This is a genomic window from Streptomyces sp. NPDC005494 (assembly GCF_042872025.1).
Classification (GTDB): domain Bacteria; phylum Actinomycetota; class Actinomycetes; order Streptomycetales; family Streptomycetaceae; genus Streptomyces.
On the sequence record NZ_JBIAJR010000003.1, the window covers coordinates 678,988 to 736,658 of the forward strand.

Sequence of the window (57,671 nt, forward strand, 5' to 3'; positions counted from 1 at the left end):
GGGGGCCACCCGGGACGGCCACTGCGGCCGCGGGCCCCGCCGCCCGTGGGCCAGGCTGTCCCGGCAGTACGGCACGGCGCTGTTCCGGCTGCCGCCCGGCCGGGTCATCGGCTACACACTGCTGCTCGTCCACCGGCCCGTGGCGGCCCTCGCCTGGCCGCTCGGCGTGCTGAGCTGCCTCGCGGCGGCCCTCCACCCCGTGCTCCTGCCCGGGGCGCTGCCCGCCCTGCTGGTCGCCCTCGTGCCGGCGGCGGTGCGCTCCCTGACCCTGCTGCGCGAGCGCGGTACGCGCGGCGGCGCCGGGGAGCGGGACCGGGCGGCGGGTCCGGTCCAGGAGGCGGAACCCGCGCTCGCCACGGCCGCGGGCGCCCCTGCCGGAGGAAGCTGAACGAGCACCCCGTCCCTCAGGTCTCCTGTGCCGCCAGCGCGATGCCGAGTGGCGTGCGCTCGTAGAGCACCTGGTGTCCGTACCTCCGTGAGGTGAGCAGCCCCGCCGCGCGCAGCACCGACAGATGCGCCGACACGGAGGACGGGGCGAGCGAGAGCAGGTGCGCCAGGGTGCTCGTCCCGGCCGGTTCGGCGAGGGCGCACAGCACGTCGGCGCGGACCCGCCCCAGCAGGCGGGCGAGGGCGTCCGGCGTACGGTCGGCGGCTCGCGCCCACATCCCACCGATGCCGCGCGCGGGGTAGATCACTGCGGGCTGCCAGGGAGGTTCGTAGCCGCCCACCACGTCCGGCCACACGAAGACGCTGGGCATCAGGACCAGTCCCTGCCCGCCCAGCACCCTGCTGTGGTCGCCCCGGGTGCCGGTCACGGTGAGCGTCGAGTCCGCCCAGCGCAGCCGCGGGCTGATCTCGCCGAGCAGGCGCTCGAAGCCCACCTCGGCCATGCGCCGCGAGTGGTACGCGATGTCGGCCTCCAGCAGCGCGCGCAGCCGGGGCCAGTGCGGCTCCACCATCACCTGCCAGGCCCGCTCCAGCAGATCCGCCAGCTCCTGGACCGCCCGCGCCGGGTCGGCCAGCAGGCGGCGGCCGACGGGGGAGTGTGTTCCGCCCGGTACGTCGGCGAGGGCGCGCGCCATGTCCTGGCGGGCGGTCGGCGGATCGGTCGCGCGCACCGCCGCGATCTCCTCGGCGAAGGTGGCGAGCGGTCCGAGCGGCGGCGGGCAGACGAAGTCCGGGTTGTGCCCGCCGTCCGGCATCAGGGCCCACAGGGGGGTGAGGTCCAGCCCCGCCGCGTCCTGCTCGATCCGCCGGAGCCAGGGCAGGTGGTAGCCGTGGCGGCCCGGGCGGTGCAGCGTCCGCACCGCCTCCTGTGTCTCCCAGAGCGGGGAGAGCGCGAAGCGGCAGCGGAGGAGATCGCTCTCGTCGAAGTGCAGATGCAGCGGCATGGAGGCACCCAACTTTCGGCGTCAGCCGAAAGTCTACGCCGGTGCGGGTCCGCGCCCCCAAGCTGCGTGCATGCCGAGCGACGACACCATCCCGGCGGGTACACCCCGCGACCTCCCGCCCGCCGTCGAGGCGCCGTCCCCGGCCCCGCCCCCGGAGCGCGCCTCCTCGGCCGACCCGGGCCCCGCTCCGGGGGCGGACCCCGGCCCCGGCGGCTACCGCGCCGTGTTCGCCGTACGGGAGTTCCGGCCGGTCTTCGCCGCGCACCTGCTCTCGCTCCTCGGCGTCGTCGTCAGCGAGCTGGCGCTCACCGTGCTGGTCTACGACCTCACCGGCTCACCCCTGCTGTCCGCCCTCACCTTCGCGCTGGGGTTCCTCCCGTACGTGGTCGGCGGCACGCTCTTCGCGGGGGTGGCCGACCGGTACCCCGCCCGCCGGGTCCTGGTCACCTGCGACCTGATCTGCGCCGGCTGCGTCGCCGTGATGGTGCTCCCCGGCACACCGGTCTGGGGGCTCCTGGCGCTGCGCTGCGTGGTGGCCGCGGTGGCGCCCGTCTTCACCGGCACGCGTACGGCCGCGCTCACCGACATCCTCGGGGAGGGCGACCTCTACGTCCTCGGGCGCTCGCTGCTGCGGCTCGTCTCGCAGAGCGCCCTGCTCGTCGGCTTCGGCGCCGGCGGCGTCCTGCTCGCGGCCCTGTCCCCGCGCGGGGCGATCACCGTCACCGTGCTCACCTTCCTCTGCTCCGCGGCGCTGCTGCGGCTGGGCACCCGGGACCGGCCCGCCCGTACGACCGGGGAGGGGAGCGGTCCGCTGCTCGCGGAGTCGCTCGCCGGGGCCCGCGCCGTCCTCGGCGACCGCAGGGTGCGGGGGCTGCTGCTCCTCTTCTGGGTGCCGGCCTTCTTCGTGGTGGCCCCGGAGGCCCTCGCCGCGCCGTACGCGGACGCGATCGGGGCGGGCCCCGCCGCCCTCGGACTGCTCATGGGGGCGATGGCCGTCGGGCACATCGGCGCGGAACTCTACGTGGGGACCGCGCTCGGCCCCCGGGCCCGTTCCCGGATCGTGCTGCCGGTGGCGGTCCTGGGACTGCTGCCCCTGGTGCTGTACGCCTTCCGCCCGGGCCTCGCCCTGTCCGTGGGTGCGCTCGTGCTGGCCGGGGCCGGGGCGGCGTACGTCATCGGGCTCGACCAGTGGTTCGTCGAGGCGGTGCCCGAGCCGCTGCGAGGCCGGGCCATGACCCTGCTCACCGCCGGGCTGATGACGGTCCAGGGGCTCGGCATGGCGCTGGCGGGGCTCGCGGCGGAGTTCTTCCCGGTGCACCAGGTGGTCGCGGTCTCGGGGGCGGCCGGTGGTGCCTGCACCCTCCTGCTCGCCCTGGAGGTCCGTAGAACACACGTCCGGTACCGAAGTGCGAGACAGGGCTGACCGCCATGTGACCAGTGGGTAAGGTCGTCCCGTGCCGAAGCCGCTCAGCCTCCCCTTCGATCCCATCGCCCGCGCCGAGGAACTCTGGCACCGGCGCTGGGGGCCGGTGCCCTCCATGGGGGCGATCACCTCGATCATGCGTGCGCAGCAGATCCTGCTCGCCGAGGTGGACGCGGTGGTCAAACCGTACGGGCTGACCTTCGCCCGCTACGAGGCGCTGGTCCTCCTCACCTTCTCGCAGGCCGGTGAGCTGCCGATGTCCAAGATCGGCGAGCGCCTCATGGTGCACCCCACCTCCGTGACGAACACGGTGGACCGGCTGGTGCGGTCGGGACTGGTCGCCAAGCGCCCCAACCCCAACGACGGACGCGGGACCCTGGCCTCCATCACGGACAAGGGCCGCGAGGTCGTCGAGGCGGCCAGCCAGGACCTCATGGCGATGGACTTCGGGCTCGGGGTGTACGACGAGGAGGAGTGCGCCGAGATCTTCGCGATGCTCCGGCCCTTGCGGGTGGCCGCTCAGGACTTCGAGGACAAGGGGTAGCGGGCGCCGGCGGACGCGGCCCCGCGACGGCCGGGGCGCTGCAAGATCGCCCCGGCCGTCCGGTTACGCTCGATGCCATGAAATCCAGCGTGCTGACCCGCTATCGGGTGATGGCCTATGTCACCGCCGTCATGTTGATGATCCTGTGCGTGTGCATGGTCTTCAAGTACGGATTCGACACCGGTGCGGGCCTGACCCTCGTGGTCTCGCAGCTCCACGGTGTCCTGTTCATCATCTACCTGATCTTCGCCTTCGACCTCGGCTCCAAGGCGAAGTGGCCGGTCGGCAAGCTGCTGTGGGTGCTCGTCTCCGGCACGATCCCGACCGCCGCGTTCTTCGTCGAGCGCAAGGTGGTCCGTGAGGTCCAGCCGCTGATCACCGACGGCTCGCCCCAGGCCGTCAAGGTCTGATCCACGCCTTCCGGCACCTCTCGTCCGGATCGGGCCGGTCTCGCGAGTCCTGACCCGGCCTGATCCGAACGGGAGACCCTGACCGCCCCGCGCGATGCGCCGGGCGGTTTGCCATCGACATTTACTAGGACGTCCTAGTAAATTTGATCCATGGACGCTCATGCGATCGAGGAAGGCCGCCGCCGCTGGCAGGCCCGTTACGACAAGGCCCGCAAGCGTGACGCGGACTTCACCACGCTCTCCGGGGACCCGGTGGAGCCCGTGTACGGGCCCCGCCCCGGTGACACGTACGAGGGCTTCGAACGGATCGGCTGGCCCGGCGAGTACCCCTTCACCCGGGGACTCCACCCCACCGGCTACCGGGGCCGCACCTGGACCATCCGCCAGTTCGCCGGCTTCGGCAACGCCGAGCAGACCAACGAGCGGTACAAGACCATCCTGGCCAACGGCGGCGGCGGGCTCAGTGTCGCCTTCGACATGCCGACGCTGATGGGACGCGACTCCGACGACGCCCGCGCTCTCGGCGAGGTCGGCCACTGCGGGGTGGCCATCGACTCCGCGGCCGACATGGAGGTCCTCTTCCGGGACATCCCGCTCGGCGACGTCACCACCTCGATGACGATCAGCGGCCCCGCCGTCCCCGTCTTCTGCATGTACCTGGTCGCCGCCGAGCGTCAGGGCGTCGATCCCGCCGTGCTGAACGGCACGCTCCAGACCGACATCTTCAAGGAGTACATCGCGCAGAAGGAGTGGCTCTTCCAGCCCGAGCCCCATCTGCGCCTCATCGGCGACCTGATGGAGCACTGCGCCCGCGACATCCCGGCCTACAAGCCGCTCTCGGTCTCCGGCTACCACATCCGCGAGGCGGGGGCCACGGCCGCGCAGGAGCTCGCCTACACCCTCGCCGACGGCTTCGGCTACGTGGAGCTCGGTCTCTCCCGGGGCCTGGACGTCGACACGTTCGCACCCGGGCTCTCCTTCTTCTTCGACGCGCACCTCGACTTCTTCGAGGAGATCGCCAAGTTCCGCGCGGCACGGCGCATCTGGGCCCGCTGGATGAAGGAGACCTACGGCGCGAAGACCGACAAGGCGCAGTGGCTCCGCTTCCACACCCAGACCGCCGGCGTCTCGCTCACCGCCCAGCAGCCGTACAACAACGTCGTGCGCACCGCGGTGGAGGCGCTGTCCGCCGTACTCGGCGGGACCAACTCCCTGCACACCAACGCCCTCGACGAGACGCTCGCCCTCCCGTCCGAGCAGGCCGCCGAGATCGCGCTGCGCACCCAGCAGGTCCTCATGGAGGAGACCGGCGTCGCCAACGTCGCCGACCCGCTGGGCGGTTCGTGGTACGTCGAGCAGCTCACCGACCGCATCGAGGCCGACGCCGAGAAGATCTTCGAGCAGATCAAGGAGCGCGGCACCCGGGCCCACCCGGACGGCACGCACCCCATCGGGCCGATGACCTCGGGCATCCTGCGCGGCATCGAGGACGGCTGGTTCACGGGCGAGATCGCCGAGTCCGCCTTCCGATACCAGCAGGCGCTGGAGAAGGGCGAGAAGCGGGTCGTCGGCGTCAACGTCCACCACGGCTCCGTCACCGGGGACCTGGAGATCCTGCGGGTCAGCCACGAGGTCGAGCGTGAGCAGGTGCGCGAGCTCGCCGCGCGCAAGGAGGGCCGCGACGACGCCCGGGTGCGGGGCGCGCTCGACGCGATGCTGGCCGCGGCGCGGGACGGGTCGAACATGATCGCGCCGATGCTGGACGCCGTACGGGCCGAGGCGACCCTCGGCGAGATCTGCGGTGTCCTGCGGGACGAGTGGGGCGTCTACACGGAGCCGCCCGGCTTCTGACGCCGCCGGCGGTCAGTCCTCCCGCGAGGACTCCGCTCCCAGTCCCGAGAGCAGCAGCAGGGTGAAGCGCCGGGCCCAGTCGGCATCGACGGGCTCGGCGCTCACCAGTGCGCGGTGGACCACGGCTCCGGCTATCACGTCGAAGATCAGGTCGACGGTGCGGGCGGCCACTCCGGGGTCAGGCTCGACGGGGAGTTCCCCGCGCTCCTGGGCCCGCCGGCGGCCCAGCAGGACGAGATGCTTCTGCCGGGCCACGATCGAATTCCGTATCCGGTCCCGCAGCGCCTCGTCGCGGGTGGACTCCGCGACGACGGCCATCAGCGCCGTCTTGGTCTCCGGCCGCTCCAGCAGCGCGGCGAACTGCAGCACCACGGCCTCCACATCGGCCGCCAGGCTGCCCAGGTCCGGCAGTTCCAGCTCGTCGAAGAGCACGGCGACCGCGTCGACGACCAGCTCGTTCTTGCCGGCCCAGCGGCGGTAGAGCGTCGTCTTGGCGACCCCCGCCCGCGTGGCGACGTCCCCCATGGTCAGCTTCGACCAGCCCAGATCGACCAGCGACGCACGGGTCGCCTCCAGGATCGCGGCGTCGGCCTCGGCACTGCGGGGACGTCCGGACCGGGCTGGTTCGGTGGGACTGCGGCTCAGCATGCGGTGACCATACCGGCCGGTAAGTACCGCTGACCGGGCCTGGAGCCCGTGAGACAGATCACCGCGCGCTCTTGCACTGCGGGGGGTGTGGCCAGTTACGCTACGACCCGTAGCGTAAGAAGCGACGGTCCGCCGTCGTGACGCCACGAACGATCGACAGCCACTGGCGCCGGGTGGGGACCCGGCGCCGAACAACGGGGTGATTCAGGGCCTCGGAGCCGTTTCCGTCCATGCGCCGCACACACCGGTGCGGCTGTGGGCGGGAGCGGTTCACGGATCGCTTTCCGGAACGGTGGGCTCAGGGGGGAGGATGTACCTATGCAGCCTAGGAACATGTCCATGAGCGGCGTCGTCGACCTCGCCGCTGTGAAGGCGGCCGGCGAGGCCAAGGCGAAGGCGGAGCAGGCCCGCGCGGAGTCGGCCAGGCAGGGGGGTGGCGGCGGCGTGTCCCCGGCCTCCCTGGTGATCGACGTCGACGAGGCGGGCTTCGAGACCGACGTCCTCCAGCGCTCCACCGAAGTCCCGGTCGTCATCGACTTCTGGGCCGAGTGGTGCGAGCCGTGCAAGCAGCTCGGCCCGCTCCTGGAGCGCCTCGCCACCGAGTACAACGGCCGCTTCGTGCTGGCCAAGGTCGATGTCGACGCCAACCAGATGCTGATGCAGCAGTTCGGGATCCAGGGCATCCCGGCGGTCTTCGCGGTGGTGGCCGGACAGGCCCTTCCGCTCTTCCAGGGCGCGGCCCCCGAGAGTCAGATCCGTCAGACGCTGGACCAGCTGATCCAGGTCGGTGAGGAGCGGTTCGGGCTCACCGGCATCGTCGTCGACCCGGACGCGGGCGCCGAGGGTGCGGGGAGCGCCCCCGCCGAGATTCCCGCCGGCCCGTACGACGCGCAGCTGGAAACGGCCGCGCAGGCGCTGGACGCCAACGACTTCGCCGGCGCGGTCGCGGCGTACAAGGGCATCCTGGCCGACGACCCGCTCAACACCGAGGCCAAGCTCGGGCTCGCCCAGGCCGAACTGCTGGGCCGGGTCGCGGGCGTGGACCCGCAGCAGGTCCGCAAGGAGGCCGCCGAGAATCCGGCCCAGCCGGCGGCGCAGATGGCGGCGGCCGACCTGGACCTCGTGGGCGGTCACGTCGAGGACGCCTTCGGCCGGCTCGTGGAGACGGTGCGCCGTAACTTCGGCGACGACCGCGACGCCGTGCGGGTGCGCCTCCTGGAGCTCTTCGAGGTGATCGGCCCCGACGACCCCCGGGTGGTCGCGGCCCGGACCGCCCTGGCGCGCGTCTTGTTCTGATGTGACAACACGGCCGTGGAGCCCTCCGGGCACCGCGGCCGTTTTCGCGGGTGGACGACAAAAACGCCTCTGCTTTACCAAAACTTGATAAAAGTAAGCCCTGTTACTCGCAGTAAATCGCCTCCCGGGATCTGTCCGGGTTGGGGCTGTAATCGTCCCGTTTCCGCGTCCCTTTGGTGCCACCCTGTGTGGCCGGACGGTACCCCCTTGTCATGTCCGGGTTATCGGGCCGTTACTAGCGAGTAACGACCCCCCTTGTGTCCCGGCCGCGAATGCACCACGATCGGCCACGCTCGGTCCAATACCCGCCAGCTCGACGGCCAGTCGGCGCAGACGGGTCCGTTGGGTCCCCACCGGGTGGTCGGCGGCAGTGGCGCCGATCGCGGACAGGGGGGTTCCTGCCCCTGGGCAGGGCCTGTCCGAACCGGCTGCGCAGACGCGCGGCCAGTGGTTGTCGCTCGGGGGTGATCGCCGGTGATTCGGATGCGGTACGCGCCTCCGGTCCGGGCGCTCTCCTTCCCGAGGACGTAGCACTTCTCCCATCCCAGGGCGGGCACATGCCCGTACCGGAGATGTACGTCCGAGAAGGAGGAAATTTATGAGTTCGCAGGTTCGCGGTGGTACCAGATGGAAGCGTTTCGCTCTGGTCATGGTGCCGAGCGTCGTCGCGACCGCAGCGGTCGGCGTCGGCCTGGCGCAGGGCGCGCTCGCCGCGTCGTTCAGCGTCTCCGGCCAGAGCTTCAAGGTCTCCACCGACAAGCTCGTCGGTGAGGACTTCGTCCAGTACGGCAGCGTCGCTGTCGGCAAGGACCTCAAGGGCAACGACGCGGCGCACCCGGTGGCCGTGTCGGGCTTCAGCAAGGCCACGATCACGAACATGTGCCAGTCGGTCGTGACGCCGAACCTGCCCTTCGGTCTCGGCAGCGTCAGCCTGGAGCTGAACGCGGGCACCGACCCGAAGAAGCCCGTCGAGGCGACCAACCTCTACCTCGACGTCGCCCAGCTCGACGCGGACGCGTACTTCGAGCAGATCGACATCGGCGTCGCGGCCGGTTCGGTCGGCAAGCCTGGCATCCAGGCCGGTACGGAGAAGGCCGTCAACCCGAACGGCTTCGCGCAGCGCGCCAAGACGGCGACGCTGTCCAACGTGGAGCAGACGGCGTGGGCGACCACCGCCGGCACCTTCAAGCTCAGCAACCTGAGCCTGAAGCTGCACAAGGGCGTCAAGGAGTGCTTCTAAGCACTCGCCCGGGTGGCCGGAGTGCTCCCTGAGGGCTTCCGGCCGCCCACCCCTTCTCTTCTCACAGCAGTACCGGTTCCAGGGAGCTGTTTTCCATGAGCCCCGAGTCCACAGGGCAGAACGAGCACCACCTCACCGTCTACCGGCGGGGATTCCGCACCTGGCGGGGTAACCGGCCGTTCTGGGCGGGCCTGTTCACCATCCTGGGTGGTCTACCCATCGCGTACTTCCCGTACGCCAACATGCACCTCGGCAACATGACGATCGCGATGTCCACCACTGCGGGTGCGGGGTCGCTGATCATCGGGGTCCTGCTCGTCACGCTGGGCCTGACGATGTGGTTCCACCACATCGTGCGGGTGTTCGCCGGTGTCGCCGCGATCCTGCTCGCACTGATCTCCATACCCGTCGCCAACATCGGCGGCTTCATCATCGGCTTCCTGTTCTCCCTCCTCGGCGGAGCCCTGTCCATCTCCTGGGTCCCGGGCGAGGACAAGAGCGACCTCGCGTCCGAAGGGGCCCACGGCGAGGCGCCCCGGATGCCGGAGCAGGGCCAGGGGTTCCACGACACCGCGGAGGCTCCGCGGAAGCCGCTGCTGTTCGACGTGGCGGCCGAGGGCGACGGCGGGAGTCATCGTGCGGGGTGACGAGACGCGGATGAACGACTTCGGGCCGGAGGACCTTCCGGAGCGAAGAGGGCCCCGCCACGCGGCGCCCAGGAAGTCGCTGCTGACGAAGCTTCACATGCCCGCGGGCAAGAAGGCGTTCGCGCTCGCCGCGATGCCGACGGCGGTCTTCGTGGGCATGGGTCTCACTCCCCGGCTGGCCATGGCCGACGACAGCACGGACATCCCCTTCGCGCCCGGCCCCTGTGTGACCCGCTCGGACGAGCCGGCCGAATCGCAGGAACCGGAGGCGGAGCCGACGCCGAGCGCCACCCCGTCCGCGGACGCGGGCAAGGACGGCGCGGACGACGGCGAGGCGGGCGAGGACAAGTCCGACGAGGCCGGCACGGACGACGGTGCCACGGCGCCGAAGCCCTCCGCGAGCGCGTCCGCAGAGGACGCGGCCGAGGAGGCCTCCGAGGAGAAGACCGCCCCGACGGCCACTCCCACGCCCACGAAGTCGACGAACCCTCTCGACCCGCTGGGTCTCGGTGACGCGCTCAAGGACCTCTTCGACGGCAAGGACGAGGCGACGGCCGAGCCGTCCGCCTCCGCCACCGAGGAGACCCCGGCGCCGTCGGAGTCCACCGCAGCGACCGAGCCGGTGAAGGAGGCCGCCGACGACGCGAAGGACGCGGCCGACGAGGTGAAGGACGCCGCTGACGAGGCGGCCGACGAGACCTCCGACGCCATCCGTGACGCCGCGGAGAAGGCGGGCGAGGACGTCGAGGAGCTGGACGAGGACGTCAAGGGCCTCGACCCGGTGAAGGACGAGGAGATCCCGGACGGCGCCAAGGAGCGCTTCCCGTGCCCGACCGCCGACCCCGACGCGCTCGCCGCGGCCGACCTGGAGCAGGGCATCCCGCTGCTCCCGGACGAGCCGTGGATCCTGGAGACCTCCAAGCTCACGCTCACCGGGCTCGACTACAAGGGCATCGTCGAGGTGAAGACGTACAGCGGCAGCATCAAGAAGGTGCTGAAGTTCACCGCGGACACCATCGACATCAAGGACCTGCACCAGCTGACGGAGGGCCCGAACGGTACGACGGGCCACGTCAAGGCGGAGGAGGGCTCGACCTCCACCATCCGCAACGGCACGGTGACCATGTACACGGAGAGCCTGAAGGGCAACCTCTTCGGCATCATCCCCGTCACCTTCAGCCCGGAGACCCCTCCGCCGCTGAACGTGCCCTTCGCCTTCTTCACCGACGCCACGGTGACCCAGGCCGGGCAGTTCGGCGGCTCGCTCAAGGTCCCCGGCCTGCAGAACTACTTCACCGGCGCCGACCGCTGACCCCATGACCCGTTCGGGAGCCGCACAACGGCCGTGGCCCGCACCCCGTGTTCACGGGATGCGGGCCACGGCCGTTCACCGCTGTGTGACGCGTCAGGCGTTCTCGCCGCTCAGGTGGTGGACCCGGACCATGTTGGTGGTGCCGGGGACGCCGGGGGGCGAACCGGCCGTGATGACCATCGTGTCGCCGTCGCTGTAGCGGTTCAGCTTCAGCAGCTCGGCGTCCACCAGGTCGACCATGGCGTCGGTGTTGTCCACGTGCGGGACGACGTACGACTCGACGCCCCAGCTCAGCGCGAGCTGGTTGCGGGTCGCCTCCTCCGTGGTGAAGGCCAGGATCGGCTGCGCCACGCGGTAGCGGGAGAGGCGGCGGGCGGTGTCACCGGACTTGGTGAAGGCCACCAGTGCCTTGCCGTCCAGGAAGTCCGCGATCTCGCAGGCGGCGCGCGCCACCGAACCGCCCTGTGTACGGGGCTTCTTGCCCGGCACCAGAGGCTGGAGGCCCTTGGAGAGGAGCTCCTCCTCGGCGGCGACGACGATCTTCGACATCGTCTTGACCGTCTCGATCGGGTAGGCGCCGACGGAGGACTCCGCCGACAGCATGACCGCGTCCGCGCCGTCCAGGATCGCGTTGGCGACGTCGGACGCCTCGGCGCGGGTCGGCCGCGAGTTGGTGATCATCGACTCCATCATCTGGGTCGCCACGATCACCGGCTTGGCGTTGCGGCGGCACAGCTCGATGAGGCGCTTCTGCACCATCGGGACCTTCTCGAGCGGATACTCGACGGCGAGGTCGCCACGGGCGACCATCACGGCGTCGAAGGCGGCGACGACGCCCTCCATGTGCTCGACGGCCTGCGGCTTCTCGACCTTGGCGATGACGGGGACCCGGCGGCCCTCCTCGTCCATCACCTTGTGCACGTCCTTGACGTCCTCGGCGTCCCGGACGAAGGACAGCGCGACCAGGTCGCAGCCCATCCGCAGGGCGAACCGCAGGTCCTCGACGTCCTTCTCGGACAGCGCGGGGACGTTGACCGCCGCACCCGGGAGGTTGATCCCCTTGTGGTCGGAGATGACACCGCCCTCGATGACGATGGTGGTGACCCGGGGGCCGTCGACCGAGACGACCTTCAGCTCGACGTTGCCGTCGTTGATCAGGATCGGGTCACCCTTGGCGACGTCGCCGGGCAGCCCCTTGTAGGTGGTGCTGCAGACCGACTTGTCGCCGGGGACGTCCTCGGAGGTGATGACGAACTCGTCCCCGCGGACCAGCTCGACGGGGCCCTCGGCGAACTTCCCGAGACGGATCTTTGGGCCCTGGAGGTCGGCGAGCACACCGACCGCGCGGCCGGTCTCGGCGGCGGCCTTGCGGACCCGGTCGTAACGGCCTTGGTGCTCCTCGTGGGTACCGTGACTGAAGTTGAAACGGGCCACGCTCATGCCGGCCTCGATCAGAGCGACGAGCTGCTCATGGGAGTCGACGGCGGGACCGAGGGTGCAGACGATTTTGGAACGGCGCATGAGGCGGATCCTATCGGTTTGTTTCACTGCGGAATATTCCGTCTGGTGGAAGATACAAAGGGGCGCGGGGCCGCTCAGTTGTGGACCAGGTCGAAGGTCTGACCGGCGATCTCCAGCTCCTCGTCCGTAGGTACGACGGCGACCGCCACGGCCGCGCCGTCGGGCGAGATCAGCCGTGGTTCGCCGGACCGTACGGCGTTGCGTTCCGCGTCCACGGCCAGGCCGAATCCCTCCAGTCCCGCGAGCGCAGCCTCCCGTACCGGAGCCGAGTTCTCCCCGACCCCCGCCGTGAAGACCACGGCGTCCACCCGGCCGAGGACCGCCGAATAGGCGCCGATGTACTTCTTCAGCCGGTGGATGTAGATGTCGAACGCGAGCGTGGCGCGCTCGTCGCCCTCGTCCACCCGGCGCCGGATCTCCCGCATGTCGTTGTCGCCGCAGAGGCCGACCAGCCCGCTCCTCTTGTTCAGCAGGACGTCGATCTCGTCCGTCGACATCCCCGCCACCCGCTTCAGGTGGAAGGTGACCGCCGGGTCGACGTCACCCGAACGCGTACCCATGACCAGCCCTTCCAAGGGGGTCAGGCCCATGGACGTCTCCACGCACCGGCCGCCCGCCACGGCGGAGGCCGAGGCGCCGTTGCCCAGGTGCAGCACGATCACGTTCACCTCGGACACCGGCCGGCCCAGCAGTGCGGCGGTGCGGCGCGAGACGTACGCGTGCGAGGTGCCGTGGAAGCCGTAACGGCGGATGCGGTGCGCGTCGGCGGTCTCGATGTCGATCGCGTACCGCGCCGCGTGCTCCGGCATCGTCGTGTGGAACGCCGTGTCGAAGACCGCGACCTGCGGCAGGTCCGGGCGCAGTGCCTGCGCCGTGCGGATCCCGGTGATGTTCGCCGGGTTGTGCAGCGGGGCCACCGGAACGAGCCGCTCGATCTCCTTGAGCACCTCGTCGGTGATCACCGTGGGCTCGCTGAACTTCAGTCCGCCGTGCACCACCCGGTGGCCGATCGCCGCCAGCTCGGGGGAGTCGAGGCCGAGCCCGTCGGCCGCCAGCTCGTCCGCCGCGGCCTTCAGCGCCTGCTCGTGGTCGGCGATCCGCCCGGTGCGCTCGCGGGGCTCACCACCGCCCGTCAGCGGGGTGTGCACCAGCCGGGAGGAGGACTCCCCGATCCGCTCGACCAGACCGGTGGCCAGACGGGACCGGTCCCGCATGTCCAGCAGCTGGTACTTCACGGACGAGGATCCGGAGTTGAGCACGAGTACGCGGTGGGCGTCGTTCACGGAGCGGGAGCCTTCGGTGGTGGGGTCGGTGGTCATCGCGGTCATTCCTCGCCCTGCGCCTGGATCGCCGTGATGGCCACCGTGGTGACGATGTCCTGGACCAGGGCGCCACGCGACAGGTCGTTGACCGGCTTGCGGAGTCCCTGCATGACCGGGCCGACCGCGACCGCGCCGGCCGAGCGCTGGACCGCCTTGTAGGTGTTGTTGCCGGTGTTGAGGTCGGGGAAGATCAGCACGGTCGCGCGGCCCGCCACCTCCGACGCCGGCAGCTTGGTCGCGGCGACGGACGGCTCGACCGCCGCGTCGTACTGGATCGGGCCCTCGATCATCAGGTCCGGACGCGCGGCGCGCACCCGCTCCGTGGCCTCGCGCACCTTGTCGACGTCGGCGCCGGTGCCGGAGGTGCCCGTCGAGTACGAGAGCATCGCGATCCGGGGCTCCACGCCGAAGCGGGAAGCGGTGGCCGCCGACTGCACCGCGATGTCCGCGAGCTGTTCCGCGTCCGGGTCCGGGTTGACCGCGCAGTCGCCGTAGACCAGGACCTTGTCGGCGAGGCACATGAAGAACACGGAGGAGACGATCGAGGCCTCCGGCTTCGTCTTGATGATCTCGAACGCCGGGCGGATCGTCGCGGCGGTGGAATGCACCGAGCCGGAGACCATGCCGTCCGCGTGGCCCTCCTGGACCATCAGGGTGCCGAAGTAGTTGACGTCCGAGACGACGTCGTACGCCAGCTCCACCGTCACTCCGCGGTGCGCGCGCAACTCGGCGTACCGCTCGGCGAAGCCCTGGCGCAGCTCCGAGGTCTGCGGGTCGACGATCAGGGTCTCTCCGAGGTCGATGCCCAGGTCGGCGGCCTTCTTCCGGATGACGTCGGTGTCCCCGAGCAGGGTCAGGTCGCAGACGTCGCGGCGCAGCAGGACGTCCGCGGCGCGCAGGACGCGCTCCTCCGTGCCCTCCGGCAGCACGACCCGGCGGCGGTCGGAGCGGGCCTGCTCCAGCAGTTCGTGCTCGAACATCATCGGGGTGACCCGGCCGCTGCGGGCCACCGAGATCCGCTCCAGCAGTGCGCCGGTGTCCACGTGGCGCTCGAAGAGGCCGAGGGCGGTCTCCGCCTTACGGGGCGTCGCGGCGTTCAACTTGCCTTCGAGGGCGAAGAGTTCACCCGCCGTGGGGAAGGACCCGCCGGTCACGGCGACGACCGGTGTGCCCGGTGCGAGACGGGCCGCCAGCCGGAGTATCTCCTCGCCGGGGCGCTCGTTCAGGGTGAGCAGGAGGCCGGCGATGGGCGGCGTGCCGGCGCTGTGCGCCGCGAGCGAACCGATGACCAGGTCCGCACGGTCGCCGGGGGTGACGACCATGCAGCCCGGGGTCAGTGCCTTGAGGAGGTTCGGCAGCATCGCGCCGCCGAAGACGAAGTCCAGGGCGTCCCTGGCGAGACCCGAGTCGTCGCCCAGGAGAACCGTTCCGCCCAATGCCGCCGTGATCTGGGCGACGGTGGGCGCGGAGAGCGCCGGGTCGTCCGGCAGCACCGAGCAGGGGACCGGTAGCTGGGTCCGCAGCCCTTCGGCGATGACCTCCCGGTCGTCGGAAGCCACCCGGTTCACGATCATCGCCAGGACGTCACAGCCGAGGCCGGCGTACGCCCGGTAGGCGTTGCGCGTCTCGGCGCGCACGGACTCGGCGTCCTGGTCCTTGCCGCCGACCACCGCGATGACGGATGCGCCGAACTCGTTGGCGAGCCGGGCGTTCAGCGCCAGCTCGTCGGGGAGCTGGGTGGCGGCGAAGTCGCTTCCGAGGACCAGTACGACCTCGTAGTCGCGGGCCACCCGGTGGAAGCGCTCGACGAGCAGGGAGGCCAGCTCGTCGGTCCCCTTCTCCGCCTGGATCGCGGACGCCTCGTGGTAGTCCACGCCGAACACGGTCTCCGGGCTCTGCGAGAGGCGGTAGCGCGCCCGCAGCAGGTCGAACAGCCGGTCGGGCCCGTCGTGGACGAGCGGCCGGAAGACGCCGACCCGGTCCACCTGACGCGTCAGTAGCTCCATGACTCCCAGATCGACGACCTGGCGGCCGTCTCCCCGGTCGATCCCGGTCACGTACACACTGCGCGTCACGCGTGGTCTCCGTCCTGTTTGGCTGACATCGCCCTCTTGACGATACCCACCGGGGCAGGTATGCCGCCCGCCGGACCGTATGCCCGGTACGGGCCGCCTCCGAACCCCTGACGGCCCTGTGCGGGCGAGGCCGGAAGCGCGGGGGCGGGGCCCGGCGTGGGACAATCGTCTTGGCTCACGGTACGGGGGTTTCTCGACGGGTCCCCGGAATGCATGGCACTAGCGAGCAGGAGACAGAGCAGGATGCGCATCGGAATTCTCACCGCAGGCGGCGACTGCCCAGGCCTGAACGCCGTGATCCGGTCGGTCGTGCACCGCGCCGTGGTGGGCCACGGCGATGAGGTCATCGGCTTCGAGGACGGCTTCAAGGGGCTGCTCGACGGCCACTTCCGGCCTCTCGACCTGAACGCCGTCAGCGGCATCCTGGCCCGCGGCGGCACGATCCTCGGCTCGGCACGGCTGGAGCGCGACCGGCTGCGCGAGGCCGCCGAGAACTGCGCGGAGCTGTCCCTCCGTTACGGCATCGACGCGTTGATCCCGATCGGCGGCGAGGGCACGCTCACCGCGGCCCGCATGCTCTCCGACGCCGGGATGCCCGTCGTGGGCGTCCCGAAGACGATCGACAACGACATCTCGGCCACCGACCGGACCTTCGGCTTCGACACCGCCGTGGGCGTCGCGACCGAGGCCATAGACCGCCTCAAGACCACGGCCGAGTCGCACCAGCGCGTCATGGTCGTCGAGGTCATGGGCCGCCACGCGGGCTGGATCGCCCTGGAGTCCGGCATGGCCGGCGGCGCGCACGGGATCTGCCTGCCCGAGCGGCCCTTCCAGGTCGACGACCTGGTCAAGATGGTCGAGGAACGCTTCGCGCGCGGCAAGAAGTTCGCCGTCATCTGCGTCGCCGAGGGCGCGCACCCGGCCGAGGGCTCGATGCCGTACGCCAAGGGCGAGATCGACCAGTTCGGCCACGAGCGCTTCAAGGGCATCGGCAACCGTCTGGCCGCGGAGCTCGAACTCCGCCTGGGCAAGGAGGCGCGGCCGGTCATTCTCGGCCATGTGCAGCGCGGGGGCACCCCGACGGCGTACGACCGGGTGCTCGCCACCCGCTTCGGGTGGAACGCGGTGGAGGCCGTCCACCGCGGCGACTTCGGCCGCATGACGGCGCTGCGCGGGACCGACATCGTGATGGCCCCGCTGGCGGACGCCGTGACCCGGCTGAAGACCGTCCCCAGCGACCGGATGTACGAGGCCGAGTCGGTCTTCTGATCCGTCGACCGCAACCCCGCCCGACGGCACAGCGGCCCCGGCCGTCCCCTTGTGGACGGCCGGGGCCGCCGGCGTTCCAGGCACTGCCGGCCTCCCTCGCGCGCGCCTGCGGCTGCGGGCCGGCGGAGGCGGACCCGCGCCTGCGGCTTGCTGGCCGGGGGAGGCGGACCCGCGCCTGCGGCTGCGGACCGGCGAAGGCTGATGCCTGGCCGGCGGTCCGCAAGGCGAGCCCCGGAAGCGAGCGCGAGGGGGCGGCCCAGTTGTACTCCTCGGGCCCGGTGGGCGGCTGAGTCCCGGGCGGCCTCGGCGGTCTCAGATGCCGGCCGTCCGCCAGAACTCCTCGACGACCCGGTCCAGGTACTCCCGCCCCGCGTCGCCCGCCGTCCCGTCACGGTCACGCCCCGCGGTGTTCCAGCTCAGCGTCGACACCATCAGGGCCTGGTAGTCGGCGTGCAACTGCTCCAGCACGTTCTGGAGGAGGATGCGGTCCAGCGGTACGAGCTTGTCGACCGGCCGCACGTACGCCTGCCAGCGGGTCGTCACCGCCCGCGTCAGCAGGTCCTTCAACTCCTCGTTCCGGCCGGTGGCCGTCAGGAACTGCGCCGCGGACATGCCCAGCGCGTCGCAGAGCGCCACGGCCTGGCGCTCGTTGCCCCGCCAGCGGCCCGACTCCTCGATCCGCTGGTACACCGCGGCCGACATCCCCAGCTTCCGGGCCAGTTCGTCCACGGCGACGTCCCGGGCGAGCCGGTGCTCGCGCAACGTGCCCGCAGAGGAGAGGAGTTCACCCGGAGCGCACCACAGCACCCCGGCCAGAGCCATCAGTTCGCGTTCGCCGGGCAGGGCCGTACCGCGCTCCCAGGCCATCACGGTCTCTGCCGTGATCTGGAGTCCGTACTGGGCGCCGAGCCCGTACGCAACATGTCCGGGAGCCATTCCCAGCGCCTCGCGCAAGCGGCGCGCGGCGGGGGCGTTGAAGGGCGGGGTGGGGTGCACGGCCCCACCGTAGAAGGCGGAGAACGCCCTGGCTACAGGCTGTTCCTATCAGTTCACCCTTCGTATGATCCTCCTAGCGGGGGCCTTCCGGCGGCGCCCGCGCGATCATCGGGTTTCGGCCACCCAGCGGTAGTGCAGCTCGGGCCGGCCGACCTGGCCGTAGCTGGGCCGGCGTTCCGCCCGGCCCGCCGTCACCAGATGCTCCAGATAGCGGCGTGCGGTGATCCGCGACATCCCCAGCTCCTGCCCGGCGGCCGTCGCCGTCAGCCCCTCGCGTGCCTCCCGCAGCGCTCCGGTCACCGACTCCAGCGTCGGTCCGCTCAGGCCCTTGGGCAGCGTGGCCGGGTCCGCGACCCGCAGGGCGCCGAGGGCCCGGTCCACCTCCTCCTGGCCGCTCGCCTCACCGGCCGCCGCCCGGAACTCGGCATAGCGCACGAGCCGGTCCCGCAGGGTGGGGTAGGTGAACGGCTTCAGCACGTACTGCACGACCCCGAGCGACACGCCCTCCCGCACCACCGCCAGGTCGCGCGCCGACGTCACGGCGATGACGTCGGCGCCGTGGCCCGCCGCCCGCAGCGACCGCAGCAGTTGCAGGCCGTGGCCGTCGGGCAGATAGAGGTCGAGGAGCAGCAGGTCCACCGCCGTCCGGTCCAGGGCCCGCACGGCCTCGGCCCGGGAGTGGGCCACGGCCGCCACCTCGAAGCCAGGCACCCGGTCCACGTACAGCTGGTGGGCGTCGGCGGCCACCGGATCGTCCTCCACGACCAGTACGCGGATCATGCCGTCACCACCTCGGCTCTCGGCCCCCGGCCGTCCAGGGGCAGCCGTACCGTGAACTCCGCGCCCCCGTCCGCCGCCCGGCCGAGCGTCACCGTGCCGCCGTTGCGGTGGACGGCCTGCCGTACGAGCGCCAGGCCCAGGCCGCGGCCCGCCCCGTGGGTCGTCCAGCCCCGGCCGAACACCTCGTCCGCGTCGTCGGGGCCGATCCCGCCGCCCGTGTCCGCCACCCGCAGCAGCAGCTCGCCCCCGTCCGTGCGCGCCGTCACGGTGACCAGGGCCCGTGTCGCCGTGCGCTGCGCCGGGACGGCCCCGCCGTCGCCCTGACCCGCCTCGGACGCGGCGTCCACCGCGTTGTCGATCAGGTTGCCGAGAATCGTGACCAGGTCCCGTGCGGCCAGTGACCGCGGCAGCGCCCCGTCGTCGATCAGGCTGTCCCGCGCGAGCACCAGCTCCACACCGCGCTCGTTGGCCTGCGCCGCCTTGCCGAGCAGCAGCGCGGCGAGCACCGGTTCGGCCACCGCCCCCACCACCCGGTCGGTGAGCACCTGCGCCAGTTCCAGCTCGGCCGTCGCGAACTCCACCGCCTCGTCGACCCGGCCCAGCTCGATCAGCGACACCACGGTGTGCAGCCGGTTCGCCGCCTCGTGCGCCTGTGAGCGCAGCGCCTGGGTGAAACCGCGCTCCGAGTCCAGCTCGCCCGACAGCGCCTGGAGCTCCGTGTGGTCCCGCAGGGTCACCACCGTGCCGCGCCGCTCGCCGCCGACCACCGGGCTGGTGTTGACGACGATCACCCGGTCCGCCGTCAGGTGGACCTCGTCCACCCGCGGCTCGGACGCGAGGAGCGCCCCGGTCAGCGGTGCCGGAAGCGCGAGCTCGTCGACCCGCCGTCCGACCGATCCGGGTGCCAGCCCCAGCAGGTCCCGGCCCGCGTCGTTGATCAGGGCGACCCGGCGCTGCCCGTCCAGCATCAGCAGCCCCTCGCGCACCGCGTGCAGCGTGGCCTCGTGGTAGGTGTGCATCCGGCTCAGCTCCCGGGCGTTCATCCCGTGGGTGTGCCGCCGCAGCCTGGCGTTGATCACGTACGTCCCGAGCGCGCCGATCAGCAGCGCGGCGCCCGCCGCCGTCCCCAGCGCGCCGAGCTGTTCCCGTACCTGTGTGGAGACCCGCTCCACGGTGATCCCCGCGCTGACCATGCCGACGATCCTGCCGCCGTCGTGGACCGGCGTGACCACGCGTATCGAGGGGCCCAGCGTGCCGGTGTAGGTCTCCTCGAAGGTCTCGCCGAGCAGCGCGCGATCCGTGTGCCCGATGAAGCTCCTGCCGATCTCGGAGCGGTCCGGGTGGGTCCAGCGGACCCCCTGCGGATCCATGATCGTGACGAAGGCGATCCCGGTGTCCTCGCGGACCCGCTCCGCGTACGGCTGGAGTACGGCGGAGGGGTCCGGGGTACGGATCGCCTCCCGCACCGACGGGGATCCGGCCATGGCGAGAGCGGCTGCCCGCACCTGCCGCGCCGCGGTCTCCTCCGCCTGGGACCGGCCGGAGGCGTACGTGAAGAGCGCGCACCCCGCGACGACCGCGGCCACGAGCAGGGCCTGCATGGCGAACAGCTGGCCGGCCAGGCTGCGGGGGACGGTACGGGGCAGACGCATGGCACCCAGTCTGCCTGTCGGCGACCACCGGCCCAAGGTGGCCGATAAGCGTCCGTGAACGATATGAACGCAAGGGTGACGGCCGTCACAGGGAAGTGGATAGTCACCGGAGCCCCCAGGGACGGGGAGCCGCCGCACACCCGAGGAGACCCCCGTGGCAGAGAAAGCCGCACGACGGGACCGCACCCACTATCTGTACCTGGCCGTGATCGCCGCCGTGGTGCTGGGCATCACGGTGGGCCTCGTGGCTCCCGACTTCGCCGTGGAGCTCAAGCCGATCGGCACCGGTTTCGTCAACCTCATCAAGATGATGATCTCGCCCATCATCTTCTGCACGATCGTGCTGGGCGTCGGCTCCGTACGGAAGGCCGCGAAGGTCGGCGCCGTCGGTGGTCTGGCCCTCGGCTACTTCCTGGTCATGTCGACCGTCGCCCTGGCCATCGGCCTCGTCGTCGGCAACCTCCTGGAGCCCGGCTCCAGCCTCCACCTCACCGAGGCGGCCCGTGCCGCCGGTGAGGAGCAGGCCTCGGGTGCCAGCGAGTCCACCGTGGACTTCCTGCTCGGCATCATCCCCACCACCATGGTCTCGGCGTTCACCGAGGGCGAGGTCCTCCAGACCCTGCTGATCGCCCTGCTCGCGGGCTTCGCGCTCCAGGCCATGGGCTCGGCCGGCGAGCCGGTCATCCGGGGCATCGGCCACATCCAGCGCCTCGTCTTCCGCATCCTCGCCATGATCATGTGGGCCGCGCCGGTCGGAGCCTTCGGTGCGATGGCCGCGGTGGTCGGCGAGACGGGCGTGGACGCGCTGAAGTCCCTCGCGATCATCATGATCGGCTTCTACGTCACCTGCGCGCTCTTCGTGTTCCTGATCCTGGGCGCGATCCTGCGCCTGGTGGCCGGGGTCAACATCTTCACGCTGCTGAAGTACCTGGGCCGTGAGTTCCTGCTGATCCTGTCCACCTCGTCGTCCGAGTCGGCCCTGCCACGGCTGATCGCGAAGATGGAGCACATGGGCGTCAGCAAGCCCGTCGTCGGCATCACCGTGCCGACCGGCTACTCCTTCAACCTCGACGGCACGGCGATCTACCTCACGATGGCCTCGCTGTTCATCGCCAACGCCACGGGTGACCCGCTGACCCTCGGCGAGCAGATCTCGCTGCTGGTCTTCATGGTCATCGCGTCGAAGGGCGCCGCGGGCGTCACCGGCGCCGGTCTGGCCACCCTCGCAGGCGGCCTCCAGTCGCACCGCCCCGAACTGGTCGACGGTGTCGGCCTGATCGTCGGCATCGACCGGTTCATGAGCGAGGCCCGCGCCCTGACGAACTTCGCGGGCAACGCCGTGGCCACCGTGCTGGTCGGCACCTGGACCAAGGAGATCGACCGGGAGCGGGTGGACCAGGTCCTCTCCGGCGCGCTCCCGTTCGACGAGAAGACGATGACGGACGACGCCCACGGCGGCGAGCCGCACGTCCCCGACGCCAGGGACGGCGGCGAGGAGCAGCCCTCGCTCGTGAAGGTGTGACGAGGGCCTGACGCATGACCGGGCGGCCGGTACGGGATCCCCGTACCGGCCGCCCGCGTGTGACCGCACGGACCCCGTGCCCGCCTCTCCGGACACCCGGACGCGCCGGTCCGAGGACGTGATCATTCCGTGCTGGCGCCCGGCCGCCGTCCCGCGCAGTATCACTGTCCTGACCAGGCGCGACGGGTGTCCTGACCAGAGACAAGGGGTGGGGACGCTGAGGACCGGACGACACTGGAGAGCCACGGTCGCACTGCTGCTGCCGGCCGTCGTCGGCGCCGCCGGGTGCGCCGCCGGGGACCGGCCCGAGCCGGGGGAGTCTGTCTACGGGCTGCCGCTCGCCGAGCAGTTCCAGGCCGCGACGGACGCCACGCGCGACGCGGGCACCGCCGCGTTCGTGTCGACGCTGGTCTACGGGGCGGCCGGTGGCGACGCCGTCCACGAGGCGAAGGGGAGCCAGGACTACGGGCGAGGCACGTCCCTCGCGACGCTGGGCCTGACCGCGGGACGCCACTTCCCGGCGCAGGACCTGGAGTTCCTGCGGAGATCCGCCCCGGAAGGGAGGCAGACCGTGGCCACCGCCGAGGACGACGTCTACGTCCGGAACGGCGACGCCGCCTGGCTGCGCTACACCCCCGAAGCGGTCAACGAGCTCGGCGAGACCACCGGTGTGATCGCCGCGCACGCCGCCGGTGACACGGCCCCGTACAGCGGGACCCTCGCCGACCTGGTGCCGCGGGTGATCCCACGGGAGAAGCCAGAGCGCCGGGAGGACGGCAGCCGCGTCTACCGGGTGACCGCGCTCCCCGAGGTCGCCGCCGAGCTGCTCCCCCGGGACCTGCAGAGCCTCCAGCGGGACTGGGGCACAAAGCCCGTCCAGCTCACCGTGCGCCTGGACGCGGAGGGGAGGCTGGCATCGGCGACCGCCGACCTCGGCCCCGTCCTGGCCAGGCTCCATGAGCAGAGGGTCCTCCCCGAGGTGAAGCAGCTGCGCGCCTCGTACGCGCTCAGCGCGTTCGGTGAACCGGTGAAGGGCAAGGGGCCGGACGCCGGCGGGCGTCCCGTCGAGGACGCGGGCAAGGTGCTGGCCCCGATCGGTGCGCTCGACGACGGCCGGTGCGCCACCACCGGCGACACGGGACTCGGTTCCACGACGGTCGTCCGGCCCGTGGAGTGCGCGGACCGGCACGACCTGCGGGTGCTGGCCCAGGTCAAGGTGGACCGGGTGCTCCCCGGCAGGCAGGACATCGCGAACGGTGACTCGTACGCCAGGGTGGAGTGCGCGCGGGCGCTGGCCGCCGCGCCGGAGGACTGGCAGCGCGGCGGCGCGTACGCTCAGGGCTTCGGTCTCGTCGGTTCCTCCCAGGTGGGCAGCAGATTCAGCATGGGTCGAGGCGGGGCGAAGACGACGGTGACAGGCGATTACACCTGTTACCTCACGACGTCCTGACGCCCCGTCACGCCCCGTCAGCCGAACGGGATGCGGACGGCGGACTGGTTGCCGACCCCCACGGTGCTCGATCCGTTGCCGATGGCGTTCCAGACCTCCACCTTCACCGTGCCGTTCACGAGGTTGCCGTGGCTCCCGGTGGAGGACTTGAGCCCCTTGGCCTGCGTGTAGTGCTCGTACCCGTTGACGGGATCGGTGGCGAAGTAGTTGTACGTCTCCGTGCGGTCCCAGGTCCCGTCGCCGGTCCGGTCGTAACTCACCCTGACCTGCTGCCCGTTGGCGATGGTCGTGCCCGAGTCCGTGAACAGGTCGAACTGGGTCGAGCCGCCGTCGTACGTCCGGGTGACGCCCGTGGCGGTGAAGGTCTGCGGGCTGTGCGGAGTGCCGTCGTAGTTGGCCCCGCCGGCCGAGGCGACCGTCACCGAGGAGGCGGCGGACTGGGCTGCCCCGAGGCCTCCGCCGCTGCGCAGGACGAGGGTGGAGGAGCCGGTGGGCGGGTTCGTGGGCGGGTCGGTCGTCCCGCTGCCGCCCTTGGTCCAGACGCCCACGTAGTCGACGAGCATGGGCCGGCCGGGCACGGTCTCGGCGGTCGGGGTGGAGCCGCCGAGGGCGTTCGGGAACGCCCCGCCGATCGCGAGGTTCAGCAGGAGGAAGTAGCCGGCGTGGTCGGTCATGTTCGCCCACGTCGTGGCGTCCAGCTGGCTCTGGGTGACGCTGTGGAAGAGCTCTCCGTCGACGTACCAGCGCAGGGCGTTGGGGGTGACGGCGCGGTCCCACTCGAAGCGGTAGGTGTGGAACGCGGACTGGCAACTGGCACCCGGGCAGGTGCGGCTGTTGCCGAGCCCGGTGGTCTCGTTGCAGGGGCCGCCCGGGTTGACCCCGCAGTGGAGCACGCCCCAGACGGAGTTGATCCCGTTGACGTTCTCCATGATGTCGAACTCGCCGATGCCCGGCCAGTTCCAGTAGTTGCCCCGGTACGGGGAGCCGAGCGCCCAGAACGCCGGCCAGTAGCCCAGGGCCGCGTTGCCGGTCACGTTCGGCATCTGGACGCGGCCCTCGATGCGCAGGGTGCCGCCGGCCGGAGCCTTGAAGTCGGCCCGCTTGGTCTCGATGCGGCCGGAGGTCCAGTTGCCCGCACCGTCGCGGAGCGGGGTGATGCGGAGGTTGCCGCTGCCGTCGAGGCTGACGTTGTCGGGGCTGGAGGTGTAGTTCTGGATCTCTCCCGTGCCCCAGTTGCCGGGGCCTCCGGGGTAGCCGTGGCCCGTGTCTATCTGCCAGTTCGTGGAGGACGGCAGGCTGCCGTTCGCGCCGTTGAAGTCGTCACTCCACTGCAGGTTCCAGCCGGGTGTGCTCGGTACGTCACCCCGGGCGGACCCGGAACCGGCGACGGTGATCACTCCGGCGAGGACGAGGGCCAGGGCGGTGAGGACGGCGAGGACGGTCGTGCGTCTGTGGGGGATGGTGCGGCTCGTACGCAAGGGGACCTCCGGTGGGGACGGTGCCGGGAAGGTACTTTTGAGAGCGCTCTCAGAGTTATTTAGTTGCACTCGGAGCGCCCGTCAATGGCCCCGGCCGTTCAACTTCCGGAAAGCGCGGGCGCTTGGGCCCCGCCGTACGGCTTGCCTTGACGTCGGCGTCAAGGATTACGGTCGCGGTATGCGAATCGGGGAACTGGCCGAACGCGCCGGGACGACGGCACGGACGCTTCGGTACTACGAGTCACGGGGCCTGCTGCACGCCCGCCGGGCGGACAACGGCTACCGCACGTACGACGAGAGCGACCTGCGGCTGATCCAGCAGATCCGGACCCTCCAGGACTTCGGGTTCGACCTGGAGGAGACGCGCCCCTTCGTCGACTGCCTGCGCGCCGGCCACCCGGCCGGCGACTCCTGCCCCGCCTCGCTCGCCGTCTACCGGCGCAAGCTCGGCGAGCTGGACGCGCTCATCGGCCAACTGCGGTCGGTGCGCACGGAGGTCGGCGCGCAGCTCGCGCGCGCCGAGCTGGAGGCCTCCGCCGAGCTGGCGGGCGGCCCCGAGCCACGATGCGAACTGAACTGGGAGGACGACAGATGATCCACGTGGAAGGTGTCGCGGAGGTCACCGACACGACGTTCGACACGGAGGTGCTGGGAGCCGGGCTGCCGGTCCTGGTCGAGTTCACGGCCGACTGGTGCGGACCCTGCCGCCAGCTCGCCCCCGTGCTCGGCGCGATCGCCAGGGAGGAGGCGGGCCGCCTCAAGATCGTCCAGATCGACGTGGACCACAACCCGGCCGTCACGAGCCGCTACGCGGTGCTGTCGATGCCGACGCTGATGGTCTTCCAGGACGGTGAACCGGTGAAGTCCATGGTCGGCGCCCGGCCGAAGCGCCGGCTGCTCCAGGAACTGGAGGACGTACTGCCCGCGGCGGTCTGAGCCGGCCGGACCAGGCCTCCTCCGCGAGCAGCGGAGGAGGCCTGGTCCGCATGTGCGACCGCCACCGGCCCGTGTGCCGTCGGCGGAACCGTCAGGCGGTCACCCGCAGGTGTGTCGGCCAGCCGATGCGGTTCAGGAGCCGGAACATCTTCCCGATGTCGGTGGGGCTCAGCTTCACACAGCCGTTGGACGCGTAGTCACTCGTGCCGTCCCAGCGCCGTGCCTCGGTCTTTCCCTGGCTTCCGTCCCGGTTCATCTCGGAATGGATGAACATCTCCGTGCGCTGTGCGGTCCTCGAGCACGGCATGTCTTCCAGGTACACGGCGTATCCCTTGATGAGGCGCCCGTTGTAGCGCGAGTCCTTGAGCTTGATCCGCCAGTTCCCGTTCGGCATCCAGCCCTCCCCGAGGGCGCAGTCCTTCTGGATTCGGGGACCGTGACCGGATCCGGCCCGGAAGGAGGCCTGGAGCTTCCCGCCCCGGTACACGAGCAGCCGTGAGTCGGAGGGCGTGTCCCGGTTCTTGTCGAACACCAGAGTCGTGGCAGGTGCCGCCACGGCGGTCTGCGTGTCGGTGGCCGGTGCGCCGACGGCAGCGGCCGGGGCCAGTGCGAGAGCGGTCGCCATACTTCCCATGACCATGAGGCCACTGATCACGCGCTTGCTCGGTTCCATGTGCGTACCTCGCTTCTTTGTCGCGGCCGGATACTCGCGGCTGCGGATGTGCGGATGTGCGGATGTGCGAATGCGCGGATGGGGTGACGGACCGGGATCGGGTGATCCGCCGTCGTGTGTTCTTCGGCCCCAGGCCCCGCCGGCTCTGCCGGCCCTGGGCGAGGATCAGACGGTGGCCAGGCGGACCTGCGCCTTATTCGTCCCGTTGAACGTGAAGTCGAACTGCTCGCGGGTCCCTGAGCCGCAGGCTTCCTTCGACTCAGGAGTGCCGTTGCCTCCCACGATGCGGACCTTCGCGCACCGGCCGTCCGTGCGCGTGTCCTCGAGCCACCCGGACAGCTTCACTCCCGTGCTCGTGCAGGTGAGGCTCCACGCGGCTTCCGCCCCGCTGATCTTCGCGGTCCTGTCGGCGTTGCAGGTGTCCGCGTGTGCCGTGTCCGAGGCGCCGACGGCCAGGCCGCCTGCGAGAGCGATCGCCGTGAGAGCGGACGTGAGGGTCGTGCGGAATGTGGGCATGGGGAACTCCTCCGGGAAGAGATGACGGGACGCGCACCGGAGACAGGGCCACGGACGCAGGCCTCTGGACGCCCTTCGACGAGGGCGGGCCGTCCGGAACCACCGGGTGCACCACCAGACTGCCCCGCGGAGCACGGCACCGAAAGGTGTTCACGGCAGGTTGCACAGGCGCATCGATGCAGCGCATGCAGAGGGGGTCTGACCTGGTGTCATGCCGTCAGGCAGCAAAGTAGGCACGTCATGCGCGGTACCGTCGCCCGCCCTGCGTGGCGCCTCCGGCACCCGCACTCCCGGCGGTGCTCACGCGGAGACGGAGGGAAAGGGGCTCGGAGACTTCTGGTACGGGGGCGTGTCATCGGCCGGTGCCTGGGACACGAGCAGGGCGCGCCACGTCAGTACGTCCACCGAGCCGGTCGCGGGAAGTCCGTGCGCCCGCTGGAAGAACTCCACGTCGGCGGCGGTCGTCGGGGTGAAGTTCCCCGACACCTCGGCGCCCCCCTGGCCCGCGTTGTCCAGGAGTTCCTGCGTGGCCCGGACCGCGAAGCCTTTGTCTCCGATGCCGACCGCCTCGACCAGGACCTGCCACGTGTCCTTGCCCACCTTGCCGTCGACCGGGAGGCGGTGCTGCCGCTGGAAGTCCTTGACGGCCTCGTACGTCTTGTCCCCGAAGATGCCGTCCACGTCCAGCTCGTACCCACGGTGCTTCAGCAGGTACTGCACGGCGCGGCCCCGAGTGAACTGGTCCTCGTGCTTCCTCCTCTTCACCAGTGGCCACGCCTCCGGCCCCTCGCCCGCATGAGCGGCACCGGCCCCCGTGCTCCCGCTCGCCGCGGACGTGCGGTCCGCGGTGAACTGCTGCTGCACGGCCGCTCCGGCGAGGAACGCCACAACCGCCACCGCCGCCATCGAGGGCAGCATCCACCGGGAGCGGAGCGGGCCGGATGCGGCGCGGTCACCCGCTCCCGCGTCGGGGCCGTTGCTGCCGGCAGGTACGGGTGCGGTGCCGGCCGGTACGGACGCGGTCGGCCGTTGGCGGCCCAGATCCTCCAGCGCGGCTCTGCACAGAGTCTGCGCCCGCTCCAGCTCCGCCGTGGGTGCACGCAACTGGGCATGCAGCGCTTCCACCACCCTCGGCGGCGCGGTGGACTGGTGATTCCTGTTCATGTAGCGCGAGAGCGTGGTCTGGTCGATGCCCAGCCGCGCCGCCAGCGCCTGCTGCGTCGGCCGCGTCCCGCCGTACGTGCTCCCGGCCGCCTCCCACCACCCACGCAGCAACTGCGCCAACAGCACGCCTGGCGGTTCTCCCCGATCCTGGCCATGTCGCTCGCTCGTCACGTGAGTGGCCCTCCCCGTCCTCGTACGGAACAGCCGGTGTCCCGGGACCTGTGCCTGACGGCATAACAGCTGGTTGGTGGCGTACATAACGGCATACATGGATGCATCGGCCGACAGCAGAGCAGATCGTAGCGAGAGGGATGAGCCGTCCGGCATGCTGACTTCGCCGCCAGACATCCGGTCAGGTTGCCCCCGGCGCCCGGCAGCCCCGGAGCCAGGGGGCACCGGGGCCGCGTTCCGACGCGAGCCTCGCGTCTCCGCCCGTCATGCGTTCACCCGGATGAGTGGCAGGGGCAGGGACGGCCCGGACCTCGTACCCCGTCCACCGGAAGGACTCCGCATGTCCGTCGTCCCTTTCCCGCTCACCGTGGCGCGGAGCCGCACGACCAGCCCGCGCAGGGCCACTGCGCGGTCCGTCGCGCTGGCGGCGAGTGCCTGGGTGCTGTTCACCGGCCCGGCCGTGATGCCGGCACACGCGGCCCCGCCGGGCGACTATCGCGTCAAGGGCGTCGACACCAGCCACTACAACCACCCCGGGAGCAAGGCCATCGACTGGCGTCAGGTGCGACGAGCGGGCTACGCGTTCATGTACGCGAAGGCCACCGAGGGCACCACGCACCAGGACGATTGGCTCGCTGCCGACCTGAAGGGGGCCGAGGCCGCCGGCCTCGTCCGCGGTGCCTACCACTTCTACGGCACGACGCCCGGCAAGGACCAGGCGAGGAACTTCGTCGCTACGGTGAAGGAGGCCGGTTACACCGGCAAGGCACCTGGCGAACTGCCGCCCGCCATCGACCTGGAGTTGGGAAGCGGCGGCACCTGCCCGAACAACTTCAGCACGGCCGGGCTGCGCGCCTTCCTTCGCACGCTCGACGCCGAGATGAAGGTGGCGCCGGTCGTCTACACCACGGCGCAGTTCGTCGATACGTGCATGGGGGGCGACGGCGCGCTCTTCACGGACCACATGCTCTGGCAGCCCCGGTACAGAAGCGGCATCGAGCCCGAGGCCGTGCCCGGCGCCGGCTCCCGCTGGAAGATCTGGCAGCACAGCGAACAGGGCAACGTGCCCGGCATCGAGTCGAAGGGCCGGACCGACCTCAACGTCTTCCGGGGCACCCTCGCCGAACTGAAGCGACGGGCCCACCTCCCTGCCGGCTGACCGGCGGCAGCACACTGGCAGAGGCGCGGAAGTGGAGGCCGGCTCGCTTCGGGAGGCGGGGCTACACGGGAGGCCTCTCCTCTCCCAGCCGGATCAGCGCCCGCATGGCCTCGCGCTCGACGCGTGACACGTCACGCAGGACGGCACCCGCCCGTACGAGGTCCTGCTCGTCGCCCGACTCACCGGCTGCGGCGATCAGGGCCGCGGCTTCCGTCCACAGGGCGGCCGCCTCGGTGTACAGCCCGTGCCCGGTGCGCAGGTGCTCGTCGTCGACCAGCTGCGTGCACTCGGCGAGGAAGTCCCGGTAGAGGTTGCGGAACAGCGCGCCCCCGGTGCCGGCCTCCTCCATCAGGAAGGCGGCCTGCGGCAGGTCCCGCCGCGGGTCGTCCGTCCGCCGGAACCACATGGGCACCAGATTGCCCGCCTTCTCGATGCCGCGGTGGCCCAGGTTGGCGATGGGCGGGTCGAGGAAGGCCGCGGCGCAGGCGGTGACGGCCGGAACGATCCGGCTCTCCAGCGGCGGCATGACCTCCGGAGCCGTGAGGGTGAAGGACCGGTGCCTCGCCGTCATCGGGCCGCGCGCGGCTCTGGCCCGTGCCAGGCCGGCCAGGTCGGTGGACACGGCTCCGCCGTGCGGGGCGGTGTCCACCAGGTGGGCCCGGTGGTTGTCGTAGCCGTACAGGGCGACGACATGACCGCCGAAGTGCACCTTCGACCCGAAGTAGTCCAAATACGCGCTGTCGAGCTGAAGCCCGACGGGGCGGCCCGCGTCGATGTGGGCCGTCACGTTCGCCCATGCCCTGCGGGGAGACGTGGTCTCCTGGACCTGGAGGTCCAGCCCGAGCCGGCCGGCCAGGTTCCTGGTGAGTTCGAAAGGGCGGACCCGTCCTCCGAGGAACGGGAAGCCGAGGTTCTTGCCGTCCCAGTAGATGAAGGACAGTCCGGAGCCGAGGCCGAAGAGCATCGGTTCGGACAGATCCAGCCCCTCGTGCCGCAGGAGCACCCCCAGAGCGGTCGTCTCGCAGTGCTGCGTACCGCGGGCGTCGACGCCGTTCACCGTGGCCATGCCCTGCCCTTCCGGTCGACCCGACCCACACGTCACGACCCTACTCGCGGCGTGGGGCGCGGGCGGCCGGAACTCGTCGTACGGGCGCGGGTGGCGTTGGGGGTGTGGCGCCGGAACTCCTCGCACGGGCGCGGGTGGCGCTGGGGTGTGGCCGAACCTCAGGCTCCGAAGCTCAAGTCCCGGAACTCGGGTCCCGGGATACGGGGTTCGAGCGCCGCAGACGGCCTGGTCACTCTTTCGTGGGTACGTGCGAGGCTCCCGGCCCGGCGCTCGAGCTTCGGGGTTCGGGGGCCGGTCTCCGGGGGCCGGGATTCGAGCGGTGTTGTTCATCCGGCGGGAAAGAAAGGGGGTTGGGGAAACCTGACCACCCTCCCTACCCCGTCACGGCCAGCAAGTATGACTAATCGTGACCAGGTTGCGGCGCAGAGTCGCGGGTGCTTACGGTGCCCACAACGAACGACCCCGGCACGGTGTTGGAAGCACCATCCGGGGTCTCACCCCAAGATCGAATCGAGCGATCAAGTGGCTACCCAGCACCCTAACGCCGCCCCCTGCGCGCCCGCAGCCTCGCGCCCGTACCGCCAGGCCCGCACCGGGTACGGCAAGCGCTCCGTGCCTGACCAACCCGTCCCGCAGCCGACGGACTTCGCTCTGCTCCCCGAGCGCGAGCGGTACGTCGCCGGATACGTCGACCATCTCCCCGACGGCGCCGCCATGGACATCAAGTCGCTCGCCAAGGACCTGCCGCTGTACGGCCAGATGGCCATCGGCACCGCGCTGCGCACCCTCGCGGTCGCCGGGCACCTCCGACACGTACGCTGCCGCGTCGAATCGCTCGGCCAGAGCCGTTGGGTGACGCGTACCTACTGGTCCCGCCGTGCCCGCGACAACGAGTGGTTGTCCGAGCACCTCGCGGGGGAGGCGCCCGTGGTCCCGGACGCCCCTGTCGGGCCGCCGACGGCCACGCCGCAGGAGACGCCTGCCGCCCCTGCCGTGCCGCAGCAGAGGGCTTCGGCGGACCCGGCCCCGGACAGCACCGCGCCCTCGCCCGCGTATCTCGCTCTGGCCCGGATCGGCCGCCTCGAACCCAGGCTGGCACTCTCCGCCGGGGACTGTGCCGCGCTGGAGCGGCTCGCCGCCGAGTGGTTCACCCGTGGGGTGGACGCCGACTACCTCGTGCAGGCCCTCACCTCCGGGCTTCCGTCGCTCATCGGCTCGCCCGTCGGGTTCGTACGCCGTCGGCTCACCGACAAGATCCCGCCCCGGCTGCCCGCCGCTCCGGCTCCGGGCCCCGCCGCGCGGAACGTGCGCGCGCTGCTGGTGGAGTGCGCGGAGTGCGGCCGTCCCGGTCCGGCCGAGGCGCTCCCGGACGGCCTCTGCCGCCCCTGCCGCGCCACCGCCCCTGCGGGGACCGGGCCCACCGTGGAGACGGCCCCCGAACCGCCAGCCGGGCGTGACGTCAAGGCGCTGGTGGGCAGCATGCGCAATCTGATGCGGACACCGTGAGGCCGGACCTCCCGTGCGACGGCCGTCCGGCCGTGGGCGCAGGCCGTCCGGAGCGCTGTCGGAGCGCCTGACTAGGCTCTTTCGGACCTGGGCGTCTCATGCGCGCCAGGAGGTACCGATCATGGGGGAAGCAATGCGCAAGACACTCACCGCGACGGCCCTTGTCCTGACAGCCGCTCTGCTGACGGGCTGCGGTGGTGGCGAGGACGGGCCGGCCGACGCGGGCAAGGGGAGCAGCCCCGCCGCCCAGGAGTCCGCGCAGGCGAAGGAATCCGGCGAAGGCGCGCCGGAGGACGGCACGTCGCACGAGGTGACGATCAAGGTCGAGGGGACGGGCAAGAGCAACGTCATGTACACCCTCGACGACTCGGGCTTCAAGGAGGTCGACCTGCCGTGGACGAAGACGGCCACCATCGCCCCGCGCGGCGCGGAGCACGAGGTCGGCCGTCTGGTCATCGTCACGCCCGGCAACACGACGGCGGCCGACGGCAAGCTGGTCGCGGCAGGATGCTCGATCACGGTCGACGGCAGGACGGTCGTCGAGAACGAGGGCGGCGCGACGGGCAAGCCCTGCTCGTACAAGCTCAAGTAGGCGGACCGGCCCGTGAGGCCGGAAGGGGGCGGTGCGCCCGGAGGTCCAGGTGCACCGCCTCGTCTTCCGCAGGAGCGGCCGTGCACGCGGAGACCCGGTGCACCGCCCCTCCCCGTCCCGTCAGGCGGGCCGCAGCCAGACCGTCGCCAGCGGCGGGAGGGTCAGCGTGATGCTGGTGTCCCTGCCGTGCGCCGGTACAGCCTCCGGCTTCAGCGGCTCCTCGTTGCGCACGTCGCCGCCGCCGTAGCGGGCCGCGTCCGTGTTCAGGACCTCCACCCAGGACTCCGGGCCGTCCGGGACCCCGATGCGGTAGTCGTGCCGCACCACCGGTGAGAAGTGGGAGACGGCGATCAGCGGTGAGCCGTCCGCGTCGTAGCGCACGAAGGTGAACGCGTTGTCCTCCGCGGCTCCTCCGTCGATCCAGGAGAAGCCCTCCGGGGAGGTGTCCAGCTGCCAGAGCGCGGGCAGCGCGTTGTACACCGCGTTGAGATCCGTGACCAGGGTGCGTACCCCCCGGTGGTCGCCGGACGCCTCGTACGTCTCGTCGAGCAGCCACCAGTCGGGGCCGTGGCCCTCGGACCATTCCGCACCCTGCGCGAACTCCTGTCCCATGAAAAGGAGTTGCTTGCCCGGGTGCGCCCACATGAAGCCGAGGTAGGCGCGGTGGTTGGCGCGGCGCTGCCACCAGTCGCCGGGCATCTTGCTGACCAGGGCCTGCTTGCCGTGCACCACCTCGTCGTGCGAGATCGGCAGCACGTAGTTCTCGCTGTACGCGTACACCATCGAGAAGGTCATCTCGTTGTGGTGGTACTTGCGGTGGACGGGCTCCTTGGAGACGTACACGAGGGAGTCGTGCATCCAGCCCATGTTCCACTTCAGGCCGAAGCCCAGGCCGCCATGGTCCGTCGCGCGGGTCACGCCCTCCCAGGCAGTGGACTCCTCGGCGATCGTGACGACTCCCGGGTTGCGCCGGTAGACCGTCGCGTTCATCTCCTGGAGGAAGGCGACGGCGTCCAGATTCTCCCGGCCGCCGTGCTCGTTGGGCGACCACTGGCCGTCCTCGCGGGAGTAGTCGAGGTAGAGCATGGAGGCGACCGCGTCGACCCGCAGGCCGTCGATGTGGAACTCCTCGCACCAGTAAGTGGCGTTGGACACAAGGAAGTTGCGGACCTCCTTGCGGCCGTAGTCGAACTCCAGCGTGCCCCAGTCGGGGTGCGCCGCCCGGTTCGGGTCGGAGTGCTCGTACAGCGGGCGGCCGTCGAACTCGGCAAGGGCCCAGTCGTCGCGCGGGAAGTGCGCGGGAACCCAGTCCATCAGGACACCGATCCCCGCCGCGTGCAGGGCGTCGACCAGGAAGCGGAAGTCGTCCGGTGAGCCCATGCGGGACGTCGGCGCGTAGAAGCCCGTGACCTGATACCCCCAGGAGCCGCCGAACGGGTGCTCGGAGACCGGCATCAGCTCGACGTGGGTGAAGCCCAGCTCCCTTACGTACGAGGGCAGTTGGGCGGCAAGCTCGCGGTAGCCGAGGCCGGGCCGCCAGGACGGCAGGTGGACCTCGTAGACGGAGAAGGGGGCCTGGTGCACCGGGCGGTCGCCGCGGTGGCTCATCCAGTCGGCGTCCTGCCACTCGTGGTGCGACGCGGTCACCACCGACGCGGTGGCCGGGGGCACCTCGGTGCCGCGGGCCATCGGGTCCGCGCGCTGCGTGTGGGAGCCGTCGGGCCGGCAGATGTCGTACTTGTACACGGCGCCCTCACCGACGCCCGGGAGGAAGAGCTCCCACACCCCGGTGCCGCCGAGCGAGCGCATCGGGAAGGCGGTGCCGTCCCAGTAGTTGAAGTCTCCCGCGACACGGACCCCCCGGGCGTTCGGGGCCCAGACGGTGAAGCGGGTTCCCGTCACGCCCTGGTGCTCCATCGGCTGGGCGCCGAGTGCCTTCCACAGCTCCTCGTGCCGGCCTTCGCCGATCAGGTGCAGATCGAGTTCACCGATCGCGGGCAGGAAGCGGTAGGGGTCCTCCACCTCGATCGTGTTGTCGTCGTAGACGACCTGGAGGCGGTAGGCCTCGGGGACCGCCGGCAGCGGCAGGACCCCGGAGAAGAAGCCGTCGCCGTCGCTCTGGAGTTCGGCGCGCTTGCTCTTGACCAGCACCGACACCGAGCGGGCGAAGGGGCGCAGCACCCGGAACAGCACTCCGCCCGACGCGGGGTGCGCACCGAGGACGTCGTGCGGCGCGTGGTGGTCGCCGGCGAGCAGCCGGCCCCGGTCCGCCGGATCCAGAGCGGCGGCCGGCAGAACGTTCTTGCTGCCCCCGCCGCGCCGGGGCCGGGGCGGGGCGCCGGTCCCCGCGGCGGCCGTCTTCCTGGCGCGGGGGCGCTTGGCCGGAGCCGCGGGCGCGGCGTCGGCGGGCGCGTCGGCGGGCGTGTCGGCGCCGGCCGCGGCCGGCGCGGAGGCGGCCGGTGCTCCGGCGGAAGCGGTGACCTCGGTGGTCACCGGCTGGGCCGTGGGCGGGACCTCGACGGACTCGGGCGACTTGCGGGACGGCTTGCGGGCGGTCACAGAGACTGCCTCCTCGAAAGGTGAGTGGTGGGAGGGGAGGTCACGCGGGCTCGGCGGCCAGGCGCTGGATGGCGGCCATCGGCACCGGCAGCCAGTCGGGGCGGTGCCGGGCCTCGTACAGCACCTCGTACACCGCCTTGTCGGTCTCGTGGGCGCGCAGCAGTTCCGGCTCGCCGCGCGGGTCGGCGCCCGCCGCACTCGCGTAGCCCTCGCAGTAGGCGGCTCGGCAGCGGGCCGCCCACTCCGGGTTCCACGGGTGGTGCGAGCGGGCGGCGTAGTCGAAGGAGCGCAGCATTCCGGCGACGTCACGCACCGTCGGCTGCGGGCTGCGGCGTTCGGGCAGCGGCTTGGCCGGCTCTCCCTCGAAGTCGATCAGTGACCAGAAACCGTCGTCCCCGCGCAGGGTCTGGCCCAGGTGCAGATCGCCGTGGACCCGCTGGGCGGCCCAGCCACGGCCGGTCTCCCCGAGCGCCGCGACGGCGTCGAAGGCGGTGCGCAGGCCCGGTACGTACGGGACGAGCGCGGGGACCGCCTGGGCGGCGGCCTCCAGACGCTCCACCATCCCGGCCACCAGGTGCCTGGTCCGGTCGTGGGCCAGCGGGGGCGTCGGCAGCGCTGCCGCGAGGGCGGTGTGCACCTCGGCCGTGGCACGGCCCAGCGCGTGCGCCTCGGGGACGAAGTCCCGTCCGGCGGCCAGCGCGGCGAGCGCGAGCTGCCAGCCGTCCTGGGCGCCGCGCAGGAACGGCTGCAGCACGCCGAGCGTGAGTGGCTCGGGGCCGGTGGTCGCCTCGAACCAGGCCACCGGTGCGGGGACGCGCCCGCAGCCCTCGCGGCCGAGCGCCAGCGGCAGTTCGAGATCGGGGTTGGTGCCCGGGAAGACCCGCCGGAAGATCTTCAGGATGAAGGCGTCCCCGTAGACCAGTGAGGAGTTGGACTGCTCGGTGTCCAGGACGCGCGGGGTGAGCCCTGGGGGGATGGACTCCGCGCGGTCGAAACGGAGGGGGCCGAGGGTGCCGGGATGGCGGAACCGTTCCAGCAGGAGGTCCGCGACGCGGGGGTCGTGCAGTCCTTCGTACAGGGTGCGGCCGGCCAGCGGACCCTCCGCCACCTGGCCGATGCGGGCGTCCGCCAGCCGCGGGGGCAGCGTGCCGTGCACGCCGAGCAGCAGCTGGTAGCAGTCCCCCTGGGCCTGCGCCTGGGGGTGGCGGCCGCCGGGCTGGTGGACCCGGACGAGCAGATGGAGCAGTCCCGGGCCCGTGCTCGTGGTGTCCAGCGGCAGTATCTCGGTCGCGGCGACCAGCGAGAAGCCGGTGACCGTCTGCCCCTTGCCGGCGAACCAGCGCTGGCGTGGCACCCACTCGTGGAGCAGCGGGGCGAGCGAGGCGAGCAGGGCTGTGGTGCCCGTGCTGCCCGGCGGATGCCGTCTCGTCGTCTTTCGTGATGTTGTGCTCTTCGCCAGGGCGACTCGAGTGGATGCAGCCTCCGACATGGCATCGCGTCCTTTCCCCGGGCACACCACAGGATGCGAAGAGTGTCCCGGATTGCGGCAATGGCTGTCCGGCTGTGCGGGACGTGTCGGTGAGGAAAAGTCCGTAGGACTCGATCATTGGGCCGATGGGCGCCCGAAGGAGCCCGGAAGAGCTCGATATGGGGGAGAGTGCCCCGTGCGGGGCGGCGGAAACCGCCCCGCGAGTGGCGCCTCCACGGTGAGGCGCCGTCAGCTGTCCGTCACCGGCGGTCAGCCGACCGGGGCGTCCTTCCGCAGCCGGAACCAGTAGAAACCGTGCCCCGCGAGTGTCAGCAGATAGGGCCACTGACCGACGGCCGGGAAGCGCACCCCGCCGATCAGCTCCACCGGATGACGCCCGTTGAAGGCCCTCAGATCGAGCTCCGTCGGCTGTGCGAACCGCGAGAAGTTGTGGACGCACAGCACGAGATCGTCCTTGTACTCGCGGGTGAACGCGATCACGGCCGGGTTGGACGACGGCAGTTCGTTGTACGAGCCGAGGCCGAAGGCGGGATTCTGCTTGCGGATCTCGATCATCCGCCGCGTCCAGTGCAGCAGCGACGACGGCGAGGCCATCGCCGCCTCCACGTTGGTCACCTGGTAGCCGTAGACCGGGTCCATGATCGTGGGGAGGTAGAGCCGCCCCGGATCGCTGGAGGAGAAACCGGCGTTGCGGTCGGGCGTCCACTGCATCGGGGTGCGTACGGCGTCCCGGTCACCCAGCCAGATGTTGTCGCCCATCCCGATCTCGTCCCCGTAGTAGAGGATCGGGGAGCCGGGCAGCGACAGCAGCAGCGCCGTGAACAGCTCGATCTGGTTGCGGTCGTTGTCCAGCAGCGGCGCGAGACGCCGGCGGATGCCGATGTTGGCCCGCATCCGCGGATCCTTGGCGTACTCCGCGTACATGTAGTCGCGCTCTTCGTCCGTGACCATCTCGAGCGTGAGCTCGTCGTGGTTGCGAAGGAAGATGCCCCACTGGCAGCCCGAAGGGATCTCCGGGGTCTTCGCCAGGATTTCCGAGACCGGGTAGCGGCTCTCGCGCCGTACGGCCATGAAGATCCGCGGCATCACGGGGAAGTGGAACGCCATGTGGCACTCGTCGCCGCCGGCCTGGTAGTCGCCGAAGTAGTCGACGACGTCCTCGGGCCACTGGTTGGCCTCGGCGAGCAGCACGGTGTCCGGGTAGTTGGCGTCGATCTCCTTGCGTACCCGCTTGAGGAAGTCGTGGGTCTCGGGGAGGTTCTCGCAGTTGGTTCCCTCGCGCTGGTAGAGGTAGGGCACGGCGTCGACGCGGAAGCCGTCGATGCCGAGGTCCAGCCAGAAGCGCAGGGCCGAGATGATCTCCTCCTGCACGGCCGGGTTCTCGTAGTTGAGATCCGGCTGGTGCGAGAAGAACCGGTGCCAGTAGTACTGCTTGCGGACCGGGTCGAAGGTCCAGTTGGACGTCTCGGTGTCGACGAAGATGATCCGCGCGTCCGGGAACTGCTTGTCGTCGTCGGCCCAGACGTAGTAGTCGCCGTACGGACCGTCCGGGTCCGTACGGGACTGCTGGAACCAGTCGTGCTGATCGCTCGTGTGGTTCATGACGAAGTCGATGATCACGCGCATGCCGCGCTGGTGCGCGGCGTCGACGAACTCCACGAAGTCGGCGAGGTCGCCGAACTCGGGCAGCACGGCGGTGTAGTCGGAGACGTCGTAACCACCGTCGCGCAGTGGGGACTTGAAGAACGGCGGCAGCCACAGGCAGTCGACGCCCAGCCACTGCAGGTAGTCCAGCTTGGCGGTGAGGCCCTTGAGGTCACCGACGCCGTCTCCGTTGGAGTCCTGGAAGGACCGGACGAGTACCTCGTAGAAGACGGCGCGCTTGAACCAGTCGGGATCGCGGTCCTTGGCGGGAGTGTCCTCGAACAGGTCGTGGACAGGCTCATTGACGATCATGGCGTGGGTGACCCTCCGGTCGGCGGGGACGGTCGCAGAACGACGATGTGCGCGGGCGTCACACCCGGCTCCAGACGCACATAGAAGGTTCTGCCCCAGTGATAGGTGTCGCCGGTGAGCTCGTCGCGCACCGGCACGCTCTCGTGCCAGTCGAGGCCGAGACGCGGCATGTCCAACGAGACCGTGGCCTCCTGGGTGTGGTGAGGGTCGAGGTTGACGACCACCAGAACGATGTTCGAACCGGAGCGCTTGCTGTAGGCGATCAGCGCCTCGTTGTCGACCGAGTGGAAGTGGACGTCGCGCAGTTGCTGGAGCGCCGGATGGCGACGCCGGATCCGGTTGAGGGAGGTGATCAGGGGAGCGAGCGAGCGGCCCTCACGTTCCGCCGACTCCCAGTCCCTGGGCCTGAGTTGGTACTTCTCGGAGTCCTGGTACTCCTCGCTCCCGGGACGCACCGGGGTGTTCTCGTACAGCTCGAAGCCGGCGTACACGCCCCAGGAGGGGGACAGCGTCGCGGCCAGCACGGCCCGGGTCTCGAAGGCGGGACGGCCGCCCTCCTGGAGGTAACCGGGAAGAATGTCGGGCGTGTTCACGAAGAAGTTCGGCCGCATGTACGAGGCGCTCTCGCCCGAGAGCTCGGACACGTACTCGGTGAGTTCCTGCTTCGTGTTACGCCAGGTGAAGTACGTGTACGACTGCTGGAAGCCGACCGAGGCCAGCGTGCGCATCATCGCGGGCCGGGTGAAGGCCTCCGCCAGGAAGATCACGTCCGGGTCGGTCCGGTTGATGTCGGCGATCACCTTCTCCCAGAAGACCACCGGCTTGGTGTGCGGATTGTCGACGCGGAAGATGCGTACGCCGTGGTCCATCCAGAACCGGAGGATGCGCGTCGTCTCGGCGACGATCCCGCTCATGTCCGTGTCGAAGGCGATCGGATAGATGTCCTGGTACTTCTTGGGCGGGTTCTCGGCGTACGCGATGGTGCCGTCGGGCCGGTGGTGGAACCACTCCGGGTGCTCCGTCACCCACGGGTGGTCCGGGGAGCACTGGAGGGCGAAGTCCAGGGCGATCTCCATGCGGAGCGTGCGGGCCGTCGCGACGAAGTGGTCGAAGTCCTCGATGGTGCCGAGGTCCGGGTGGACGGCGTCGTGCCCACCGTCCGCGGAACCGATCGCCCAGGGCACGCCGGGGTCGTCCGCGCCGGGGGTGAGGCTGTTGTTGGGGCCCTTGCGGTGCGTGGTGCCGATGGGGTGGATCGGGGGGAGGTAGACGACGTCGAAGCCCATCGCGGCCACGGCGGGCAGCCGCTCGGCGGCCGTGCGGAAGGTGCCGCTGACCAGCTTCGGCGCCGGCGGGGGGAGCTCGGCCGTCACCGTGGGGCTCTTCTTCCGCGTGGCGGCGGCCGTCGCGGTCCTGGCGGTCTTCGCGGCCCGGGGCCTGCGGGCCGGCTTCGCGGGCGGGGCCTCCTCCAGCCGCGCCCCCTCCGAACGGGGGAACAGCTCGTACCAGGAGCCGTAGAGGGCGCGCCTGCGCTCCACGGTCAGCGGCATCGGGCGGGAGGCGGTGACCAGTTCCCGCAGGGGGTGGCGGCCGAGCGCCTCGTCCACCTCGGGCGTCAGCGCGGCCGCGAGCCGGTCGGCCGCGGCGAGGCCCGTGTCGCGCAGGGCGTCGACGGCGGCCAGCACGGCTTCCCGCCCGTCCTGCTTGGGCACGCCCTCGGCGGCACGGGCGTACAGCTCGGCGCCCTCCTCCAGGACCAGGGCCGTGTCGATGTCCGCCGGGATCTTGATCGCGGCACGGTCGCGCCAGGTGGTGACCGGATCGCTCCACGCCTCGACGGTGTACGTCCAGTGGCCCTCGGCCTCCGGGGTCACATCGGCGCCCCAGCGGTCCGTGCCGGGAGCGAGCTCGCGCATCGGCGTCCAGGGGCCGGGCCGTCCGTTCGGGTCGCACAGGACGACATTGGCGGCCACCGCGTCGTGCCCCTCCCGGAACACGGTGGCGCTGACCTCGAAGGTCTCACCCGCGACGGCTTTGGCCGGCCGTCTGCCGCAGTCGACGAGCGGACGGACGTCCAGGACGGGAATGCGACCGATCATGGAATCACCTGGGGGTCGGAGCTCGGCATGCAGGGCGCGCGACGTGGGCGTGAGGGGCTGACCGCGCGCGCCGCGATGGTGGGGTTGCGTCCTTTGTAGCTGCTCAGTTGTCGGCTGGCGGGCTGTGGGCATGGCCGCTCCTGTCCGCGTTCACTCGAATGGACTCGAATGGCAGGTGCGCGGGGGGTTCGTGCTCCGACCGGGGCACCTGACGTGTGCAGCGCGGGGGGTGTGCACCGGGGAAGCCTTCCCACCGCTTTCGGGCGGCCAACCCGGCGGCGTGTTAACTCCTGGGTGCAACAGGTGCACGCTGTGGGCCGCGCGCCGTTCCCCCGGCCGGCACGTGGGCACCTCCGCAGCCTTCCCTGTGGTGCGGGGTGCCACAAGTGCGAGCGAGGAGGGGAAATCAGCCATATCGCCCGTGACAGACGAGGACGTAACAGGCGCATCTGGCTCAAGCGGCGGCTGGGGCTCAGGGGGCGGGCGGGGTTCCTGTGACCGGAGTGTTCCGGGAGGCGGCAGAGGGAGAGCGCGCCCGGTGCAGCGCGGGGTGCGGGGGCGGACGGGCCGCGCCGGGGCGGGCCCACTGAGCCGGTCGCGCGCCGTGGCTGCCCGGCGCGCCGCACCGCTACCGTCGAGGGTGACGGAGAGGGCGTACACCGTCGTGCGTCCCCTCGGATCCGTACGTCCCCTGTAAAGGTGGGATACGTGAAGGCCATTCGTCGATTCACCGTGCGTCCCGTCCTCCCCGAACCCCTGCGACCGCTCAGCGACCTCGCCCGCAACCTGCGCTGGTCCTGGCACACCGAGACCCAACAGCTCTTCCAGGCCGCCGACCCCGAGGGCTGGCGGCCCGCGGACGCGGACCCCGTGCGCCTGCTCGGCGCCGTCTCCGCCGCGCGCCTCGGCGAGCTGGCCGGGGACCAGCACTTCCTGCGCCGCCTCACCGAGGTGTCCGAGGACCTGAACGCCTACCTCGACGGTCCGAGGTGGTATCAGGACCAGCTCTCCCAAGGCGCGGAGCTCCCCGCCGCCATCGCCTACTTCTCACCCGAATTCGGGGTCACCGCCGCCCTGCCCCAGTACTCCGGAGGTCTCGGCATCCTGGCCGGGGACCACCTGAAGGCCGCCAGCGACCTGGGCGTGCCGCTCATCGGGGTCGGCCTGCTCTACCGTCACGGATACTTCCGCCAGAGCCTCTCCAGGGACGGCTGGCAGCAGGAGCACTACCCCGTACTGGACCCCAACGAGCTCCCGCTCACCCTCCTGCGGGAGGCCGACGGCACGCCCAGCAGGGTGGTGCTCGCCCTGCCCGGCGGGCGCTCCCTGTACGCCTCCGTGTGGCAGGCGCAGGTCGGCCGCGTACCCCTGCTGCTCCTCGACTCCGACGTCGAGGAGAACGCACCGGGGGAGCGCGACGTCACCGACCGGCTCTACGGCGGCGGCAGCGACCACCGGCTGCTCCAGGAGATGCTGCTCGGCATCGGCGGGGTGCGCGCCGTACGCACCTACTGCCGGCTGACCGGGCACGCCGCCCCCGAGGTGTTCCACACCAACGAGGGGCACGCCGGATTCCTCGGTCTGGAACGCATCCGGGAACTGGCCGAGGCCGGCCTGGACTTCGACGCCGCCCTGGAGGTCGTCCGGGCGGGCGCCGTGTTCACCACCCACACCCCGGTGCCCGCCGGCATAGACCGATTCGAACGCCAGCTCGTGGCCCGTCATTTCGGTGACGACGGCGAGCTGCCCGGCGTCCCCGTCGAACGGATCCTGCGCCTCGGCATGGAGACGTACCCCGGCGGCGAGCCCGACCTCTTCAACATGGCGGTGATGGGCCTGCGGCTCGCCCAGCGCGCCAACGGGGTCTCCACCCTCCACGGATCCGTCAGCCGGGAGATGTTCTCCGGGCTGTGGCCGGGATTCGACCCCTCCGAGGTGCCGATCACCTCGGTGACCAACGGGGTGCACGCCCCGACCTGGGTCGCCCCCGAGGTTCTCCGCCTCGGCGCCCTCACCGTCGGATCCGAACGCGCGGAGGACGCGCTCTCGGGTGCCGGGATCGGCCGGACGGACAGCGCGGCGGGAGCGGCCGCCGCCCCGCCCAGACGCTGGGACGCGGTCACCACCGTCCCCGACCGCGAGATCTGGGACCTGCGCCGGGGGCTGCGCGAGCAGCTCGTCGCCGAGGTCCGCAAGCGGCTCTACGCCTCCTGGCGCAGGCGCGGCGCGGGCACCGCGGAACTGGGCTGGATCGACGGGGTCCTCGACCCGGACGTGCTGACCATCGGCTTCGCCCGGCGGGTGCCCTCGTACAAGCGGCTGACGCTCATGCTGCACGACCGCGACCGGCTGCGGGACCTGCTGCTCCACCCCACGCACCCCATCCAGATCGTGGTCGCCGGCAAGGCCCACCCCGCCGACGACGGCGGCAAGCGGCTGGTCCAGGAGCTGGTGCGCTTCTCGGACGACCCGAAGGTGCGTCACCGCATCGTCTTCCTGCCGGACTACGGCATGGGGATGGCGCAGAAGCTCTACCCGGGCTGCGACGTGTGGCTCAACAACCCGCTGCGCCCGCTGGAGGCCTGCGGCACCAGCGGGATGAAGGCGGCGCTCAACGGCTGCCTCAACCTCTCCGTGCGGGACGGCTGGTGGGACGAGTGGTTCGAGCCCGACTTCGGCTGGGCGATCCCCACCGCCGACGGCTCCGCCACCGACGAGGAGCGGCGCGACGAGCTGGAGGCGGGCGCCCTCTACTCGCTGATCGAGGACCGCGTCGCACCGCGCTTCTACGACCGCAACGCGGAGGATCTGCCCGAGCGGTGGATCGAGATGGTCCGCCGCACCCTGGTCACCCTGGGCCCCAAGGTCCTCGCGGGGCGGATGGTGCGGGAGTACGTGGAACGGCTCTACGCCCCCGCGGCGCTCGCCCGCAGGGCGCTGGAGCCCGCGACGGCGCGTGAACTCGCCGCCTGGAAGGCCAGGATCCGTGCGGCCTGGCCCCAGGTCGCCGTCGACCACGTGGAGGCCTCGGCCGACACGGTCGTGGGCGGCTCCGCCGAGCTGGGGTCGACGCTGGCGCTCCGGGTCCGGATCGCCCTCGGCGGCCTCGACCCGGACGACGTCGAGGTGCAGGTGGTCGCAGGGCGGGTCGACTCCGGTGACGCGATCGCGGACGCCCAGACGTTTCCGCTGAAGCCGGCCGGCGGCCACGACCTGGAGGACCGCTGGCTGTACGAGGGCCCGCTCGCCCTGGACCGCACGGGCCCGTACGGTTACACCGTGCGTGTGCTGCCCTCGCATCCGCTGCTCGCGTCGGGCGCGGAGCTCGGCCTCGTCGCGGTGCCGAACGCGGCCACGGTCGACGGCGGCGGGGTGCTCCTGCGCTGACGTCACGGTTCCCGGTGGGCCCGGCGCGTGTGTGCGGCGCCGGGCCCACCCCTGTGCCCGCCCGCTCACCGCCGAACCGGCAGGGGTGTTTTCGCCGTGATCTCGCTAACATGACAACCGTGCCGGTGTGCTCCAGCAGCCACCGACGTGACAGCGAGGCGTTCCCTGACCGGGACGCGAGTGGAGGTCAGCACGGTGAACGGCGGCGGAGGCCGAGCGAGACGCCTGACCCGTCGGCTGGCCGCGCGGAACGGCACATCCAGGCCGCTGCACGTCCGCCGCCCGGAATCCGTCCCGCTGCGCGGCGACCGCTTCACCACCGCGGCCCGGATGCGCTGGCTCAACGCCGCGAGCACCCGTATCGGCACGACCCTCGACCTGGAGCGGACGGCCGAGGAGCTGGCGGATTACAGCGTCCCGCGGCTGGCCGACGGCGCCGCCGTCGACGTGCTGGAGTCGGTGCTGCGCGGCGAGGAGGGTGAACGCGTCACCGGCGCGGCGGTCCCCGTCACCCGCGCCATGGCGGTCCGGGCCATCGACGCGCTGAACGAACTCGAACCCGCTCCGGTGGGCGAGGTGGTCGACCGCCGGGAGCGCCGCGAGACGCTGCTGACCACCGAGTGCCTGCGCAACGGCCGGCCCGTGCTGGTCAGCCGGATGACCCTGGAGGACTACCGGCGCGTCACGCCCACCGACAGCGCCGCGCGGGCGATGCGCCGTCAGGGTGTGCACAGTTACATGGCGGTGCCGCTGATCGCCCGCGGTGTCCTGCTGGGCTCCGCCGACTTCGTACGCGCCGGGAACAGCCCGCCCTTCAACCGCGCCGACCTGGACCTGGCGAGTCAACTGGCCGCCATGGCAGCTGTGTTCATCGACAACGCCCGGCTCTACGGACGGGAACGCCAGCACGTCGTGTCGCTGCAGCGGTCCCTGCTCCCGCGTGCCACGCCCCACACCCCGGGGCTGGGGGTGCACGCCCATTACGCCCCCGCGGTCGACGCGCACGGGGTGGGCGGCGACTGGTACGACGTCGTCGCGCTCCCCGGCGGGCGTACGGCGCTGGTCGTCGGCGACGTCACCGGCCACGGCCTGCCCGCCGCCGCCACCATGGGGCGGCTGCGGACCGTCGCCCGGACCCTGATGACCCTGGACATCGCGCCCGACCGGGTGCTCGCCCGGCTGGACCTGGCGACCCGCGATCTGGAGGACGACCAGGTCGCCACCTGCCTGTGCGCGGTCTACGACCCGGCGGACTCCAGCTACACCGTCGCGAGCGCGGGTCATCCGCCGCCGCTGCTGGTCGGCCCCGACGGCAGCGCCCGCTACGTCGACGTACCGGTCGGGGCGCCGCTGGGCGCCGGGGTCATCCCGTACGACCCGCTGCGGCTGCGCGGCCCGGCGGGTGGCCGGCTGGTGCTGTACACCGACGGGCTGATCAAGACCAGGACCGACGACGTGGACGTACAGCTGGAGCGGCTGCGCACGTCCGTGGCCGCGATGGAGCCCGGGCAGCTCGACGCCGGGGGCCCGCTCACCTCGCCGCGCCAGGACGACGGACGCTTCGACGAGGCGGTGCTGCTCGTCGCGGGGGGCCACGAGCCGCCGCAGGAGCTGCGGTTGCGGGAGTGGGACCTGCCCACCGAGGGCAACCCCGCCTCCACCGCGCGCAAGCTGGTCACCGAGCAGCTCGGCCGCTGGGGCCTGGACGAACTCGCCGACGTGACGGAACTGGTCGTCAGCGAACTGGTCGGCAACGCCCTGCGCTACGGCGGCGGCCCCGGCCGGCTCAGGCTGCTGTACGACGAGCGGCTCCAGGTGGAGCTCGCCGACACCGGACCCGATCTGCCGCAGATCCAGCACGCCGACGTCAGCGACGAGGGCGGGCGGGGGCTGCAGCTCATCAACCTGCTGTGCCGCAGGTGGGGTTCGTGCCGCACCGCGACCGGCAAGGTCGTCTGGGCGGAGCAGAACCTCCCCGGCTGAACGCGCGAGGGCCCGGGGGAGCACGCTCCCCCGGGCCGCCCGGTCCGCGGCGTTCCGTGTTCCGCCGGCGCCCGCTCGGCGCCGGCGGAGGATCAGAACGTGAGCTTGACGCTGTTGAAGGTGCCGGTGTCGCCGGAGTAGGCGTCCTGGACCCTCAGGTTCCACGTGCCGTTGGCCACCTCGGACGAGGCGTTGACCGTGTAGGTCGCCACCACGTTGTCCGCGGAGTCGCTCGACGAGGAGTTCTTCAGCCGGTACGCCGTACCGTCCGGGGCGACCAGGTCGAGGACGAGGTCACCGCGGTAGGTGTGCGTGATGTTCACCGCCACCGAGAGGTCGCTGGGCGCGTTGCCCGTGACGCCGCTGACGACGACGGGGATGTTGGTGGTGCTCCGGTCGGCGAGGGCCTTGACGGTCGTGTTCTGGAAGACCGTGCCGCCCGGGTCGGGGTCGCCGCCACCGGGACGGGAGCCGACGGCGATGCCGGCCCACGCGTTGGCGACCGCCGTGTACTCGGCGCTCGTGGTGCCGTACAGCTCACCGGCCACGGCGAGGGTGCCGGTGCGGGCCGCCGCGTAGTTCGTGGTGGAGGTGAACTTCGTGGTGAGCGCCTTGAACCAGATCTGCAGCGCCTTGTCCCGGCCGATGCCGGTCACCGGAAGGCCGTCCGAGGTCGGGGAGTTGTAGGACACCCCGTTGACGGTCTTGGCGCCACTGCCCTCGGAGAGCAGGTAGAAGAAGTGGTTCGCCGGACCCGAGGAGTAGTGGACGTCGACCGAACCGATGCCGGAGTACCAGTAGTCCTTGGACGCCCCGTCCTTGCTCGGCTTGTCCATGTAACGCAGCGGGGTGCCGTCGCCGTTGATGTCGATCTTCTCGCCGACGAGGTAGTCGCCCGGGTCGGTGGCGGTGTTGGAGTAGAACTCCACGCCCGCCGCGAAGATGTCGGAGGTGGCCTCGTTGAGACCGCCCGACTCACCGCTGTAGTTGAGACCGGCGGTGTTCGAGGTGACGCCGTGCGTCATCTCGTGGGCCGCCACGTCCAGCGAGGTCAGGGGCGCGAGGTTGCCGCTGCCGTCGCCGTACGTCATGCAGAAGCAGCTGTCGGACCAGAAGGCGTTGACGTAGTTGTTGCCGTAGTGGACGCGGGAGTACGCGCCCACGCCGTCGCCCTTGATGCCGCTGCGGCCCATGACGTTCTTGTAGAAGTCCCAGGTCTCCGCGGCGCCGTAGTGCGCGTCGGCGGCGGCCGTCTCGGTGTTCGACGCGCTGCCGTTGCCCCAGACGTCGTCGGTGCCGGAGAACAGCGTCCCCGTGCCCGAGGTGCCGCGGTTCAGGTTGTACGTCTTGTGGTTGCCGCGCGCCGAGTCGGTCAGGTTGTACGAGCTGCCGGAGCCCGACGTGCCCAGCGTGACCTGGCCGCTGTACTGGGTGTTGCCCGTGCCGTTCTCGATGGCCTGCCACTCGTAGAGCTTGGCGCCGGACGAGGCGTCCGTGATGACGTGCAGCTCGTTGGGCGTGCCGTCGTGCTGGAGCCCGCCGACCACCGTCTCGTAGGCCAGCTGCGGGGTGCCGCTCGCCGCCCAGACGACCTTGCGCGGGGCCTTGCTCGCCTCGGTGCTCTTCGAGCCGTCGGCGCGGGCCGCGGTGAGCGCCTGCTTCTCGGCGGTGGCCGGGGCGACGTCGGCCGTGCTGCCGACGGCCTTCAGCTGCGCGCCGGTCGCCTTGGAGGCCTTGGTGACTCCCTCGGTCGCGCCCGCCTTCGACGCGGTGACGACCAGGTCGCCGCCGAGGACGGGGAGGCCGCCCAGCGTGCGCTCGTAGCGGGTGTGGGTCGTGCCGTCGACGTCCTTGACGACATCGCGGACGACGAGCTTCTCCGTGGCGCCGAGCCCGAGTTCCTCGGCGGTCGCCGCCTTGGTCGAGTTCGCCTCCCTGAGCAGCTCGGCGCGCTGCGCCGGGGAGAGCTTCGCGGGGAGTGCGCCGGGGTCTGCGCCCTTCACCGCGGCGGCCGGGGCCGCGGTGGCGGCCTCGGGGGCGGCCGTGGCGGCACCGCCCTGCATTCCGACGGCGAGGAGTGCTGCTGCGGCTATCAGAGCGCCGGTCGCTGTGGCACGACGGCTGTGCGTGGGTCTCACGCGGACTCCTTCTGCGAGGGGGGTCACGGCCGACTGGGTGAGTCGGCCGGCAGAGCAGGCGGTGCGTGGAACGGGGGAAGAGTGCCAGCAGAAGCAGTGGTGTGTCAGGACCGCGTCAACACATTGGCCGGAAGTCGTCCGTTGCCGGAAGTGCCGTGTTCGTTAAGCGAACGTTTCCCCGTGTGTCACCCGAGGGTGGCAGCGACCCCGCCGAGGCGCCCCGAACCCTGTATTCGCAGGGTGCGTTGAGGTTCCGCCCCGGTGAACGCCGCGCGGGGGGCGGCAGGCGAAGCGGAGGGGGACCACGTGCTGAGACGGCGCGGAACTGTGGCCAGTTCCGCGCCGTCCCTCATGGCCTGTCTCCGCCGTCGTGGCCCCTGGCCGGCGGGACCCCTCAGGCCAGGCTCTCCCGCCACGCCTTGTGCAGCCCGGCGAAACGCCCGTCACCGCCGATGAGTTCTGCGGGCGTACCGTCCTCCACGATCCGGCCGTGCTCCATCACGAGCACCCGGTCCGCGATCTCGACCGTCGACAGCCGGTGGGCGATGACCACCGCCGTACGCCCGTGCAGGACGGTGTCCATGGCCCGTTGCACCGCGCGCTCCCCGGGAACGTCGAGCGAACTCGTCGCCTCGTCGAGGATCAGGACGGCCGGGTCCGCGAGCAGCGCGCGGGCGAACGCCACGAGTTGCCGCTGACCGGCGGAGATCCGCCCGCCCCGCTTACGGACGTCCGTCTCGTAGCCGTCGGGCAGCGAGGCGATGAAGTCGTGCGCCCCGATGGCCTTGGCGGCGCGCTCGATCTCCTCGGGGCCCGCCTCCGGGCGCCCGATCGCGATGTTCTCGGCGATCGTCCCGGAGAACAGGAACGCCTCCTGCGTCACCATCACCACACCGCGGCGCAGTTCGGGCGTCGCCAGGTCGCGCAGGTCGGTGCCGTCCAGCAGGACCCGGCCCTCCGTGGGGTCGTAGAAGCGCGCCAGCAGCTTGGCGAGCGTCGACTTCCCCGCACCCGTCGAGCCGACCACGGCCACGGTCTGGCCCGCCGGGATCGTCAGCCCGAACCGCGGAAGGACCTCGCCGCCGGTCCGGTACGCGAACCGCACCTCGTCGAAGGTGACCTCACGGCCCGGGTGCTCACCGGTCAGGGCGGGCAGCGTCTTCGGCGCGACCGGCTCGGGCACGGTGGGCGTCTGCGCCAGCAGACCGGCGATCTTCTCCAGCGAGGCCGCGGCCGACTGGTAGGAGTTGAGGAACATCGCGAGCCGGTCGATCGGGTCGTACAGCCGCCGCAGGTAGAGCACCGCCGCGGCCAGTACACCGAGCGCCAGTGTGCCCGAGGCGACCCGGTAGGCCCCCCACAGCACCATGGCGGCCACCGCCGTGTTGGCGACGAGACGGGAGCCGACGACGTAACGGGCCATCTCCAGCAGTGCGTCGCCGTTCCTCCGCTCGTGACGGCGGTTGAGGACCGCGAAGTCCCCGTCGTTGGCACGCTCCCTGCGGAAAGCCTGCACGGGCCGGATGCCGTTCATCGTCTCGGCGAACTTCACGATGACCGCCGCGATCGCCGAGGAGCGCGCCGAATAGGCCTCGGACGCCCGCCGGCGGTAGTTCCGCACCAACAGGTACAGCGGCACGAAGGAGGCCACCGCGATGGACCCGATGCCGAGGTCGAGCCAGAGCAGCATGAGGGAGATCGACACGAACGACAGGACCACGCCGATCAGTTCCTGGAGCCCTTCGCTCAGCAGCTCGCGCAGGGATTCCACGTCGGTGGTGGACCGCGAGATGAGCCGGCCCGAGGTGTACCGCTCGTGGAAGTCCACGCTCAGCGCCTGCGCGTGCCGGAAGATCCGTCCGCGCAGGTCGAGCAGCACGTCCTGGTTGATCCGCGCGGCGGCCCGGATGAAGGCGTACTGGAGGACTCCCGCGCCCACCGAGCACACCGCGTACCCGATGCCCACGGCCGCCAGCGGACCGTAGTCGTGGTCCCGGAACGCGGGCACCGCGCTGTCGATGGCGTACGCGACGAGCAGGGGGCCCGCCTGCACGGCGGCCTGCTGGAGGAGCAGGACGAGGGCCGCCACGGCCACCCTGGCCCGCAGCGGCCCGAGCAGGGAGGTCAGCAGGGCCCAGGTGGCCCCGCGCGGGGCGGGCAGTGCGTCGTGGTCGAACAGGTCCCCGTCGTCGCGCGGCCCGCCCGCCCGTCCTTCGGGCAGGTCGTCGCCGGTGAGGGCGGGGCCGTCGGCAGTCGTACTGGTCATCGGGTGCTGCCCTCCTTGGGGACGGTGACGGGGACGCCGGTGCCCCGTTCACCGGACATCAGCCAGGCGTACTCGGCGTCGGTGCGCAGGAGTTCCTGATGGGTGCCCACGGCTTTGATCCGGCCGCCGGACAGCAGGGCCACCCGGTCCGCCAGCATCACCGTGGACGGCCGGTGGGCGACGACCAGGGCCGTCGTCCCTTCCAGCACACGCCGCAGAGCCGCCTCCACCAGCGCCTCGGTGTGCACGTCCAGAGCGGAGAGCGGGTCGTCGAGTACCAGGAAACGGGGTTCGCCGACCACGGCCCGGGCCAGCGCGAGCCGCTGCCGCTGGCCCCCGGAGAGGCTCAGGCCCTGCTCGCCGACCTGGGTGTCCACACCCTGCGGAAGGTCGTGGACGAAGTCGGCCTGGGCGACGGACAGCGCCCGGAGGAGGTCCGCCTCGCTCGCGCCCTCCGCCCCCAGCAGCACGTTCTCGCCCACGGTCGCCGAGAAGAGGGTCGGCTCCTCGAAGGCCACCGACACCAGCTCACGCAGCCGGGCACGCTCCATGGCGGCGATGTCCTCGCCGTCCAGCAGGATCCGGCCGGCCGTGACGTCGTGCAGCCGGGGGACGAGCGCCGTCAGCGTCGTCTTCCCGCAACCCGTGGCCCCCACCAGCGCCATCGTCTCGCCGGGGCGGATCCGCAGGTCGATCCGGGCCAGCACGGGAGGGGAGCCGGGGTCTGCGTCGGGGTAGCGGAATTCCACCCCGTCGAGGACGAGCCCCCCTTCGTCGCGCGCCTTCGCTCCTGTCCCCGGCTCGGGTTCCGCCTCCTCCGGGACGTCCATCACCTCGAAGTAGCGGTCGGCGGCCGTCGCGGACTCCTGGCTCATCGCCAGCAGGAAGCCGATCGACTCGACCGGCCAGCGCAGCGCCAGGGCGGTCGAGAGGAACGCGACGAGCGTCCCGGCCGACAGATTCCCGTCCGCGACCTCGATGGTGCCGAGTACCAGCGCCGCCCCGATCGCCAGCTCCGGGATGGCGGTGATGAGCGCCCAGATCCCGGCGAGCAGCCGGGCCTTGCCCAGTTCCGTGGTGCGCAGCCGCTGGGCGAGCGCCCGGAACGCCAGCGCCTGGCTGCGGTTGCGGCCGAAACCCTTGACGATGCGGATGCCGAGCACGCTCTCCTCGACGACCGTGGTCAGATCACCGACCTGGTCCTGGGCCCGGCGTGCCACCACCGCGTACTTCGTCTCGAAGAGCGAGCAGAGGATCATCAGGGGCACGGCGGGTGCGAGGAGCACCAGCCCCAGCGACCACTCCTGGGCGAACAGGATCACGAAACCGATCAGGATCGTCGTGCCGTTGACCAGCAGGAACGTCAGCGGGAAGGCCAGGAACATGCGCAGCAGCATCAGGTCCGTGGTCCCGCGCGACAGCAGCTGCCCCGAGGGCCAGCGGTCGTGGAAGGCCACGGGCAGCCGCTGCAGATGGCGGTAGAGGTCGGCGCGCATCGACGCCTCCACCCCGGCCAGCGGCCGGGCCACCAGCCACCGCCGGAGCCCGAAGAGCCCCGCCTCGGCGATGCCCAGGAGCAGCAGGTAGAGCGCACCCAGCCAGACCCCGCCCGGATCACGGTCGGCGACCGGGCCGTCCACCATCCACTTCAGGACCAGGGGGATCACCAGGGCGAGACAGGATGCCAGCACCGCCACGAAGGCGGCGCCGATCCAGCGCGCACGCACGGGTCTGACGTAGGGCCACAGACGCAGGAGGGAGCGCACGGCGGACCGGTCCGTGGGCTCTGCAGGTTTTTCGGGCATCAGGAGCGAGCCTATGGTTCACCACTGACATCGCTCACGTGATTTTCCGGTCGTGCCTGCCGGGTCGTACGGCGCGGTCAACCGATCGGCTGATGCCGGTCCGAGCGTGACGGCGGATACCGGCCCCGGACGCCCGGCGGAATCCTTACGGGCATGGCAATCATCGAAGTGAACGGGGTCCGCAAGGCCTACGGGGGCCGTCCCGTGGTCGACGGGGTGAGCTTCACCGTCGACGAGGGGGAGATCTTCGGGATCCTCGGCCCCAACGGAGCCGGGAAGACCACCACCGTCGAATGCGTCGAGGGCCTGCGGGTGCCCGACGCCGGCACCGTCAGGGTCGCCGGGCTCGACCCGGCCACCGACCGGCAGGAGATCACCCAGCTGCTGGGTGCCCAGCTCCAGGAGAGCGAGCTCCAGCCCAAACTGACCGTGCGGGAGGCGCTGGAGCTCTACAGCGCGTTCTACCCCCGGCCCGCCGAATGGCGCGCGCTCGCCGCACGGCTCGGGCTGGAAGGACACCTCGACCGCCCCTTCGCCAAGCTGTCCGGCGGACAGAAGCAGCGCCTCTTCATCGCGCTCGCGCTCATCGGGAACCCGCGCGTGGTCGTGCTGGACGAGCTCACCACCGGCCTCGACCCCCGGGCCCGCCGCGACACCTGGCGGCTCATCGAGGAGATCCGGGACAGCGGGGTGACCGTCCTCCTGGTCACCCACTTCATGGAGGAGGCCCAGCGGCTCTGCGACCGGATCGCGGTGATCGACAAGGGCCGGGTCGTCGCGCTGGACACCCCCGGCGGGCTCATCGGCAGCTCAGCGGGATCCACCGCCATCTCCTTCACCCCGTCGGCACCGCTGGCGCCCGCCGACCTCGCGGGCCTGCCCGGAGCGGTCTCCGTCGAGGTCGCCGAACCCGACGGCAGGGTCGTCATCCACGGTACCGACGACACCGCCAACGCCGTCGTCACGCTCCTGGCCCGCCACCACGTCACGGCCCGTCAGCTGCGCGTCGTCGACGCCGGCCTGGACGACGTCTTCCTCGACCTCACGGAACAGGCCTCATGACCACGACCATGCCCACCACCGCGTCCCACCCGGCCCCTGCCGCCGCCGTCCTCAGGACGGAGACCCGGCTCTTCCTCCGCGAACCCGGCAGCCTGTTCTGGATCCTCGTCTTCCCGTCCGTCCTCCTGGTCATCCTCGGCTTCGTACCCGCCTTCAAGGAAGCGGACGACGGCCTCGCCGGACGCCGGGTCATCGACCTCTACGTCCCCGTCTCGATCCTGCTCGCCATGATCATGGCCGGGCTCCAGGCGATGCCGCCGGTCCTCACCTCCTACCGCGAACGCGGCATCCTGCGCCGCATGTCCACCACCCCGGTGCGGCCCGCCGCCCTCCTCACCGCGCAGATCACCCTGCACGGAGCCGCCGCCCTCGGCTCGGCGCTCCTGGTCCTGACGGTGGGGCGCCTCCTTTACGACGTCCCCCTCCCCGGGCACCTGACCGGCTACGTCCTGGCGCTGCTGCTCGCGGTCGCCGTCGTGCTGGCCATGGGCGCCACCATCTGCGCCCTGTCCCGTACGACGAAGGCGGCCACGGCGGCCGGCTCGGTCGCCTATCTCGTGATGATGTTCACCGCCGGGGTCTGGGTGCCCGTCCAGGCGATGCCCGACACCCTGCGCCGCATCGTCGAGTTCACGCCCTTCGGCGCAGCCGCGCAGGCACTGGACCAGGCCGCCTCCGGCCACTGGCCGAGCTGGGCCTGCCTGGGCGTCGTCGCGGCGTGGACCGCGCTGCTGGGATACGCGGCGAGCCGTCTCTTCCGGTGGCAGTGACACGGAGCCGGTCCGCGCCCGCAGGGGGTGGGGGAGTGACGGGCGCGGGCGGCCGGGGGGAGACTGCGCGCATGACGCAGCCGCCGCGCCCTCCGTATCCGCGTGTCACGGTGGCGCCCCACCCGATGGCGCCCCGCCCGATCGAGGACCGCTGGGAGCAGTTCTACCGGTACGGGCCCTACGCCGTCCTCACCCTGGCCACCCTCGTCTCCGCCGTCGCCGCAGGCCTCCTCATGACCCGCGCGGAGATGTACACGGCCGGGGTGCTGGTGGCGGTGGCCTACGGGCTCCAGGCATGGTGGGGCCGGGCCCGCCCGCGTACCGCGCCTGCCGCGTCCGCCGCGGTGGCGTACTACGCGCTGCGGACCGCCCTCGCCTTCGCCCTGACCTGGCTCAACCCGTTCTTCGCGATCTACGCGGCCCTCGGCTACTTCGACGTCGAGCCGCTGCTGCCCAAGCCCGCCGTCCGGATCGGGCTGCTCGCCACCGCGGCCACCCTGGCCGGTTCGCAGAGCGGAGGGCTGCCGCCCGCCTCCCTGATGAACTGGTTCGCCTTCGGCGCCCTCTACGTCCTCAACTCCTCCCTCGCCCTCTTCTTCTGGAACGTCGGGATGCGCGAGGAGGAGAAGGCCCGCGTCCAGGCCGAGACCATCGCCGAGCTCGAACGCACCAACATCCGGCTGGAGGAGGCCATGGCGGAGAACGCGGCCCTGCACGCCCAGCTCCTCGTGCAGGCCCGCGAGGCCGGGGTCGACGACGAGCGGCGGCGGCTCGCGGCCGAGATCCACGACACCCTCGCCCAAGGGCTGACCGGCATCATCGCGCAGCTCCAGGCCGTCGCCTCCACCCGCGACACCGACCCCGGGACGGCCGGCGTCCACCTGGAGCGGGCCGCCGCGCTGGCCCGCCACAGCCTCGGCGAGGCCCGCCGCTCCGTCCACAACCTGGTGCCCGCCGCGCTGGAGCACGACGACCTCCCGCGCGCGCTCGGCAAGACGGTCGACGGGTATGCCGAACGCAGCGGTGTACGGGCGGAGTTCACCGTCACCGGCACCGTCGAGCCGCTCCACGACGAGGTCGGCGCGACCCTTCTCCGTATCGCGGAGGAGGCCCTCGCCAACGCCACCCGGCACTCCGGTGCGGCACGGGCGGGCGTCACCCTCTCCTACATGGGGGACGAGATCACCCTGGACATCCGCGACGACGGCTGCGGCTTCGACCCGGCCGCCCTGCCCGCCCGCACCGGCACGGGCGGCTTCGGCCTCGGCGGGATGCGGGCCCGCGCCGAACGGATCGCGGGCACGGTGGAGATCGAGTCGGAACCCGGCCAGGGCACGGCCGTCTCCGCGCGGGTACCGCTGGTCCGGCGCGTCTGACGCGCACTAACCTGGGGCGATATGACTGAGGTTACGGGCACCGCGCGCGTCATCACCCTCCTGGTCGTCGACGACCACCCCGTCGTACGCGACGGCCTGCGCGGCATGTTCGCCGCCGCGCCGGGCTTCGAGGTGCTCGGCGAGGCGGCGGACGGCGTGGCCGCCGTGGAGCTCGCCGGCCGTCTGGACCCCGACGTCGTGCTCATGGACCTGCGGATGCCGGGCGGCGGGGGTGTGGCGGCCATCGCCGAACTGACCCGGCGCGGCGCCCGTTCCCGGGTGCTCGTCCTCACCACGTACGACACCGACTCCGACACCCTGCCCGCCATCGAGGCGGGTGCGACCGGCTACCTGCTCAAGGACGCGCCCCGGGACGAGCTCTTCACCGCCGTACGTGCCGCCGCCGACGGCCGCACCGTGCTGTCGCCCGCCGTGGCCTCCCGCCTCGTCTCACGGGTGCGCACCCCCACGGCGCCGGGCAACGAGTCGCTCTCCGCGCGCGAGCGCGAGGTGCTGGGACTCGTCGCCCGGGGGACCTCCAACCGGGAGATCGCCGCCGAACTGTTCATCAGCGAGGCGACCGTGAAGACCCACCTCACGCACGTCTTCGCCAAGCTGGGGGCGAAGGACCGCGCGGCCGCCGTCGCCGTCGCCTACGAGCGCGGCATCCTCGGCTGAGCGCGCCCGCTCACCCCGTCACCCGCAGCAGCAGCACCGTCCTCCCCGGCACCGTGAGCGCCGTACCGCCCTGGTGGACCGTCCCCGGGGCGGTGGACTGCTCCTCGCGTGAGGTGTCCAGCACCATTTCGTAGGACTGGGCCCAGGGAGGCCCGGGCAGCGTGAAGTCGCAGGGCCGGTGGTCCGCGTGCAGCACCGCCAGGAAGCTGTCGTCGGTGATCTGCCCGCCCCGGGCGTCGCGGCCGGGGATGTCGCGCCCGGACAGATAGAGGCCGAGGGTCGCCGCCGGCGCGTACCAGTCGCCCTCGGTCATCTCCGCCCCCCGGTCCGTGAACCAGGCCAGGTCCCGCAGCCCGTCCGGGGCCTGGGGCGTCCCGGCGAAGAACGCCCTCCGGCGCAGCACCGGGTGGCGGTGGCGCAGGGCCAGCACCCGGGCGGTCAGCTCGGTCAGCTCGCGCCACCGGGGGTCCTCCAGGAGCGACCAGTCCACCCAGCTGACCTCGTTGTCCTGGCAGTAGGCGTTGTTGTTCCCGCCCTGGGTGCGGCCCATCTCGTCGCCGGCCACCAGCATCGGCACCCCGGTCGACAGGAGGAGCGTGGTCAGGAGGTTGCGCAGCTGCCTGCGGCGCAGGGCGTTGACGTCCGCGTCGTCGGTCTCGCCCTCCGCGCCGCAGTTCCAGGCGCGGTTGTCGTTCGTGCCGTCGCGGTTGCCCTCGCCGTTGGCCTCGTTGTGCTTGTGTTCGTAACTGACCAGGTCGCGCAGGGTGAAACCGTCGTGCGCGGTGACGAAGTTGACGGAGGCGTACGGCCGCCTGCCGCCCCACGCGTACAGGTCGCTCGACCCGGTGAGCCGGTAGCCGATGTCGCGTACGTCGGGCAGGGCGCCGCGCCAGAAGTCGCGCACGGCGTCCCGGTAGCGGTCGTTCCACTCGGTCCACAGGGGCGGGAAGGCCCCCACCTGGTAACCGCCGTTGCCGACGTCCCACGGCTCGGCGATCAGCTTGACCCGGCGCAGCACCGGGTCCTGCGCGATGACCGCGAGGAAGGGGGAGAGCATGTCGACGTCGTGCATCGAGCGGGCGAGTGCCGCCGCCAGGTCGAAGCGGAAGCCGTCGACCCCCATCTCCGTCACCCAGTAGCGCAGCGAGTCCGTGATCAGCCTCAGCACCTGCGGCTGCACCACGTGCAGGGTGTTGCCGCAGCCCGTGTAGTCCGCGTAACGGCGGGCGTCCTGCTGGAGGCGGTAGTAGCCGCGGTTGTCGATGCCCCGCAGGGACAGCATCGGGCCGAGCTCGCCGGCCTCCGCCGTGTGGTTGTAGACCACGTCGAGGATCACCTCGATCCCGGCGTCGTGCAGGGCGCGCACCATCTGCTTGAACTCGCCGACCTGCGCCCCCGCCGTGCCGTTGGCGGCATAGCCGGCGTGCGGGGCGAAGTAGCCGATGGAGTTGTAGCCCCAGTAGTTGTGCAGCCCGCGCCGCAGGAGGTGGTCC

The 57,671-nt window shown here is 71.5% G+C and carries 44 protein-coding genes (2 of these 44 only partly in view); 23 read left to right on the forward strand and 21 right to left on the reverse strand.

All coding sequences use genetic code 11. From position 1 onward, the window contains the following. Positions 1-388: the final stretch of a glycosyl transferase gene (locus tag ACFYQ6_RS13030; protein ID WP_388762879.1), read on the forward strand. Its footprint begins 992 nt before the window's first position; 388 of the gene's 1,380 nt are visible here — the last part of the coding sequence; its start codon lies beyond the left edge, outside the window; it ends in the stop codon at positions 386-388. Positions 389-404: 16 nt separating this feature from the next. Here the strand turns inward: ACFYQ6_RS13030 and ACFYQ6_RS13035 are convergent, their stop codons facing one another. Next, complete coding sequence (locus ACFYQ6_RS13035; RefSeq protein WP_388762880.1) at positions 405-1,391, reverse strand: DUF5937 family protein; 987 nt, start codon at positions 1,389-1,391, stop codon at positions 405-407. Between the two features lie 70 nt (positions 1,392-1,461). Here ACFYQ6_RS13035 and ACFYQ6_RS13040 point away from each other — a divergent pair, with 70 nt between their 5' ends. The 4 genes from ACFYQ6_RS13040 (at position 1,462) to ACFYQ6_RS13055 (ending at position 5,619) form a co-directional block, all read left to right on the forward strand. Next, a complete protein-coding gene (locus ACFYQ6_RS13040) occupies positions 1,462-2,814 on the forward strand; it encodes an MFS transporter (protein ID WP_388762881.1) in 1,353 nt (450 codons plus the stop codon). 31 nt (positions 2,815-2,845) lie between these two features. Then, positions 2,846-3,358, forward strand: a complete 513-nt coding sequence (locus ACFYQ6_RS13045; RefSeq protein WP_361573808.1) for a MarR family transcriptional regulator — start codon at positions 2,846-2,848, stop codon at positions 3,356-3,358. A 77-nt stretch (positions 3,359-3,435) separates the two neighbouring features. After that, the gene (locus ACFYQ6_RS13050; protein ID WP_361573810.1) at positions 3,436-3,768 is read left to right on the forward strand and encodes a DUF3817 domain-containing protein; all 333 of its coding nucleotides are present in this window, start codon (positions 3,436-3,438) and stop codon (positions 3,766-3,768) included. A 150-nt stretch (positions 3,769-3,918) separates the two neighbouring features. Continuing rightward, positions 3,919-5,619 (forward strand): methylmalonyl-CoA mutase family protein, encoded by a 1,701-nt coding sequence (locus ACFYQ6_RS13055; protein ID WP_361573812.1) that lies wholly within the window; start codon positions 3,919-3,921, stop codon positions 5,617-5,619. 12 nt (positions 5,620-5,631) lie between these two features. On the opposite strand, the gene ACFYQ6_RS13060 is transcribed toward ACFYQ6_RS13055, so the two are convergent. Beyond that, the gene (locus tag ACFYQ6_RS13060; protein ID WP_361573814.1) at positions 5,632-6,267 is read right to left on the reverse strand and encodes a TetR/AcrR family transcriptional regulator; all 636 of its coding nucleotides are present in this window, start codon (positions 6,265-6,267) and stop codon (positions 5,632-5,634) included. 318 nt (positions 6,268-6,585) lie between these two features. On the opposite strand from ACFYQ6_RS13060, the gene ACFYQ6_RS13065 reads away from it, so the two are divergent. The 4 genes from ACFYQ6_RS13065 to ACFYQ6_RS13080 all read left to right on the forward strand — a co-directional run bounded on the left by ACFYQ6_RS13065 (position 6,586) and on the right by ACFYQ6_RS13080 (position 10,762). Next, entirely contained in the window at positions 6,586-7,563 is a 978-nt protein-coding gene (locus ACFYQ6_RS13065) for a tetratricopeptide repeat protein (RefSeq protein ID WP_361573816.1), read from the forward strand. Positions 7,564-8,161: 598 nt separating this feature from the next. Continuing rightward, positions 8,162-8,803: a DUF6230 family protein gene (locus ACFYQ6_RS13070; RefSeq protein ID WP_361573818.1), complete on the forward strand. Its 642-nt coding sequence runs from the start codon at positions 8,162-8,164 to the stop codon at positions 8,801-8,803. Between the two features lie 95 nt (positions 8,804-8,898). After that, a complete protein-coding gene (locus ACFYQ6_RS13075) occupies positions 8,899-9,450 on the forward strand; it encodes a DUF6114 domain-containing protein (RefSeq protein ID WP_361573820.1) in 552 nt (183 codons plus the stop codon). Beyond that, entirely contained in the window at positions 9,440-10,762 is a 1,323-nt protein-coding gene (locus tag ACFYQ6_RS13080) for a hypothetical protein (RefSeq protein WP_361573822.1), read from the forward strand. Before ACFYQ6_RS13075 ends, ACFYQ6_RS13080 begins: the two co-directional genes overlap by 11 nt. A gap of 93 nt (positions 10,763-10,855) precedes the next feature. Here the strand turns inward: ACFYQ6_RS13080 and pyk are convergent, their stop codons facing one another. The 3 genes from pyk to pta all read right to left on the reverse strand — a co-directional run bounded on the left by pyk (position 10,856) and on the right by pta (position 15,680). Further along, the gene (gene pyk, locus ACFYQ6_RS13085; protein ID WP_361573824.1) at positions 10,856-12,283 is read right to left on the reverse strand and encodes a pyruvate kinase; all 1,428 of its coding nucleotides are present in this window, start codon (positions 12,281-12,283) and stop codon (positions 10,856-10,858) included. A gap of 74 nt (positions 12,284-12,357) precedes the next feature. Then, on the reverse strand, positions 12,358-13,602 hold the full coding sequence (locus ACFYQ6_RS13090; protein ID WP_361573826.1) for an acetate kinase: 1,245 nt from the start codon (positions 13,600-13,602) through the stop codon (positions 12,358-12,360). Between the two features lie 5 nt (positions 13,603-13,607). Beyond that, on the reverse strand, positions 13,608-15,680 hold the full coding sequence (gene pta, locus ACFYQ6_RS13095; RefSeq protein ID WP_361573828.1) for a phosphate acetyltransferase: 2,073 nt from the start codon (positions 15,678-15,680) through the stop codon (positions 13,608-13,610). A 243-nt stretch (positions 15,681-15,923) separates the two neighbouring features. Here pta and ACFYQ6_RS13100 point away from each other — a divergent pair, with 243 nt between their 5' ends. Further along, on the forward strand, positions 15,924-16,949 hold the full coding sequence (locus tag ACFYQ6_RS13100) for an ATP-dependent 6-phosphofructokinase (RefSeq protein WP_356738415.1): 1,026 nt from the start codon (positions 15,924-15,926) through the stop codon (positions 16,947-16,949). Positions 16,950-17,261: 312 nt separating this feature from the next. On the opposite strand, the gene ACFYQ6_RS13105 is transcribed toward ACFYQ6_RS13100, so the two are convergent. From ACFYQ6_RS13105 to ACFYQ6_RS13115, 3 genes are all read right to left on the reverse strand, one after another. Next, on the reverse strand, positions 17,262-17,885 hold the full coding sequence (locus ACFYQ6_RS13105; protein WP_388763027.1) for a helix-turn-helix domain-containing protein: 624 nt from the start codon (positions 17,883-17,885) through the stop codon (positions 17,262-17,264). Positions 17,886-18,050: 165 nt separating this feature from the next. Next, entirely contained in the window at positions 18,051-18,725 is a 675-nt protein-coding gene (locus ACFYQ6_RS13110; protein WP_388762885.1) for a response regulator, read from the reverse strand. Continuing rightward, a complete protein-coding gene (locus ACFYQ6_RS13115; RefSeq protein ID WP_388762887.1) occupies positions 18,722-20,377 on the reverse strand; it encodes an ATP-binding protein in 1,656 nt (551 codons plus the stop codon). Before ACFYQ6_RS13115 ends, ACFYQ6_RS13110 begins: the two co-directional genes overlap by 4 nt. Before the next feature lie 154 nt (positions 20,378-20,531). On the opposite strand from ACFYQ6_RS13115, the gene ACFYQ6_RS13120 reads away from it, so the two are divergent. Together ACFYQ6_RS13120 and ACFYQ6_RS13125 are read left to right on the forward strand one after the other, a co-directional pair. Continuing rightward, on the forward strand, positions 20,532-21,899 hold the full coding sequence (locus ACFYQ6_RS13120; RefSeq protein ID WP_361573833.1) for a cation:dicarboxylate symporter family transporter: 1,368 nt from the start codon (positions 20,532-20,534) through the stop codon (positions 21,897-21,899). A gap of 208 nt (positions 21,900-22,107) precedes the next feature. After that, complete coding sequence (locus ACFYQ6_RS13125) at positions 22,108-23,349, forward strand: hypothetical protein (RefSeq protein ID WP_388762889.1); 1,242 nt, start codon at positions 22,108-22,110, stop codon at positions 23,347-23,349. 17 nt (positions 23,350-23,366) lie between these two features. Here ACFYQ6_RS13125 and ACFYQ6_RS13130 read toward each other — a convergent pair whose 3' ends face one another. Continuing rightward, positions 23,367-24,827, reverse strand: coding sequence for a family 16 glycosylhydrolase (locus ACFYQ6_RS13130; RefSeq protein WP_361573837.1), 1,461 nt, complete (start codon positions 24,825-24,827; stop codon positions 23,367-23,369). A gap of 178 nt (positions 24,828-25,005) precedes the next feature. Here ACFYQ6_RS13130 and ACFYQ6_RS13135 point away from each other — a divergent pair, with 178 nt between their 5' ends. Continuing rightward, positions 25,006-25,422, forward strand: a complete 417-nt coding sequence (locus tag ACFYQ6_RS13135; RefSeq protein ID WP_388762891.1) for a MerR family transcriptional regulator — start codon at positions 25,006-25,008, stop codon at positions 25,420-25,422. Beyond that, entirely contained in the window at positions 25,419-25,763 is a 345-nt protein-coding gene (gene trxA, locus ACFYQ6_RS13140) for a thioredoxin (protein WP_356738429.1), read from the forward strand. Before ACFYQ6_RS13135 ends, trxA begins: the two co-directional genes overlap by 4 nt. 91 nt (positions 25,764-25,854) lie before the next feature. On the opposite strand, the gene ACFYQ6_RS13145 is transcribed toward trxA, so the two are convergent. The 3 genes from ACFYQ6_RS13145 to ACFYQ6_RS13155 all read right to left on the reverse strand — a co-directional run bounded on the left by ACFYQ6_RS13145 (position 25,855) and on the right by ACFYQ6_RS13155 (position 28,242). Continuing rightward, positions 25,855-26,436, reverse strand: a complete 582-nt coding sequence (locus tag ACFYQ6_RS13145; protein ID WP_361573842.1) for a L,D-transpeptidase — start codon at positions 26,434-26,436, stop codon at positions 25,855-25,857. 165 nt (positions 26,437-26,601) lie between these two features. Further along, positions 26,602-26,952, reverse strand: a complete 351-nt coding sequence (locus ACFYQ6_RS13150) for a hypothetical protein (protein WP_361573844.1) — start codon at positions 26,950-26,952, stop codon at positions 26,602-26,604. A gap of 300 nt (positions 26,953-27,252) precedes the next feature. Then, positions 27,253-28,242: a peptidoglycan-binding protein gene (locus tag ACFYQ6_RS13155; RefSeq protein ID WP_388762894.1), complete on the reverse strand. Its 990-nt coding sequence runs from the start codon at positions 28,240-28,242 to the stop codon at positions 27,253-27,255. A 385-nt stretch (positions 28,243-28,627) separates the two neighbouring features. Here ACFYQ6_RS13155 and ACFYQ6_RS13160 point away from each other — a divergent pair, with 385 nt between their 5' ends. Next, positions 28,628-29,446: a glycoside hydrolase family 25 protein gene (locus ACFYQ6_RS13160; protein ID WP_388762896.1), complete on the forward strand. Its 819-nt coding sequence runs from the start codon at positions 28,628-28,630 to the stop codon at positions 29,444-29,446. Between the two features lie 61 nt (positions 29,447-29,507). On the opposite strand, the gene ACFYQ6_RS13165 is transcribed toward ACFYQ6_RS13160, so the two are convergent. Then, entirely contained in the window at positions 29,508-30,512 is a 1,005-nt protein-coding gene (locus ACFYQ6_RS13165; RefSeq protein ID WP_388762898.1) for a BtrH N-terminal domain-containing protein, read from the reverse strand. Between the two features lie 522 nt (positions 30,513-31,034). Between ACFYQ6_RS13165 and ACFYQ6_RS13170 the strand changes: the two genes are divergently transcribed. Both ACFYQ6_RS13170 and ACFYQ6_RS13175 read left to right on the forward strand, forming a co-directional pair. Continuing rightward, entirely contained in the window at positions 31,035-32,018 is a 984-nt protein-coding gene (locus ACFYQ6_RS13170) for a MarR family transcriptional regulator (RefSeq protein ID WP_388762900.1), read from the forward strand. Positions 32,019-32,139: 121 nt separating this feature from the next. Further along, complete coding sequence (locus ACFYQ6_RS13175; RefSeq protein WP_388762902.1) at positions 32,140-32,610, forward strand: hypothetical protein; 471 nt, start codon at positions 32,140-32,142, stop codon at positions 32,608-32,610. A gap of 120 nt (positions 32,611-32,730) precedes the next feature. Here the strand turns inward: ACFYQ6_RS13175 and glgB are convergent, their stop codons facing one another. The 4 genes from glgB to ACFYQ6_RS13195 form a co-directional block, all read right to left on the reverse strand. Beyond that, positions 32,731-35,169, reverse strand: a complete 2,439-nt coding sequence (gene glgB, locus ACFYQ6_RS13180; RefSeq protein WP_361573856.1) for a 1,4-alpha-glucan branching enzyme — start codon at positions 35,167-35,169, stop codon at positions 32,731-32,733. Between the two features lie 40 nt (positions 35,170-35,209). Further along, positions 35,210-36,658 carry a maltokinase gene (locus tag ACFYQ6_RS13185; RefSeq protein ID WP_361573858.1) on the reverse strand — a complete coding sequence of 483 codons (1,449 nt, stop codon included), beginning with the start codon at positions 36,656-36,658 and terminating at the stop codon, positions 35,210-35,212. A gap of 249 nt (positions 36,659-36,907) precedes the next feature. Continuing rightward, positions 36,908-38,614, reverse strand: coding sequence for a maltose alpha-D-glucosyltransferase (gene treS, locus ACFYQ6_RS13190; RefSeq protein ID WP_361573860.1), 1,707 nt, complete (start codon positions 38,612-38,614; stop codon positions 36,908-36,910). Beyond that, positions 38,611-40,713 (reverse strand): alpha-1,4-glucan--maltose-1-phosphate maltosyltransferase, encoded by a 2,103-nt coding sequence (locus ACFYQ6_RS13195; RefSeq protein ID WP_361573863.1) that lies wholly within the window; start codon positions 40,711-40,713, stop codon positions 38,611-38,613. Before ACFYQ6_RS13195 ends, treS begins: the two co-directional genes overlap by 4 nt. 708 nt (positions 40,714-41,421) lie before the next feature. Between ACFYQ6_RS13195 and glgP the strand changes: the two genes are divergently transcribed. Both glgP and ACFYQ6_RS13205 read left to right on the forward strand, forming a co-directional pair. Then, a complete protein-coding gene (gene glgP, locus ACFYQ6_RS13200; RefSeq protein WP_361573865.1) occupies positions 41,422-44,100 on the forward strand; it encodes an alpha-glucan family phosphorylase in 2,679 nt (892 codons plus the stop codon). 195 nt (positions 44,101-44,295) lie between these two features. Next, complete coding sequence (locus tag ACFYQ6_RS13205) at positions 44,296-46,083, forward strand: SpoIIE family protein phosphatase (protein WP_388763029.1); 1,788 nt, start codon at positions 44,296-44,298, stop codon at positions 46,081-46,083. 92 nt (positions 46,084-46,175) lie between these two features. Here ACFYQ6_RS13205 and ACFYQ6_RS13210 read toward each other — a convergent pair whose 3' ends face one another. The 3 genes from ACFYQ6_RS13210 to ACFYQ6_RS13220 all read right to left on the reverse strand — a co-directional run bounded on the left by ACFYQ6_RS13210 (position 46,176) and on the right by ACFYQ6_RS13220 (position 52,292). Beyond that, on the reverse strand, positions 46,176-48,221 hold the full coding sequence (locus ACFYQ6_RS13210; protein WP_388762905.1) for a M4 family metallopeptidase: 2,046 nt from the start codon (positions 48,219-48,221) through the stop codon (positions 46,176-46,178). A gap of 394 nt (positions 48,222-48,615) precedes the next feature. Further along, positions 48,616-50,487: an ABC transporter ATP-binding protein gene (locus ACFYQ6_RS13215; protein WP_361573869.1), complete on the reverse strand. Its 1,872-nt coding sequence runs from the start codon at positions 50,485-50,487 to the stop codon at positions 48,616-48,618. Next, complete coding sequence (locus ACFYQ6_RS13220; RefSeq protein ID WP_388762907.1) at positions 50,484-52,292, reverse strand: ABC transporter ATP-binding protein; 1,809 nt, start codon at positions 52,290-52,292, stop codon at positions 50,484-50,486. The genes ACFYQ6_RS13215 and ACFYQ6_RS13220 overlap by 4 nt, the downstream gene beginning before the upstream one ends. Positions 52,293-52,445: 153 nt before the next feature. On the opposite strand from ACFYQ6_RS13220, the gene ACFYQ6_RS13225 reads away from it, so the two are divergent. From ACFYQ6_RS13225 to ACFYQ6_RS13240, 4 genes are all read left to right on the forward strand, one after another. Continuing rightward, the gene (locus ACFYQ6_RS13225; RefSeq protein ID WP_388762909.1) at positions 52,446-53,354 is read left to right on the forward strand and encodes an ABC transporter ATP-binding protein; all 909 of its coding nucleotides are present in this window, start codon (positions 52,446-52,448) and stop codon (positions 53,352-53,354) included. Further along, positions 53,351-54,124 (forward strand): ABC transporter permease, encoded by a 774-nt coding sequence (locus ACFYQ6_RS13230; protein WP_361573875.1) that lies wholly within the window; start codon positions 53,351-53,353, stop codon positions 54,122-54,124. The genes ACFYQ6_RS13225 and ACFYQ6_RS13230 overlap by 4 nt, the downstream gene beginning before the upstream one ends. 71 nt (positions 54,125-54,195) lie before the next feature. Next, the gene (locus ACFYQ6_RS13235; protein WP_388762911.1) at positions 54,196-55,500 is read left to right on the forward strand and encodes a histidine kinase; all 1,305 of its coding nucleotides are present in this window, start codon (positions 54,196-54,198) and stop codon (positions 55,498-55,500) included. A gap of 21 nt (positions 55,501-55,521) precedes the next feature. Further along, positions 55,522-56,178, forward strand: a complete 657-nt coding sequence (locus ACFYQ6_RS13240) for a response regulator transcription factor (RefSeq protein WP_361573879.1) — start codon at positions 55,522-55,524, stop codon at positions 56,176-56,178. A 10-nt stretch (positions 56,179-56,188) separates the two neighbouring features. Here the strand turns inward: ACFYQ6_RS13240 and glgX are convergent, their stop codons facing one another. Then, on the reverse strand, positions 56,189-57,671 hold the 3' portion of the coding sequence (gene glgX / locus ACFYQ6_RS13245; RefSeq protein WP_388762913.1) for a glycogen debranching protein GlgX. It continues 752 nt past the right edge of the window; 1,483 of the gene's 2,235 nt are visible here — the last part of the coding sequence; its start codon lies off the right edge, out of view; it ends in the stop codon at positions 56,189-56,191.

Coding starts and splice junctions, on each gene's coding strand:
- ACFYQ6_RS13070 (WP_361573818.1), top strand. CDS start 8,162: ATGAGTTCGCAGGTTCGCGGTGGTACCAGATGGAAGCGTTTCGCTCTG.
- ACFYQ6_RS13240 (WP_361573879.1), top strand. CDS start 55,522: ATGACTGAGGTTACGGGCACCGCGCGCGTCATCACCCTCCTGGTCGTC.
- ACFYQ6_RS13215 (WP_361573869.1), bottom strand. CDS start 50,487: ATGACCAGTACGACTGCCGACGGCCCCGCCCTCACCGGCGACGACCTG.
- ACFYQ6_RS13110 (WP_388762885.1), bottom strand. CDS start 18,725: ATGATCCGCGTACTGGTCGTGGAGGACGATCCGGTGGCCGCCGACGCC.
- ACFYQ6_RS13150 (WP_361573844.1), bottom strand. CDS start 26,952: ATGCCCACATTCCGCACGACCCTCACGTCCGCTCTCACGGCGATCGCT.
- ACFYQ6_RS13055 (WP_361573812.1), top strand. CDS start 3,919: ATGGACGCTCATGCGATCGAGGAAGGCCGCCGCCGCTGGCAGGCCCGT.
- ACFYQ6_RS13105 (WP_388763027.1), bottom strand. CDS start 17,885: ATGGCTCCCGGACATGTTGCGTACGGGCTCGGCGCCCAGTACGGACTC.
- ACFYQ6_RS13075 (WP_361573820.1), top strand. CDS start 8,899: ATGAGCCCCGAGTCCACAGGGCAGAACGAGCACCACCTCACCGTCTAC.
- ACFYQ6_RS13050 (WP_361573810.1), top strand. CDS start 3,436: ATGAAATCCAGCGTGCTGACCCGCTATCGGGTGATGGCCTATGTCACC.
- ACFYQ6_RS13040 (WP_388762881.1), top strand. CDS start 1,462: ATGCCGAGCGACGACACCATCCCGGCGGGTACACCCCGCGACCTCCCG.
- ACFYQ6_RS13225 (WP_388762909.1), top strand. CDS start 52,446: ATGGCAATCATCGAAGTGAACGGGGTCCGCAAGGCCTACGGGGGCCGT.
- ACFYQ6_RS13115 (WP_388762887.1), bottom strand. CDS start 20,377: ATGCGTCTGCCCCGTACCGTCCCCCGCAGCCTGGCCGGCCAGCTGTTC.
- ACFYQ6_RS13135 (WP_388762891.1), top strand. CDS start 25,006: ATGCGAATCGGGGAACTGGCCGAACGCGCCGGGACGACGGCACGGACG.
- ACFYQ6_RS13100 (WP_356738415.1), top strand. CDS start 15,924: ATGCGCATCGGAATTCTCACCGCAGGCGGCGACTGCCCAGGCCTGAAC.
- treS (WP_361573860.1), bottom strand. CDS start 38,614: ATGATCGTCAATGAGCCTGTCCACGACCTGTTCGAGGACACTCCCGCC.
- trxA (WP_356738429.1), top strand. CDS start 25,419: ATGATCCACGTGGAAGGTGTCGCGGAGGTCACCGACACGACGTTCGAC.
- ACFYQ6_RS13090 (WP_361573826.1), bottom strand. CDS start 13,602: ATGACCACCGACCCCACCACCGAAGGCTCCCGCTCCGTGAACGACGCC.
- ACFYQ6_RS13195 (WP_361573863.1), bottom strand. CDS start 40,713: ATGATCGGTCGCATTCCCGTCCTGGACGTCCGTCCGCTCGTCGACTGC.
- ACFYQ6_RS13065 (WP_361573816.1), top strand. CDS start 6,586: ATGCAGCCTAGGAACATGTCCATGAGCGGCGTCGTCGACCTCGCCGCT.
- ACFYQ6_RS13160 (WP_388762896.1), top strand. CDS start 28,628: ATGTCCGTCGTCCCTTTCCCGCTCACCGTGGCGCGGAGCCGCACGACC.
- pyk (WP_361573824.1), bottom strand. CDS start 12,283: ATGCGCCGTTCCAAAATCGTCTGCACCCTCGGTCCCGCCGTCGACTCC.
- ACFYQ6_RS13165 (WP_388762898.1), bottom strand. CDS start 30,512: ATGGCCACGGTGAACGGCGTCGACGCCCGCGGTACGCAGCACTGCGAG.
- ACFYQ6_RS13230 (WP_361573875.1), top strand. CDS start 53,351: ATGACCACGACCATGCCCACCACCGCGTCCCACCCGGCCCCTGCCGCC.
- ACFYQ6_RS13235 (WP_388762911.1), top strand. CDS start 54,196: ATGACGCAGCCGCCGCGCCCTCCGTATCCGCGTGTCACGGTGGCGCCC.
- ACFYQ6_RS13175 (WP_388762902.1), top strand. CDS start 32,140: ATGGGGGAAGCAATGCGCAAGACACTCACCGCGACGGCCCTTGTCCTG.
- ACFYQ6_RS13185 (WP_361573858.1), bottom strand. CDS start 36,658: ATGTCGGAGGCTGCATCCACTCGAGTCGCCCTGGCGAAGAGCACAACA.
- ACFYQ6_RS13060 (WP_361573814.1), bottom strand. CDS start 6,267: ATGCTGAGCCGCAGTCCCACCGAACCAGCCCGGTCCGGACGTCCCCGC.
- ACFYQ6_RS13035 (WP_388762880.1), bottom strand. CDS start 1,391: ATGCCGCTGCATCTGCACTTCGACGAGAGCGATCTCCTCCGCTGCCGC.
- ACFYQ6_RS13145 (WP_361573842.1), bottom strand. CDS start 26,436: ATGGAACCGAGCAAGCGCGTGATCAGTGGCCTCATGGTCATGGGAAGT.
- ACFYQ6_RS13220 (WP_388762907.1), bottom strand. CDS start 52,292: ATGCCCGAAAAACCTGCAGAGCCCACGGACCGGTCCGCCGTGCGCTCC.